The organism is Gracilibacillus orientalis (genome assembly GCF_900114645.1).
Classification (GTDB): Bacteria; Bacillota; Bacilli; order Bacillales; family Amphibacillaceae; genus Gracilibacillus; species Gracilibacillus orientalis.
This window is the reverse complement of record NZ_FOTR01000014.1, coordinates 1-57,671: the sequence shown is the minus strand read 5'-3', so window position 1 is coordinate 57,671 and position 57,671 is coordinate 1. Positions and strand designations below refer to the sequence as shown.

Annotated in this window: 60 protein-coding genes and 2 riboswitches (1 of these 62 running past the window's edge); of the genes, 47 read left to right on the top strand and 13 right to left on the bottom strand. The window is 36.7% G+C overall.

Going from position 1 to position 57,671, the window contains the following annotated elements; genetic code table 11:
• Positions 1-531, top strand: partial view of an MBL fold metallo-hydrolase gene (locus BM121_RS18960; RefSeq protein WP_091485585.1) — the 3' portion only. 231 nt of this gene lie to the left of the window's left edge; the window shows 531 of its 762 coding nt (coding positions 232-762); its start codon lies beyond the left edge, outside the window; it ends in the stop codon at positions 529-531.
• 54 nt (positions 532-585) lie between these two features.
• On the opposite strand, the gene BM121_RS18955 is transcribed toward BM121_RS18960, so the two are convergent.
• Complete coding sequence (locus tag BM121_RS18955; RefSeq protein WP_091485583.1) at positions 586-1,485, bottom strand: PhzF family phenazine biosynthesis isomerase; 900 nt, start codon at positions 1,483-1,485, stop codon at positions 586-588.
• Positions 1,486-1,699: 214 nt separating this feature from the next.
• On the opposite strand from BM121_RS18955, the gene BM121_RS22570 reads away from it, so the two are divergent.
• The 9 genes from BM121_RS22570 to BM121_RS18920 all read left to right on the top strand — a co-directional run bounded on the left by BM121_RS22570 (position 1,700) and on the right by BM121_RS18920 (position 10,092).
• Positions 1,700-1,828, top strand: a complete 129-nt coding sequence (locus BM121_RS22570; protein WP_281244837.1) for an RAxF-45 family protein — start codon at positions 1,700-1,702, stop codon at positions 1,826-1,828.
• 194 nt (positions 1,829-2,022) lie between these two features.
• Positions 2,023-3,903, top strand: a complete 1,881-nt coding sequence (gene abc-f, locus BM121_RS18950; RefSeq protein WP_091485582.1) for a ribosomal protection-like ABC-F family protein — start codon at positions 2,023-2,025, stop codon at positions 3,901-3,903.
• A complete protein-coding gene (locus BM121_RS18945) occupies positions 3,881-4,411 on the top strand; it encodes a hypothetical protein (RefSeq protein ID WP_245780854.1) in 531 nt (176 codons plus the stop codon). The genes abc-f and BM121_RS18945 overlap by 23 nt, the downstream gene beginning before the upstream one ends.
• Before the next feature lie 422 nt (positions 4,412-4,833).
• A complete protein-coding gene (locus BM121_RS18940; RefSeq protein WP_091485580.1) occupies positions 4,834-5,856 on the top strand; it encodes a DUF2332 domain-containing protein in 1,023 nt (340 codons plus the stop codon).
• A gap of 59 nt (positions 5,857-5,915) precedes the next feature.
• Positions 5,916-6,389 (top strand): hypothetical protein, encoded by a 474-nt coding sequence (locus tag BM121_RS18935; RefSeq protein WP_091485578.1) that lies wholly within the window; start codon positions 5,916-5,918, stop codon positions 6,387-6,389.
• A 49-nt stretch (positions 6,390-6,438) separates the two neighbouring features.
• Entirely contained in the window at positions 6,439-6,609 is a 171-nt protein-coding gene (locus tag BM121_RS22205; protein ID WP_175495505.1) for a DUF4177 domain-containing protein, read from the top strand.
• Between the two features lie 223 nt (positions 6,610-6,832).
• On the top strand, positions 6,833-7,777 hold the full coding sequence (locus BM121_RS18930) for a glycoside hydrolase family 43 protein (protein ID WP_245780853.1): 945 nt from the start codon (positions 6,833-6,835) through the stop codon (positions 7,775-7,777).
• An 86-nt stretch (positions 7,778-7,863) separates the two neighbouring features.
• On the top strand, positions 7,864-9,435 hold the full coding sequence (locus BM121_RS18925; protein WP_091485577.1) for a cation:proton antiporter domain-containing protein: 1,572 nt from the start codon (positions 7,864-7,866) through the stop codon (positions 9,433-9,435).
• A gap of 99 nt (positions 9,436-9,534) precedes the next feature.
• Positions 9,535-10,092 (top strand): isochorismatase family protein, encoded by a 558-nt coding sequence (locus tag BM121_RS18920; RefSeq protein WP_091485575.1) that lies wholly within the window; start codon positions 9,535-9,537, stop codon positions 10,090-10,092.
• A 48-nt stretch (positions 10,093-10,140) separates the two neighbouring features.
• Here BM121_RS18920 and BM121_RS18915 read toward each other — a convergent pair whose 3' ends face one another.
• Positions 10,141-11,292: an AI-2E family transporter gene (locus BM121_RS18915; RefSeq protein WP_091485574.1), complete on the bottom strand. Its 1,152-nt coding sequence runs from the start codon at positions 11,290-11,292 to the stop codon at positions 10,141-10,143.
• 316 nt (positions 11,293-11,608) lie between these two features.
• On the opposite strand from BM121_RS18915, the gene BM121_RS18910 reads away from it, so the two are divergent.
• The 5 genes from BM121_RS18910 to BM121_RS18890 all read left to right on the top strand — a co-directional run bounded on the left by BM121_RS18910 (position 11,609) and on the right by BM121_RS18890 (position 16,152).
• Positions 11,609-12,172 (top strand): histidine phosphatase family protein, encoded by a 564-nt coding sequence (locus BM121_RS18910; protein WP_245780856.1) that lies wholly within the window; start codon positions 11,609-11,611, stop codon positions 12,170-12,172.
• A gap of 425 nt (positions 12,173-12,597) precedes the next feature.
• Positions 12,598-13,395 (top strand): aminoglycoside 6-adenylyltransferase, encoded by a 798-nt coding sequence (locus BM121_RS18905; protein ID WP_245780852.1) that lies wholly within the window; start codon positions 12,598-12,600, stop codon positions 13,393-13,395.
• 658 nt (positions 13,396-14,053) lie between these two features.
• Entirely contained in the window at positions 14,054-15,037 is a 984-nt protein-coding gene (locus BM121_RS18900; RefSeq protein WP_091485569.1) for a ketoacyl-ACP synthase III, read from the top strand.
• A gap of 22 nt (positions 15,038-15,059) precedes the next feature.
• A complete protein-coding gene (locus BM121_RS18895) occupies positions 15,060-15,623 on the top strand; it encodes a histidine phosphatase family protein (protein WP_091485568.1) in 564 nt (187 codons plus the stop codon).
• An 88-nt stretch (positions 15,624-15,711) separates the two neighbouring features.
• Positions 15,712-16,152, top strand: a complete 441-nt coding sequence (locus BM121_RS18890) for an NUDIX hydrolase (RefSeq protein ID WP_091485566.1) — start codon at positions 15,712-15,714, stop codon at positions 16,150-16,152.
• A 283-nt stretch (positions 16,153-16,435) separates the two neighbouring features.
• Here BM121_RS18890 and BM121_RS18880 read toward each other — a convergent pair whose 3' ends face one another.
• From BM121_RS18880 to BM121_RS18860, 5 genes are all read right to left on the bottom strand, one after another.
• Complete coding sequence (locus BM121_RS18880; RefSeq protein WP_091485562.1) at positions 16,436-17,038, bottom strand: alpha/beta hydrolase; 603 nt, start codon at positions 17,036-17,038, stop codon at positions 16,436-16,438.
• Positions 17,038-17,982, bottom strand: coding sequence for a ring-cleaving dioxygenase (locus BM121_RS18875; RefSeq protein WP_091485561.1), 945 nt, complete (start codon positions 17,980-17,982; stop codon positions 17,038-17,040). Before BM121_RS18875 ends, BM121_RS18880 begins: the two co-directional genes overlap by 1 nt.
• Before the next feature lie 20 nt (positions 17,983-18,002).
• Positions 18,003-18,611: a flavin reductase family protein gene (locus tag BM121_RS18870; protein WP_091485559.1), complete on the bottom strand. Its 609-nt coding sequence runs from the start codon at positions 18,609-18,611 to the stop codon at positions 18,003-18,005.
• Position 18,612: 1 nt separating this feature from the next.
• On the bottom strand, positions 18,613-19,563 hold the full coding sequence (locus BM121_RS18865) for a ring-cleaving dioxygenase (RefSeq protein ID WP_091485558.1): 951 nt from the start codon (positions 19,561-19,563) through the stop codon (positions 18,613-18,615).
• Positions 19,564-19,671: 108 nt separating this feature from the next.
• Positions 19,672-20,118 carry a MarR family winged helix-turn-helix transcriptional regulator gene (locus BM121_RS18860; protein ID WP_091485556.1) on the bottom strand — a complete coding sequence of 149 codons (447 nt, stop codon included), beginning with the start codon at positions 20,116-20,118 and terminating at the stop codon, positions 19,672-19,674.
• 208 nt (positions 20,119-20,326) lie between these two features.
• On the opposite strand from BM121_RS18860, the gene BM121_RS18855 reads away from it, so the two are divergent.
• The 18 genes from BM121_RS18855 (at position 20,327) to BM121_RS18770 (ending at position 35,823) form a co-directional block, all read left to right on the top strand.
• Positions 20,327-21,268, top strand: a complete 942-nt coding sequence (locus tag BM121_RS18855; protein WP_091485554.1) for an ATP-binding cassette domain-containing protein — start codon at positions 20,327-20,329, stop codon at positions 21,266-21,268.
• Positions 21,268-22,032 (top strand): ABC transporter permease, encoded by a 765-nt coding sequence (locus BM121_RS18850; protein WP_091485553.1) that lies wholly within the window; start codon positions 21,268-21,270, stop codon positions 22,030-22,032. The genes BM121_RS18855 and BM121_RS18850 overlap by 1 nt, the downstream gene beginning before the upstream one ends.
• 99 nt (positions 22,033-22,131) lie before the next feature.
• On the top strand, positions 22,132-22,479 hold the full coding sequence (locus tag BM121_RS18845) for a PadR family transcriptional regulator (protein WP_091485551.1): 348 nt from the start codon (positions 22,132-22,134) through the stop codon (positions 22,477-22,479).
• Entirely contained in the window at positions 22,476-23,201 is a 726-nt protein-coding gene (locus BM121_RS18840; RefSeq protein WP_091485550.1) for a pentapeptide repeat-containing protein, read from the top strand. The genes BM121_RS18845 and BM121_RS18840 overlap by 4 nt, the downstream gene beginning before the upstream one ends.
• Positions 23,202-23,227: 26 nt before the next feature.
• On the top strand, positions 23,228-23,437 hold the full coding sequence (locus BM121_RS18835; RefSeq protein WP_091485548.1) for a hypothetical protein: 210 nt from the start codon (positions 23,228-23,230) through the stop codon (positions 23,435-23,437).
• A 92-nt stretch (positions 23,438-23,529) separates the two neighbouring features.
• On the top strand, positions 23,530-24,072 hold the full coding sequence (locus BM121_RS18830) for a GNAT family N-acetyltransferase (protein ID WP_091485547.1): 543 nt from the start codon (positions 23,530-23,532) through the stop codon (positions 24,070-24,072).
• A 99-nt stretch (positions 24,073-24,171) separates the two neighbouring features.
• Positions 24,172-24,284, top strand: a riboswitch (SAM riboswitch).
• A gap of 90 nt (positions 24,285-24,374) precedes the next feature.
• A riboswitch (SAM riboswitch) is annotated at positions 24,375-24,480 on the top strand.
• Between the two features lie 130 nt (positions 24,481-24,610).
• Positions 24,611-25,777, top strand: coding sequence for a thiolase family protein (locus BM121_RS18825; RefSeq protein WP_091485545.1), 1,167 nt, complete (start codon positions 24,611-24,613; stop codon positions 25,775-25,777).
• On the top strand, positions 25,774-27,705 hold the full coding sequence (locus BM121_RS18820; RefSeq protein WP_091485544.1) for an acetoacetate--CoA ligase: 1,932 nt from the start codon (positions 25,774-25,776) through the stop codon (positions 27,703-27,705). Before BM121_RS18825 ends, BM121_RS18820 begins: the two co-directional genes overlap by 4 nt.
• A complete protein-coding gene (locus tag BM121_RS18815) occupies positions 27,705-28,865 on the top strand; it encodes a thiolase family protein (RefSeq protein ID WP_091485542.1) in 1,161 nt (386 codons plus the stop codon). The genes BM121_RS18820 and BM121_RS18815 overlap by 1 nt, the downstream gene beginning before the upstream one ends.
• Entirely contained in the window at positions 28,862-29,269 is a 408-nt protein-coding gene (locus BM121_RS18810; protein ID WP_091485541.1) for a Zn-ribbon domain-containing OB-fold protein, read from the top strand. The genes BM121_RS18815 and BM121_RS18810 overlap by 4 nt, the downstream gene beginning before the upstream one ends.
• Positions 29,270-29,371: 102 nt before the next feature.
• A complete protein-coding gene (locus BM121_RS18805) occupies positions 29,372-30,868 on the top strand; it encodes a sodium:solute symporter family transporter (RefSeq protein ID WP_091485539.1) in 1,497 nt (498 codons plus the stop codon).
• A gap of 336 nt (positions 30,869-31,204) precedes the next feature.
• On the top strand, positions 31,205-31,711 hold the full coding sequence (locus tag BM121_RS18800) for an SRPBCC family protein (protein WP_091485538.1): 507 nt from the start codon (positions 31,205-31,207) through the stop codon (positions 31,709-31,711).
• A 303-nt stretch (positions 31,712-32,014) separates the two neighbouring features.
• Complete coding sequence (locus tag BM121_RS18795; protein WP_245780851.1) at positions 32,015-32,380, top strand: LytTR family DNA-binding domain-containing protein; 366 nt, start codon at positions 32,015-32,017, stop codon at positions 32,378-32,380.
• A complete protein-coding gene (locus BM121_RS18790) occupies positions 32,370-32,783 on the top strand; it encodes a DUF3021 domain-containing protein (RefSeq protein ID WP_091485536.1) in 414 nt (137 codons plus the stop codon). Before BM121_RS18795 ends, BM121_RS18790 begins: the two co-directional genes overlap by 11 nt.
• Before the next feature lie 29 nt (positions 32,784-32,812).
• Complete coding sequence (locus BM121_RS18785; RefSeq protein ID WP_245780850.1) at positions 32,813-33,730, top strand: ABC transporter ATP-binding protein; 918 nt, start codon at positions 32,813-32,815, stop codon at positions 33,728-33,730.
• Positions 33,731-33,742: 12 nt separating this feature from the next.
• Positions 33,743-34,486, top strand: a complete 744-nt coding sequence (locus BM121_RS18780; RefSeq protein WP_091485535.1) for an ABC transporter permease — start codon at positions 33,743-33,745, stop codon at positions 34,484-34,486.
• A gap of 142 nt (positions 34,487-34,628) precedes the next feature.
• On the top strand, positions 34,629-34,973 hold the full coding sequence (locus BM121_RS18775) for an ASCH domain-containing protein (RefSeq protein WP_091485533.1): 345 nt from the start codon (positions 34,629-34,631) through the stop codon (positions 34,971-34,973).
• 190 nt (positions 34,974-35,163) lie between these two features.
• Positions 35,164-35,823: a hypothetical protein gene (locus BM121_RS18770; RefSeq protein WP_091485531.1), complete on the top strand. Its 660-nt coding sequence runs from the start codon at positions 35,164-35,166 to the stop codon at positions 35,821-35,823.
• A 68-nt stretch (positions 35,824-35,891) separates the two neighbouring features.
• Here BM121_RS18770 and BM121_RS18765 read toward each other — a convergent pair whose 3' ends face one another.
• Positions 35,892-36,470, bottom strand: coding sequence for an NAD(P)H oxidoreductase (locus BM121_RS18765; RefSeq protein WP_091485530.1), 579 nt, complete (start codon positions 36,468-36,470; stop codon positions 35,892-35,894).
• A gap of 120 nt (positions 36,471-36,590) precedes the next feature.
• On the opposite strand from BM121_RS18765, the gene BM121_RS18760 reads away from it, so the two are divergent.
• The 8 genes from BM121_RS18760 to BM121_RS18725 all read left to right on the top strand — a co-directional run bounded on the left by BM121_RS18760 (position 36,591) and on the right by BM121_RS18725 (position 46,628).
• Positions 36,591-37,442, top strand: coding sequence for a LysR family transcriptional regulator (locus BM121_RS18760; RefSeq protein ID WP_091485528.1), 852 nt, complete (start codon positions 36,591-36,593; stop codon positions 37,440-37,442).
• A gap of 147 nt (positions 37,443-37,589) precedes the next feature.
• Positions 37,590-38,312: an ABC transporter ATP-binding protein gene (locus tag BM121_RS18755; protein WP_091485526.1), complete on the top strand. Its 723-nt coding sequence runs from the start codon at positions 37,590-37,592 to the stop codon at positions 38,310-38,312.
• A complete protein-coding gene (locus BM121_RS18750; RefSeq protein WP_091485525.1) occupies positions 38,309-39,334 on the top strand; it encodes an ABC transporter permease in 1,026 nt (341 codons plus the stop codon). Before BM121_RS18755 ends, BM121_RS18750 begins: the two co-directional genes overlap by 4 nt.
• Positions 39,335-39,367: 33 nt before the next feature.
• Complete coding sequence (locus tag BM121_RS18745; protein WP_091485523.1) at positions 39,368-40,030, top strand: TetR/AcrR family transcriptional regulator; 663 nt, start codon at positions 39,368-39,370, stop codon at positions 40,028-40,030.
• Positions 40,031-40,194: 164 nt separating this feature from the next.
• On the top strand, positions 40,195-41,658 hold the full coding sequence (locus BM121_RS18740; RefSeq protein ID WP_091485521.1) for a protein adenylyltransferase SelO: 1,464 nt from the start codon (positions 40,195-40,197) through the stop codon (positions 41,656-41,658).
• A gap of 185 nt (positions 41,659-41,843) precedes the next feature.
• Positions 41,844-43,358, top strand: coding sequence for a glycoside hydrolase family 43 protein (locus BM121_RS18735; protein WP_091485520.1), 1,515 nt, complete (start codon positions 41,844-41,846; stop codon positions 43,356-43,358).
• 2 nt (positions 43,359-43,360) lie between these two features.
• Positions 43,361-44,227, top strand: coding sequence for a phosphotransferase family protein (locus tag BM121_RS18730; RefSeq protein ID WP_091485518.1), 867 nt, complete (start codon positions 43,361-43,363; stop codon positions 44,225-44,227).
• A 79-nt stretch (positions 44,228-44,306) separates the two neighbouring features.
• Positions 44,307-46,628, top strand: coding sequence for a polyprenyl synthetase family protein (locus tag BM121_RS18725; protein WP_091485517.1), 2,322 nt, complete (start codon positions 44,307-44,309; stop codon positions 46,626-46,628).
• Between the two features lie 65 nt (positions 46,629-46,693).
• On the opposite strand, the gene BM121_RS18720 is transcribed toward BM121_RS18725, so the two are convergent.
• On the bottom strand, positions 46,694-48,073 hold the full coding sequence (locus BM121_RS18720; RefSeq protein WP_091485515.1) for an alanine/glycine:cation symporter family protein: 1,380 nt from the start codon (positions 48,071-48,073) through the stop codon (positions 46,694-46,696).
• A gap of 177 nt (positions 48,074-48,250) precedes the next feature.
• The gene (locus BM121_RS18715; protein WP_091485514.1) at positions 48,251-48,475 is read right to left on the bottom strand and encodes a hypothetical protein; all 225 of its coding nucleotides are present in this window, start codon (positions 48,473-48,475) and stop codon (positions 48,251-48,253) included.
• Positions 48,476-48,627: 152 nt separating this feature from the next.
• Here BM121_RS18715 and fabI point away from each other — a divergent pair, with 152 nt between their 5' ends.
• Entirely contained in the window at positions 48,628-49,407 is a 780-nt protein-coding gene (fabI, locus tag BM121_RS18710; RefSeq protein ID WP_091485512.1) for an enoyl-ACP reductase FabI, read from the top strand.
• Between the two features lie 273 nt (positions 49,408-49,680).
• On the opposite strand, the gene BM121_RS22740 is transcribed toward fabI, so the two are convergent.
• A complete protein-coding gene (locus tag BM121_RS22740; protein ID WP_139220289.1) occupies positions 49,681-49,785 on the bottom strand; it encodes a hypothetical protein in 105 nt (34 codons plus the stop codon).
• A 142-nt stretch (positions 49,786-49,927) separates the two neighbouring features.
• Here BM121_RS22740 and BM121_RS18705 point away from each other — a divergent pair, with 142 nt between their 5' ends.
• The 5 genes from BM121_RS18705 (at position 49,928) to BM121_RS18685 (ending at position 57,061) form a co-directional block, all read left to right on the top strand.
• Positions 49,928-50,887 carry a D-alanyl-D-alanine carboxypeptidase family protein gene (locus BM121_RS18705; protein WP_091485511.1) on the top strand — a complete coding sequence of 320 codons (960 nt, stop codon included), beginning with the start codon at positions 49,928-49,930 and terminating at the stop codon, positions 50,885-50,887.
• 115 nt (positions 50,888-51,002) lie between these two features.
• Positions 51,003-53,273, top strand: coding sequence for a YhgE/Pip domain-containing protein (locus BM121_RS18700; RefSeq protein WP_091485509.1), 2,271 nt, complete (start codon positions 51,003-51,005; stop codon positions 53,271-53,273).
• A 53-nt stretch (positions 53,274-53,326) separates the two neighbouring features.
• The gene (locus tag BM121_RS18695) at positions 53,327-54,208 is read left to right on the top strand and encodes an ATP-grasp domain-containing protein (RefSeq protein ID WP_091485508.1); all 882 of its coding nucleotides are present in this window, start codon (positions 53,327-53,329) and stop codon (positions 54,206-54,208) included.
• A 142-nt stretch (positions 54,209-54,350) separates the two neighbouring features.
• Entirely contained in the window at positions 54,351-55,871 is a 1,521-nt protein-coding gene (locus BM121_RS18690; protein WP_091485506.1) for a spore germination protein, read from the top strand.
• Positions 55,872-55,894: 23 nt separating this feature from the next.
• Positions 55,895-57,061, top strand: coding sequence for a Ger(x)C family spore germination protein (locus tag BM121_RS18685; RefSeq protein ID WP_091485504.1), 1,167 nt, complete (start codon positions 55,895-55,897; stop codon positions 57,059-57,061).
• Position 57,062: 1 nt separating this feature from the next.
• Here BM121_RS18685 and BM121_RS22565 read toward each other — a convergent pair whose 3' ends face one another.
• Together BM121_RS22565 and BM121_RS18680 are read right to left on the bottom strand one after the other, a co-directional pair.
• Positions 57,063-57,191, bottom strand: coding sequence for a hypothetical protein (locus BM121_RS22565; protein WP_281244836.1), 129 nt, complete (start codon positions 57,189-57,191; stop codon positions 57,063-57,065).
• Positions 57,192-57,251: 60 nt separating this feature from the next.
• Positions 57,252-57,671 (bottom strand): GerAB/ArcD/ProY family transporter (locus tag BM121_RS18680; protein WP_175495504.1); only part of this gene is annotated, 420 nt, incomplete at its 5' end.

The following is a 57,671-nucleotide window of genomic DNA, read 5'->3' as shown; positions in this document are numbered from 1 at the left end:
GCCAAAGAGGTACTTCCAAAAGGTATAAAATTGTTTGCACAAAATGAAAAAGATGCTACAGAAATAAACAATGCTGGTTTTACCAACGTGGAAGTCTTACAAGAAGACACTATCTTTGAAGATATTCAATTAATTAAAACAAAAGGCGAACATGGTAGAGGAGAAATATTAAAAGCTACTGGACTGGTATGTGGTGTTGTTTTTAATCATTCAAATGAGAAAACATTATATATAGCTGGTGATACAGTCTGGTATGAGGAAGTTCAGCAAGAAATCGAAACACATGAACCAGAAATCATTGTCGTAAATGCTGGAGATAATCAATTCCTTGAAGGTGGTTCGCTAGTAATGGGGAAAGAAGATGTTTATCAAGTGTATCAAACTGCTCCAAATGCTAAAATTATTGCTAGTCACATGGAAGCAGTCAATCATTGGACACTATCCAGAAAAGAATTAAAACACTTTATAGATGAAAAAGGAATCTCTTCAAATGTACTGGTACCAGAGGACGGAGAATCATATTTATTTTAAAGGTTAAAGTAGAAAGAAATAATTTTCTTTCTACTTTTTTCTTGGCACAAATTATTAATTTCCTAACAAAATGTGAATATCTTTAACATAAACCGCGTTTCCTGTAATTTCAACATCAAATGAGTTATTAATCTTTGAAACCTGAACTAAAACCTGACCATCTTTATCAATTTCTTGACCTTGTTCAATGAGTAGGTTAAGAGGTTCTTGAAAATTGCTATCTATGTATTTTGCATAAAAAGCCCCCATTACCCCAGAAGCAGTTCCTGTTACTGCATCTTCGACAGTACCTGAATAGGGTGAAGAGAAGTGCCGAGCATGCATATCAGCATGAATATCATAAGTTTCCATACAAAATGGATGAACAGATGCTTCTGGCATTTCTTTTAATATGGATGGGAACTCTTTATTAATAGGTTTCATTTTCTTAAAAGTGTTTAACTTTTTTATTGGTACTAGTAGTGTCCAAGCACCTGTACTTCCATATAAAATGGGTAAATCATCATGAAGATCAGATTCTTTTAATCCTATTGAGTTCGCTAAATCTTGTTTTGAACCTTTGAATTCTTTAAACTTTGGTGGAGCCTGTTTCATTGTAATATGTACTTCGCCTTCAGGGGTTGATTTAATAGTAACAGGTAAAATCCCAACCTTTGTTTCAATGGTAAGGCTTGTTTTATTTCTTATTAAGCCAGTAGATTTTAAAGCATAAACAGTTGCCATTGTGGCATGACCACAAAGATTCATTTCGTGACCAGGAGTAAAAAAACGAATTTTTAAGTCGGCTACTTCCGATTTAACTGGAAAGGAAGTCTCATTAAACCCTAATTTGAATGCAATTTCTTGCATTTCTGCATCTGTCAATTCGTCACCGTTTAATACTACTCCAGCCGGATTTCCTTTATCGGGTTTCTTACTAAACGCATCGTAATGATGAACCTTTATCGATTTCACTTTACATTCCTCCTATGGTCAAAATAGAGATTTTACAATTAATTATACTTTATAATTAATGCCTGTGTTAGTAAAAGTATGTGTTTATCGATGCATGTATCATTATCTCAAGAGTGGATTTTGAAATTTAATTGAACTTTAAAAATTATACTTGAAAAAAATCCCTGTGAGTAATAAAATATATGTAACTTTAAGGAACGGAGGTGGTGGTAAGATGTTGAATCAATCTGTTTTAGTGTACGGTTATTGGACTGAATTTCTTTATTTTAACCGTGCGAAATTTGCGATTGAAATTGTTAACGGGATACGTATGCCCTTTTTTAACAATTCAATAGCAAGCTAAAACAGTGAAAACATCTCTTACCCCACAATATAGAAGGACGGTTTGTAAGGGGAGCATTTTTCGTGCTCTTCTTTTTTAGTGCATATAGAACTGGATTTTTCAGATGAAGTTCTATTACTAGTCCAATTGGAAGCTATGGGAAGATGTGTCTTCTTATAGCTTTTTTTGTACTTATTTTTTAGGAGGAATGAATAATGATCGTATGCAGCACAAACAAAATAGCGAAAATGTACGGAGGAAATTTAATTTTTGAAGATATATCTTTTGAAATAAAGGAAAAAGACCGTGTTGGTTTAGTCGGTCCGAACGGTAGTGGTAAATCGACTTTAATTCGTTTACTCGCTGGTGTGGAAACACCTGATTCAGGACAAATCCATTGGAAAAAAGGAGCTAAGATAGGTTATCTTGAACAAATTCCGAATTATCATGATCAGACAACGGTGAGGAATGTACTAAAATCAGCCTTTTCCCCATTACTACAAATTGAAGAAAAAATGAAAAGATTAGAGAACGAAATGAGTATGGAGACGAACGCTGATAAGTTGGAAAAACTAATCGTTGATTATGGCAATTTACAAGACCAATTCACAATCAAAGGTGGATATGAAATAGAATCACAAATAGAGGGAATCGTACACGGTTTAAATATTCCATTGTTACTTGAACAGCCATTCTCCCAATTAAGTGGAGGTGAAAAAACAAAGGTAGGTTTAGGCTTAATGTTACTGCAACGACCCGACTTGTTGTTGCTAGATGAACCGACTAACCATTTGGATTTAATGGCAGTCGAATGGCTTGGAAGTTTTCTGCAAGAGTATAGTGGAACAGTCCTGATTATTTCACACGACCGTTACTTCCTTGATGAGGTTGTGAATAAGGTAATGGATCTGGAAGATGGAGAAATAACTTCTTATCATACAAATTTCTCAGGATTTTTTAAAGAAAAAGAAGCAAGACTTTTAAGAGAATTTCAAGCCTATGAAGAACAGCAAAAGAAAATAAAAAAGATGAAAGAAGCGATTAAGCGATTAAAAGATTGGGCAAATAGAGCCAATCCACCGAATGCAGGTCTTCATAGGCGTGCTAAAAACATGGAAAGAGCATTAAAAAGGATGGAAAAGTTACAACTACCGACATTAAATCGAAAAACAATGAACCTTCAAATGGACGGATCGGATCGAAGCGGAAATGATGTCATTATGCTTAAAGAGGTTTCGAAGAGCTTCCAGGAACACCTGTTATTTAAAGATATAAATATGTATGTAACATATCAGGAACGCGTTGCAGTTATTGGAGAAAACGGAACAGGTAAAACAACATTAATCAAATTAATCCTTCAACAACTGGACCCAGATAAAGGAGAGGTGAGACTAGGCAGTAATGTCAAAGTTGGATATTTATCTCAGCATATTTTCTTTAATATGAAAGATGAAACGGTTATCGAGACATTCAGAGATGCGGTGAAAGTATCAGAAGGAGAAGCGAGGCATATTTTAGCAAGGTTTATGTTTTACGGATATGCTGTTTTTAAAAAGATTACACAGCTCAGCGGCGGAGAAAGGATGCGTTTAAGGCTAGCGCAAATGATGTACCAGGACTTTAATTTGCTTATCTTGGATGAACCTACGAACCATTTAGATATTGAATCAAGAGAAGTGTTGGAAGAAGCTCTTGACGATTTCCAAGGTACCATATTAGCTGTATCCCATGACCGGTATTTCCTTAACAAGCTATTTAGCAAGATTTATTGGATCGAAGCAAAGAAGCTCTATTGCTTTGAGGGAAACTATAATTGGGCTAAAGATAAAATGGCTGAATTAAGGGATAAGGCAGTTCCGGAACGTGTTGAGAAAAAGAAAAAAACTCCGGTACAAAAGGAACCATCATTCATTAGCAAACGTGTGGGAAATAAAAACTTGGAGAAAGAATTAGCTTTATTAGAGGAACACATTATAGAGTTGGATCAAAAAATGCTGAATATGAAAGATTTGGCGTTATTACAACAGTTATATCAAGAAAAAGAGGACTTGGAGCACAAATGGGAAGAGCTGTGTGATCAGTTGGAGGAAGAGTAATATCAATATTAATAAACCAGATGAATTGAATATCGAAAGAGAATATCGGGAAACTAGTACAGAGGTGAAGGTTATGAAAAAAACTGGGGTACTGATATCTCTACTTATATTCATCTTGGTGCCTAGTCAAATTTATGCACAACCGGATGTTGAATGTCCGAAGTTGAAAACATTTGAAAACACAACTATGGAAGATAAGGATGAACTACTAAAAGCACTAAAGGTGATTGTTCCTGATATCTATGCAGAAGGTGAGTACGGAGAATTATACTCTGAATGGGAGGTAATAACTGCTCTTCCTTTTCCAAAAACAGTTGGCAAAGAAAAAGATGAAGCTTATTATGAAATGGCTAAGAATTTTTGCGGGGAAGAAATTGCGGATAAATCATGGTTAGTGAGATTGTACTTTCCTAAATGGGAAGGAATAAGTGCTAGTGCTTTAGAAGGCCAAATCTTTTTAGCTAAAAGTAAAGATAATGAGTGGTTTGTTTGGTTTAGGTATCATTAAAGTAAACAGCCTTGCTTGATTAGACACAAAAACGCTTGGATGAGTTATATATCCAAGCATTTTTCTTTGTTTCATTTATATTGTTGCTCAACTAAAGCCACCCGTTCAATAACTTTAATTTTATTTTCCGTTAAAAGACCGAGCTAACAGAATACCAGAAAAGGCGGTAAGAAGAATTTGAATTTCTGCTAATAGAAACATTTCTATAAAAAATGGGATATCGCTACCAAACCACTTAACCCAATACATTCGAGGAATAAAACTTATGATTAGACTTCCATAAAGCAATTACCGTTACAATATCGGTGATCCTCTTATTATATTGAAAACAATAATGGAATTATATGTTAAAATGTTAATAAGATCATATTAGATACTAGCGACTGTGAAACAATAAAACCATAAAAATTATGGGGGAAACTATGAATATTAACCATTTGTCTGAAAGATTTAAAAGTTTCGCAATTAAAGAATGCAAAGGTTCTAGTCAATTGTATGAACATTTATCTATTGAGATTTCTAAAGATAAGAATCTAATAGAATTAACAATGCAGACAAGGGAAAGCCAGCCTATCCCCAATTTACTTCTTGGTGCTGTTCATTACTTGTTGTTAAACGGTAAGGATCATAAACTTAAAAAATTCTATCCAAGTTTAGTTGAAAATCCAAGAAATATAGAAGAGTCATTCGATTATTTTAAGGATTTTTGTTATCAGTTCAAGGATGAAATTATTCCAATATTAAAAAATAAAATAGTACAGACCAATGAAGTTGGGCGTTGCTCATATCTGTACCCGACTTTTTGTTATATTTCTAATATCGTACAGAAGCCTTTAGCTTTGATAGAAATAGGAACAAGCGCAGGTTTACAGCTTTTTTGGGATAAGTATAGTTATTCCTATGGAACCAATGAAATTTATGGAGATAAAAACTCAGGTGTTCATATAACTGCAGAGATAAAAGGAGAAAATTCTCCGTTTCTACAAGAAAAAAATCCATCTATTGCATCAAGGGTTGGAGTAGATCTTAATATAATGGATGTAACGGATGATGAAGATAATCTTTGGCTGCAAGCACTTATTTGGCCTAATCATCATAAACGAAGGGAATTATTTAATAAGGCAGTGGATTATGTTAGAAAAAATCAATTGACTTTAATTAAAGGAGATGGAGTTGCATTACTTTCAGAACTGTCTAAACAAATTCCAAAAGATCATTCTATTTGTGTATTTCATACGCATGTTGCTAACCAAATGCCTTCAGAAGTTAAAAAAAGATTGCTTGAACAAGTAAAATCAATTGGAACAGACAGAGAAATATTTCACATTTATAATAACATGCAAGATAAAGATCTCCACCTTGATTATTATATAAACGGAAAAGAGTGTACTAAAAAAATTGCTAAGACTGAAGGTCATGGACGATGGTTTTCATGGGAGTTATAATGTTGTCTATTTTATACACTTCAAGCACATTATATATTTGAAGGAAAAGGTGAACACTAATGGCTTTATTTGATGAATTTATTGAAATTGCTAAAACGATGAATGATGAATTAGATATTGTTCCGGTTTGCTATGGTTCATTAGGACTTGAAAAAGCGACGGGAGTGGGATTTGATCCTCAAGACATTGATATCCTAGTTCCTTTAGTCTTTTTGAATGAGAAATGGAATCTATTGAAAAAAACACTTGAAGGTTTAGGATACGAATTAATAGATTTACATGAACATGAGTTTAAAAGAGGTAATATAAAAATCGGAATTTCTTATTACGAGGATTTAAAAAGCTTTGCAGATATAGATTACAATGATTTAAGAAAGAACGAATACAATGGAGCAACTTATTATACACTCACGATTTCAGAGTATCTGAAAGTGTATAGAAGATCTGTACTGGATGGATACCGAAGAACTAAAAATAATAATAAAGATCAAAGCAAGATTCAGATTTTAAATGAGCTTTTACAGAAGCGTTAAAGCCAATGCTATATACAGTGTGAACTTCAATTAAATAGGAGGACTTTAGGTGAAACAATTCGAATACAAAGTTGAAGATATGCAGATTAGATTGACGGTCAATAACGATTTCAATACAATCATAACCGATAAGTTAAACTCTATAGGTAGAGATGGATGGGAATTGGCTGGGGTCAATGGAACATTATGTTTCTTTAAAAGGGAAATAATTTTTGATTAATATAGTAATTCTGCATTAACGAAGAAAGTATTTCATTAAAATAGCATCCTACTGTTTTTCTATTCCTATAACATAGCGGAGATGCCTGTTTTGGTTGAGTATGTTTATACTAGCGATAGTTGGTTCGATGAAATTATTGAAAATTACATCTAAGAAAGTTTAACCTTCTTGAACAAGTTAAGTCTATTACTTTTTTCTATTTAGTAAAAGAAAGGAGATAAAAATGTCTATGACTAACCCAAGCGGAAATCAAATAGAATACGAAGCATACTTATTTGTCCATTTTATTCATGAAGATGTGAGTAGTGAGGATTTAGAGCAGGTTTACTTTTCAGTAAGCAAGGATGGCTTAAAGTGGGAAACGTTAAATGAAAAGCAGCCGATATTAAAATCGAAGCTAGGTGAATTTGGGGTAAGAGATCCATTTCTGATTCGCTCTCCAAAAGAAAATAAATTTTATATAATAGGAACTGATTTATCAATTCATTATCGCAAGGATTGGGAGGAAGTACAAAGATCTGGAAGCCAGCATATTAGCGTTTGGGAGTCTGATGATTTGGTTAATTGGTCAGAACAGCGGTTAGTGAAGGTTGGTCCAGAAACGGCTGGCTGTGTGTGGGCTCCTGAATCCATTTATGATAAAGAAGCGGATGATTTCCTGGTATTCTGGGCCTCTAGAGAGAACTTTGGTGCTGAGAAACAGAAAATTTATTACTCAAAAACCAAGGATTTTAAAACGTTTACTGAGCCTAAGCTATATATCGAAAGAGAAAATCATATTATTGACACGACTATTATTGAAGAAGATGGCTTATATTACAGATTTTCAAAGGATGAGACAGTTAAAAGCATTACCGTAGAAGCTTCAGATTCTTTATTGGGAGAGTTCACACCAATAGAGACTAATTTAAGTGAGATTATTGGTGTTGAAGGACCAGCCTGTTTTAAATTAAAGAGTGAAGCAGGGTGGTGCTTATTATTGGATCATTATGCGGTCGAAAAGAAATATATTCCTTACTATACATCGGATTTAAGAACTGCACACTTTACCAAAAGTGAGCAGGATATGGATATTCCTGTAAACTCTAAGCATGGTGGTGTATTGCCAATAACGATGGATGAGTATCATGCTTTGTTTCAAGCGTATGGAAAAACAAGAGTTAGTTAATATTAAAACCTAGTAGTGCAGGTTTAACAGTTAGAAAGTTGGAGAACATATGAAGTGCATTTATTTACTCAAAGGGGTGGGAAGTTTTGAATGATTTAGATTTACATCATATATTTGAGCTTGGTCTTATTTTAGTTATGATCGCTGCTGGAATTACGGCTATAGCTAAAAAATTTAATAAACCTTACCCAATTGCACTAGTTATTGTCGGAGCTATCATTGGTCTTGCAAAAATTCCTGTTATAGAACCTCTAAAGGAATTCATAACAGAAGGGGAAATTTTTAATTTTGTCATTATTACGCTTTTCTTGCCAGCATTACTAGGAGAAGCTGCATTAAAGCTTCCGTTCTCACATTTGAAGGAAAATAAAGAGCCTATTTTAGCCCTCGCATTTGGTGGAACTTTTTTGTCATCTATTATCATCGGTTTTTCCGCCATGTGGCTTTTTGATTTCTCACTGCCCACTGCTTTCGTTTTTGCTGCGCTTATGAGTGCAACCGATCCGGTAAGTGTTTTATCAATCTTTAAAAGTGTCGGCGTTAAGAAAAGGCTTGCTACTGTTATTGAAGGGGAAAGTTTATTTAATGATGGATTGGCAGTTGTTCTATTTAATATATCAGCTTTTTATTTACTATCCTATATCGAACAGGGGATTGCAGGTGTAGGCTATGGGATATGGGAATTCATCACGGTCGTATCACTCGGTCTAATCATAGGGGGAGCACTTGGTTATGGATTTTCACTATTAACGAAATACTTTGATGATTATCCTTTAGAAATAATTTTTAGTATTATCCTTTTTTACGGTTCCTTCTTACTTGCTGAAAGTGTCCATGCTTCTGGTGTCATCGCTGTTGTTGTTGCAGCACTTATTTTTGGAAACTATGGAGCAAAAATAGGCATGAGTCCAACGACAAAGTTAAATATTAATAACTTTTGGGATGTAGCGGCATTATTAGCCAATTCTCTCGTGTTTTTAATGGTAGGATTAGAAATTACAAGAATCCACTTTCTTGATAAATGGGGATTGATTATTATCGCTATTATCCTAGTATTGATTGCGAGAAGTGTAGCGGTATATACAAGCTTATTATTCATTAAAAATTTTCCAACTCCATGGAAGCATACCATCAATTGGGGTGGTTTAAAAGGTTCCTTATCCATTGCTCTAGTTTTGAGTCTACCAAGAGATTTTCCGGGGCGCGAGGATATTTTGATTTTAGCTTTTAGTGTTGTCTTGTTCTCATTGGTCGTCCAAGGACTTTCCATTAAACCGTTATTAACTTTTTTAGGCGTTAATAAAATAGAAGAAGGAAATAAGGAATATGAAGAACTAATAGCACAAAGATATCGATTCGAGATGGCTATTATGGAAATAAATAAAGTGAAAAAGAATTTACTTATAACTGATCCAGTATCGAAGGAAATCGTAAGTCAATATGAACAAAAGCTTGCAGATTTACAAAGTGAAATAACAATACTTTTTGATAAGTATCCTGGTCTTAAAGAAAAGCAGCAATCCGTTCTTCAAAAACATTCCTTATATATAGAGTACGAAGCCATCGATAATTTGCTTAAAGAAGAAATTATTTCAAGTGAAGTGGCAGAAAAAGAACAAGAGCGGATAACAAACCAACTGGTCAATTTAGAAGATTAGATGAAGAGTGTGTTAACACCTATTTTCCTTGTAGTAGCCACTTTCTTCTTAATTGTATAATAAATTGTTGCAATAGATATAAATAAAGGAGGAGAAATATTGAAACAAACTCTACTGATAATTGATGCTCAACAAGACTTAATGGAAGGCAGTACTGAAGAACAGGGGATTTTTGATAAAGAAAAAATCATCAATAACATTAACACAGTAATTCAAAAAGCGTTAGCTGAGAATATCCCAATTATTTTTATAAGAGATTTAGATGTTGCAAGTGGGGAAGGACCAGGATTTCAGATACAAAAGGATATAAGAGTGCCATCCACTGCTCTCATATTTGATAAAGCAGCAACCAATTCATTTTACGGCACACCTTTAAAAGAAAACTTAAATAATGCCAACGTAGAACATCTTGTAATAATGGGATGTAAGACGGAGCATTGTATTGATACAGCTGTTAGGACGGCAACAATAAACCATTTTGATGTAACACTGGTAGGAGATGGTCATTCTACATCTGAATCTAAACATTTAACTGCACAACAAATCATTCTTCATCACAATGAAACCCTTCACGGTCATTATAATGTAGACAATTTTTCGATCGTTAGGAATAGTAATGAAGATTTGTTTAAACCAAGCCATAATAGCTACCGTTAACAGTTAAAAAGCATCTGTTTTCTATCCGAAGAAAACAGATGCTTTTTATTATTCTTCCATTTCATAGTTTCCACGATCTTCTCCAAAATACTTGTTATATCGCTTCTTGAATTTATAGTACAAATATCCTCCAATTACCTTTACAATGGCATAGCCTGGAATACCAAGAATCACCCCGAGTATACCGAATAGATTTCCCGCAGTGAGCAAAACAAGAATAATCGTTAATGGATGAACTTTCATGGTTCTTCCCATAACGTTAGGTGATACGAAATTACCTTCTAAAAATTGTACAGCAATCCATACAATAACCAGCTTTAATAACATAAATGGTGAACTGACAATAGCAATGATAATGGCTGGAATAATGGCGATGGTTGGACCTAAATAAGGGACAACACTCGTAATTGCTGCAACAATTGCTAATGTAAATGCATAATCGAGACCAATAATCAGGTAACCAATAAATAACAAGATACCAATAACAGTTGCCACAATGATTTGACCTTGGATATAGGAACCTACTTGGGTATCCATGTTAGACAGGATTTGCCTGATATCATCACGAAAACGTGGCGGAAATACTTTTATGGTAAATTGTTTGAACTTTTTTCCATCCTTTAATAGGAAAAATAAAATGAATGGAAAGGTAATGATAGATACGACTGTATTCGTAATCGTACTCGCAATATTTTGTATCCCCTGAAAGCCACTAGAGATATAATTACCAATTATTTCCGGAAACTCTCCCAATCTTTCCATTAACCAATTATAGCCTTCATCATAATAGGGTCCTAAGAAGGAATTTTGAATCCATGTCGTCATTTCATTTCCGAGCTGACCTAAATAGTTTGGAAAGTTCGCTACTAATTCTTTTACCTGTGCTTCAATAGCTGGTGCGGTTAACAGAATAATTCCTGTTAATGCCCCACTAATACCAAGAATAAGTAAGATAATGCCCCATATTCTCTTAATATGTAGTCGTTCCAAAATATCTACGACCGGATTCAATAAATAGTAAACAATGAAAGCTAAAATCACAGGTGGAGCTAATGTAGAAAAAATAACCTTCAATGGATAAAAGATAAATGAAATCTTCGTATAAATGAATATGGTAATCCCGGTTAAAATGAAGAAAGCTAATATATAAAATATATTTTTACCGCCAATAAACTGAAAGAATCGGTTGGATGATTCCATTATTCCGCATCTCCTTTTCATTATCTATTTTACATTTTTTGTATAATAGTATTAAACAAGTAGTTATAATAATAATTATATACCAAATATTATCATCTTATTGTCATATTGCCAAAATATAGTTTAAAAATAATACCGATAGAAAAAAATAAACTCACCAAATATGAACTGAACTGTAATAATGTGGTATTATTTAGAAAAAGATTTTACTCGTAATATGAAATGGACACAATAGCAAAATAACGCGACTTAGTAAAACACTTATTTTTGCCTATCGGAGACACAGGAGTTGAGGGAGGGATACTTGTTGGCAACAATGATATATATGGTACGGCATGCAGAATCACCTTTTAAGCTAGGAGAAGAGAGAGTTCGGGGGTTATCTGAAGAAGGGGTAATAGCTGCCAATAGAGTAACTGAATTGCTAATGGAAAAAGATATTGCTGTAATTGTTTCAAGTTCTTATAAAAGGGCCGTTCATACTGTTCAGGGACTTGCGCTTCATAAAGGTTTAACCATTAAAGAATATGAAGAACTAAAAGAAAGACCGATTAAGGGGCTAGAATACAAACTTCCTGAACAAGAACTATTAAAAGCAATAGAACATTCTTTTGAAAATAAAGAATATTGCTTAGAAGGTGGAGAATCTACCATACAGGCTCAGAAACGTGTGATTCCGACTATTATACAATTGTTAAGTGTATACAATGGAAAGAAAATAGTGATAGGAACACATGGAAACATTATGACGATTATCATGAACTATTTTGATGAGCGTTATGGGTATGATTTCTGGAAAAGTACATCCAAACCTGACATTTATAAATTAACTTTTGATAATAAAAATAGTTTGGTAGAAGTTGAAAGATTATGGAGTTAAATAATCTTAAGTTAATAGGCTATCAAACTTTAAGGTATTTAAGGTATGGGGGTTTTTATGAAACTTCGACAAATGGCGGTTGTTTTTCTTTGTAATGATAGTAATCAGATTTTATTTCTTCAAAAGAAATAAAACAGTACATTTCTTCCTGGGCTTGTGGTTCCAATAGGTGGACATTTATAAATGGTGATGAAATAGATAGTCCATATAATATGAGTATGCGATAATAGATCAAGCAGGATCAATAGAATTTTACGAGAAAGTTTGTAATGCTCAACTGATACCAAAAATATATTAATGTTAGCATTTAGTTATGGTGATCAAATCTAGATTGACAAAAAACCTATTTTTTATAAAAGTGAAGTGAAAGGAGTGCTTTTGAATGTGTGGGATTTGTAAGTAAATTTCAAGAAAGAGATTCACATTTGCCGAAGCATCGTGACAAGTTACTTGAAAATACAATGGAGGATTTAACAAATGATTCTAATGTTTTAGCCGTATATCAAGGTGGTTCATTAGCAAAAGGAAATCGGGATAATTATTCTGATATTGATTTGCATATTATTGTAACTTCAGAGACTAAGGCTGAATTTATTCGTAGAAAATTTGAACGCCCTACAAAATGGGGGAATGTTTTATTTTTTGAAGGTGTTAAAAACAGTCCTATAGTAGTGACACACTTTGAATGTTTTGTGAAAGTAGATACATTCTATAAAGAACCGAGTGAGTTGCAACCTTCTGTTTGGTTACACGGACTTAAGGCACTTTACGATCCTCAAGGTATGGTTACAAAAGTGTTGGAACAATCTGCTGCAATCGAATATAGACCTACTATGGATGAGGTTGAAATATGGCGAGGTAAAGTATTTGCTTTTTATCATGAAACTTATCGTGCTGTAATGCGACGTGAAAATTATTATGCTTTAGCAAATTTAGATAAGGTTCGTTGGCTTATCGTTTCTGGATGGTATATGGAAATGGGGCAACGAATTGATGGGCCATACGGCATCTGGACAAAATTAGAAGGAAAAAGAAGCCATTTGAAAGAGTGGCAATTATCATTGTTAGAAAGTTGGGATTGTAGTCGAAATTCTAATGAAATTATGAAAACAATGTCCAATATAATACCTGAATTTTTTCGATTAAACAAGCAGCTTTGTAAAAAGACTGGTTTAGATGAAAGGGAAGATTGGTGTAAGAGAGTAATTGCATTGGTATTATAGGAATGAGGTTGGGGCAGAAGTATTCGATTTGCACGGGCATCAAGTTTGATGTTCGTGTTTATTGTTCCTTGGAAAAGTATCATTCTTCCTTAGAAAAATGCATATCCAAGGAACAGAAATACTTTTCCAAGGAAGCGAACTGGAATTCCAAGTAAGAGGTAACAAGCTCAGGAAGTATTTAGATGAGAAAGACTCCCACATTCGAGAAAGGACGGTATTGGATTTTGATTTTTTGAAGGTTTGGTTATCAGTATATTATTTTCCCGCCTCATTTTTTATAGGAAGTAAAAACATATCTAGCCAGTATGTGGCAACCCTAATATTATTCTCTAGTAGTTGGGATTCCTAAATATGACTAAATAGTAATGATATCGTATTCTTAGAAAGATATTATCAGGGCAATGAAACGTCAAGTGCCAGCAGGATCACCAGTTGACGATTCAAATCCGGAGGGGACAGCTTTTGTCTTGTATAAGAAAAGTTCTCAACTATCTGGCCAGAATGATTAAGATTATCTTACGAATGTGGCATTAAAAGTTGAATCATTTCCTCTCTTAACCATTTGAAAACCAAATGGTATTTTTTTGCACAGAATTAGTACCAGATCCTAAGATTAAGTGTTAGAATAAAAACAAACATAAAAATGAGGTGAAGAGTGATGACAAATTCCAAAGCTCGAATTACGGCAATAGGTTCATATGTACCTGAACGAAGATTGACCAATCATGATTTAGAGAAGATAGTGGATACAAGTGATGAGTGGATTATGAAGCGTACAGGCATGAAAGAACGAAGAATTGCCCATGAAGAAGAATTCACGAGTGATATCAGCTATAATGCTGTACTAAACTTAATGGAAAGATACAATAAATCTGTGGGTGACGTTGATTTAATCATAGTTTGCACCTTTACCCCTGACTTCAAAACGCCTAGTGTTGCTTCCTATCTTCAGGCAAAACTAGGGATAAACAATACTGGAGCCATTGATTTAAACGCAGCCTGTGCAAGTTTCACATATGGACTACATCTAGCAAATGGATTGATAACATCAGGTTTGAATAAAAAAATTCTTGTCGTTGGTGCAGAAACTTTATCAAAGATAACGGATTATACAGATAGAACGACTTGTGTTCTTTTTGGTGATGGTGGAGGTGCCATGCTCGTAGAATACGATGAAGAACATCCAAGTTTTATTTCAGCACATATGGGTTCTGAAGGAGAAAGTGGTCAACACTTATATAGCACAAACCTATCACACAAAATGCATAATCAACATTTAAACGATAACGGATTGATCGTACAAAATGGTAGAGAGGTTTATAAGTGGGCAGTTAAAACAGTACCAAAAGGTATGCAAGCTGTAACAGAAAAGGCATCGATGCAATTGGCTGAAGTAGACTGGTTTGTTCCTCACAGTGCAAATTTAAGAATGATTGAGGCTATTTGTGAAAAAAGTCAGTTTCCGATTGAACGGACATTATACAGTTTAGTTGATTATGGGAATACATCTTCCGCTACTATACCGTTATCATTAGATATTGGAGTACAAAGTGGAAAATTAAATAATGGCGATAAAGTCTTATTATATGGTTTTGGCGGTGGCTTAACATACGCAGGATTGCTGATAGAGTGGACACTGTAGCCAGTGAAAAGGAGCATGTGTTTTGGAAATTTCATTCATTAGACATGGCAAATCGGAATTCATAACTAATCGTCAGTTAACAGCTGCAGAATTTAATGATTGGATGAAAAGGTATGATAATAGCGGAGTCTTGAGAGCGGATCTTTATCCTTCAGAGACACTAAAGAAAGTGCAGACTGCCAATTTGATGGTGACAAGTGATTTAAAAAGGTCGATTCAGTCTGCAAAGTTATTGCATGCCAATTTTGATTTTATATACAATCGAATTTTTCATGAAACAGAATTGCCTAGATCCTCCCTAAAAGGAATAAAGTTGTCCCCAAGTATATGGGCATTTCTACTAAGGTGTTTGTGGTTGTTCGGATATTCAAAAGGTTGTGAGTCGATAACTCATGCAAAAAAGAGAGCCCGAACAGCTGCACAATTATTAATAGAATATGCTGAAACATATGATTCTGTTGGCTTAGTTGGCCATGGTTTCTTCAATATGTTAATAGCAAAAGAACTATTAAATATGGGATGGAAAGGTAAAAGAAAAACAAATAGTAAACATTGGAATTGTACGACATACATAGCTTTAGAATGATAAACAGGATATGGAAATATATTCATGCCGTGTTTAGGTCGCATTTTTGCAAATGATTCATGATATTCTATAACAGAGGTGATCAATAGTGGCAAAAGATAGGTTCAAAGTAATTCCCGCAGTACATATTTTTCTATTAAAAGATGATCAGATTCTGTTACTTAGACGATATAATACAGGTTATCAAGATGGTAACTACAGTGTTCCTGCTGGTCATTTAGAAGGTGATGAAGATGTGATTGTTGCTGCTCAAAGAGAAGTATTAGAAGAGGCAGGTATTACTATTTCTTATCAAGATTTAAGCATCGTCGGTGTTATGCATCGAAAGGCAACAAAAGAGGAAAGGGTTGATTTCTTCCTGATAGCTGATAAATGGGGAGGAGATGTTGTCAATAAGGAGCCTGACAAATGTGACGAATTAGCTTGGTATCCACTCAATAAGCTGCCAGATAATATGATTCCATATGTCAGTAGAGCGATTAAGAATTATAAGGATGACAAGCCTTTTGATGTGTATGGATTTATCTAAATTAATATAAAAGATGGTGGGACACAAAATAAATTAAATACTCTTTCTCATTTGAACAGATCAATGCTCTACTTCCTGTGCTTGTAGCCTCTTCCTTGGAATTCTCTTTCCCTTCCTTGGAAAAGTGCACCGCTTCCTTGGAATTATAGTTCTGTTCCTTGGAAATACTCATTTTTCCAAGGAAGAATGATACTTTTCCAAGGAACAGAACAACAAACACGAACATCCAACTAGATGTTCGTGTTTTGGCCTCATTCGAGTACTTCTGTCCTAGCTCCTCAGCTTATTTACTAGCTAACCATTTCTTTGCTGCGTCAACTTCACTGTATGTTAACTGATGTCCACTGTTTTCCCAATGAACCGTCACATCAGCATTGGCTGATTCAAATAAGGATTGTAATTCTTCTGTTTCAGATGGGGCACAGATAGGATCATTTGTACCAGCAGTGATAAAAATGTCTTTGCTAGATAAGTTGGGTAATTCGATGCCTCTTCTCGGAACCATTGGATGATGAAGGATCGCATCTTTTAATGAATCCTGATAATGGAATAACAAGCTTGCTGCGATATTTGCTCCGTTAGAATAACCAATCGCAATCATGTTATGGCGATCGAACTCATATTTTTCTGCCGCTTCATCCAAAAATTCATGTAATTCTTTGGTGCGTTCAATCAGATCTTCTTCATCAAATACACCTTCTGCAAGTCTTTTAAAGAAGCGGGGCATGCCGTTTTCTGAGACGTTACCTTTTACGCTTAAGACATTCGCTTCATCATCGATTTGCCCGGCGACAGGCAATAAGTCTAGTTCTGTTCCGCCAGTACCATGTAGTAATAAAAATGTAGGTTTGCTGGCATCTTTTCCTTTGTTAAAAATATGTTTCATTATTTATCCTCCTCTAAAATGCGTACCTCAACATCGGGTAGTTGCTCTTCTAATTCTGTTCGTTTTTCTTCCAACCAGGATGGTAACTTCAATTGCTCACCAAGGTGTTCTAATTCTTCATCTACTGTAAAGCCAGGCTGGTCTGTAGCAATTTCAAAAAGAATGCCACCTTTTTCATGAAAGTAGATTGAATGAAAATAATTCCGATCTTTTATTTCGGTAGGGTGAAATCTTTTTTGGGTCAATAAATCACTCCATGCTTGATGTTCTTGGTCATCCTTTGCTCGCCATGCAATATGATGAACCGTTCCTGCACCCATTAATCCTCTGACAGACGCTGTTAGTTTAATATCAATCGTTTGTTTTACGTTCCCTGATGCTAGAAAACGTAGATACTCTTCATCTTGTCCAACAGATTCGAGACCTAATATATTTTCTAAGGTATCCGCTGTTTCATTAGGTTGCACAGAGTTTAAAATGGCACCAGCAAATCCTTTTATAGCAACATCTGAACTGATACCGCTGATTTTTGAATCGCTAAGAGCGCCAGTTTCACGTTCCACTAGTTCTATGATAAGTCCATCAGGATCTTCCAACTGTATATATTGTTCCTGAAAGCGAATGGAGGTTTGATAATCGAAATTAAATTTTGCTAGACGCTCTTGCCAAAAAGATATCGCACCCTTTGGAATTGCATAGCTTGTGACACCGACTTGTCCTGTACCAATGCGACCCTTCAATTGCTTTGACCATGGAAAAAAGGTTATCACTGTACCAGGATCGCCAGTCTTATTACCAAAATAGAGATGGTATACTTCGGGACGATCAAAATTAATCGTTTTTTTCACTAATCGCATTCCCAGGATACCTGTATAAAAATCGATGGTTCTTTGGGCATCGTTTACCATGGCTGTTATATGGTGGATACCAGATGTTTTTAGCATGTTACCTCCTCCATTCTGTATTATTTTGGTCTTTCTATCGTGAATATATCGCCAACCTTCGCGTAATCTTGTCCGGCTAGACGGCTGACGGCGGCTAATTTTATTGGATCAATTTTCCCGTCATGATAAATTTCCGGAGCAACATGAAAGGCTATGATTTTTGCTATGATTAGGTCTGTACTAGGAGTGTCGTTATCACCTAATTCTAAGTGATGTTCTAACATGCATTCCATCCTAATCTTGGACTCTTTAATACCGGGTACGTTGATATTACTGCTGTCCACTAAGTGTAGATTCGCCAATTCTATTTCACTCTCGTCAGGTGGGAGACTTGCAGCTGTTTGATTAATTTTTGTTACATTTTCCTCATCAACAATATGAACGACAAATTCCTTTGAGTGAAGAATATTATGGGATGTATCCTTTAGTTTATTATTTGAACGTTGAATCGCTATCGATATCATTGGTGGCTTTGATGATACGATATTAAAGTAACTGAATGGAGCACCATTTACCACACCCGCTGCCGATTGTGATGTAACAAACGCAATGGGGCGGGGAATGATACTGCCGATTAATAATTTGTAATTTTCTCTTTCTGTGTTGTGTGAAGGATCGATGGTTAGCAAATTATTCATCCTTTCCATCAAGGCTTTTTATGGTTAGTGGTATTAAGTGTTGTTCTAATTTGTCACGTAGCGATTCGTATTGTGCCGGTAACATCAGTTTTTCACCCATCATTTCATAGGATTCATCGTGAGCAAAGCCTGGTAGGTCTGTCGCAATCTCAAATAAAATTTTTCCGTGCTCTCTAAAGTAAATCGAATTGAAATAATTTCTGTCCTGTACCGGAGTGACACGATAACCATTATCTGTAACTAATTGCTGCCATTCTAGTTGCTCATGGTCATCCTTTGCTCGCCATGCGATATGGTGAACCGTTCCAACTCCCATACTTCCTCGGTCAGTTGCTTCCACTTTTAAGTCAATAATATTACCGATCTCTGCCGGTGCACGGAAGCGTTGGAAATCTCCCTCTTTCCCAACAGGCTCTAGACCTAATACATTTTCTAAAAGTTCGGCAGTTGCTTCTGGTTGAGCTGAGAATAATGTTGCTCCACCAAATCCTTTAATTTCCACATCAGATGTGATGTCTCCCGAAGTCCAATTATTCTTTTCACCTTCCCCACGTTCTACCATTTCGATGTGAAGGCCATGTGGATCGTCGAATGTAAGGTATACTTCATTAAAACGTTCAGATTTTGTGTATTGGATATGGTATCTAGCTAATCGTTTTTCCCAAAAGTCCATTGTTCCTTCAGGTATAACATAGGATGTTACGCCAACTTGACCGTCACCAATTGCTCCTTGTTGAGCGTTGGCCCAAGGGAAGAATGTGATAATCGTTCCAGGTTTTCCGCCATCATCTCCAAAATAAAGGTGATAGGTTCCCGGATCATCAAAGTTAACAGTTTTTTTAACCAGACGTAACCCTAATACACCTGCGTAAAAATCAACATTTTCCTGTGGATGCCCTACAATTGCTGTGATGTGATGAATACCCGCTGTTTGCTTTTTCATTATTATTCACTCCTAATGAAGTATAAGTCCTTTTTCCATGTTATTACCTATTTACAGCTTTTCAAACTTTATAGGATAGTATGAATTCGAGATATCTAATTAAAAAAATTAAATTTTTTCTGCATGATAGCCTAATTTCTTTAATTGTTCTATCATTACTTCTTTTTCCTTGTTATCCAATCCGTCGAAAATAGTATTCATGGCATCTTTATGCTTAGGGAATATCTCGTCCATCAATTTCAATCCATTGTCAGTAAGTGTTGCGTGTGTGATACGCCGGTCGCTGGGGCAAGGTTTTCTTCGAATAAATTGTTTCTGTTCCAGTTTATCAACAACATAAGTAATGCTGCTGCTTGCTATTAATACTTTTTGGCCGATCTTCTGAATGGGTTGCTCGCCTTTACTGTAAATAAATTCGAGTACGGCAAATTCAGTTGGGTTCAATCCAAGGCATTTGATATCTTCTTCCACACGTTTTCTGATCGAAGCTAATGCTCGAGTTAGAACGACAAAAAGTTTTAGTGATAGATCATCACTGTTTGTGGGGTTATTCATAGAATCATTCCTTTTTATCTCGAATTCGAGATAATTATATAAAAATAAACGAGCTATGTCAATACATGGATTTTAAAAAACAATCAATATTTATGATAACATTACTATTACTTTAATATTACCTTTACATTAACAGTAATATGATATATATTGTATTTGCGGGTGACAGAGACATCATCCCAAAACAATAGATAAGGAGAATGCCATTATGGTTGATTCGAAGGAAACTGTCGTTGCTGTTCGAGATCTTCAGAAGTCCTATAAAGGCCAAGAAGTATTAAAAAATATCAATCTTTCCGTAAAAAAGGGTAGTATTTTTGCTTTGTTAGGTTCCAATGGAGCGGGAAAAACAACAACAATTAGAATCCTCTCGACACTTCTTAAAGCGGATAAAGGCTCTGCCTTTATCAATGGATTTAATGTTTCCAAGGAGCCGGAAGAAGTACGCGGAGTTATTAGTTTGACAGGTCAATATGCTGCGGTGGATGAAGGATTATCAGGTAGAGAAAACTTACGCATGATTGGAAAACTTCGTCATTTACCAGAAGCAAATAAAAAGGCAGATGAGTTACTTGAAAGAGTTGATTTACTGGATGCTGCTGATAAACGAGTTGCCACATATTCAGGAGGTATGCGACGTCGACTTGACCTTGCGATGAGTTTGTTAGGAAACCCACCAGTTATCTTTCTAGATGAACCAACTACAGGATTAGATCCACAAAGTAGGTTATCTCTATGGCAAATGATTAAGGAATTATCTGCTGCCGGAACAACAGTATTTTTAACAACACAGTATTTAGAAGAGGCAGATCATCTTGCTGATCACATTGCTATTCTAAATAAGGGAGAAATAGTTGCTGAAGGTACTTCACGAGATTTGAAAAAACTACTGCCACATGGTCATATTGAATTAGGGTTCCATCAAGTAGGGGAAGTTAGAGCAGCATTTAAGTTACTAGATGAATTTCATCCAACTATTCATCCAGAAGGTCAAAAAATTATCCTCTCTACTGATGGAAGCATTAAGCAAATGACAGATATGTTAAATCGCTTAGACCAAGCAGAAATTTCGGTTACACAATTAACGCAAAAGCAACCGACACTAGAGGATGTATTCCTTACAATAATTGGTGAAAAGGAGGGTGCCTAATGGAAATAACGAATAAGTTCAGTGATACAAAAGTGATGATCGGACGAAGTATGCGACTTTCATTTAGAAGTCTTGATACGATGATTACTACTATAGCCATGCCGATCATGATTATGTTTGTCTTTGTCTATATATTTGGGGGAGCTATCGAAACGGGTTATGAGAATTATGTAAATTATTTAGTTCCGGCTATCATTTTAATGACAATTGCTACAGGAGGTACTTATACTTCTGTACGATTAAGTGATGATATTAATAAAGGAATTATTGACAGGTTTCGTTCCATGCCCATCGCTAAATCATCTTTATTATCTGGTTATGTATGGACATCAGTCGTATTTAATTCTCTTTCTACTTTTTTGGTTATTGGATGCGCATTTTTTATGGGATTTCGTCCGGGGGCAAATATTGGTGAATGGTTATTAGTAATTGGCATGCTCATTTTGTTTATCTTGGTAATTTCCTGGATATCTGTACTGTCAGCTTTATTGGCAAAGACGGTAGAAGGGGCAGCGTCTTATGGTTATCTGGTACTACTTCTGATTTTTATCAGCTCAGCTTTTGTTCCAACCGATTCAATGCCGAATTGGATTCGCGTATTTGCAGACAATCAACCAATGACATCGGTCTTAGAAGCCGTACGAAACCTCTTGATGAGTGAACCGGTTGGCAATCATATTTGGGTGTCTGTTCTATGGTTATTGGGGTTATTGTTTGTCACTTATATAGCTTCTGTTCAGGTGTTTAAAAGAAAAACATCTTGATCACGTTATTTAATACCTCCTTTGGGAAATCTATAACAGCTTTAACAATACAATGAAGCTAAAAGTAATGTATTATTGTATATAGGAGGTGCAGAGTTAATGAACATTAAAGCTTCCTCTGATTTGCTTAGAGGACATACAGATACAATTATTTTGAACTTATTAATGAGTGGAGATAAATATGGATATGAAATAACGAAATTAATAGCGAAATATTCAGATGGAGAATATGAGCTGAAAGAGGCGACAATGTATTCAAGTCTGAAGCGCCTTGAGAAGGGTGGCGGTATCATATCCTATTGGGGAGATGAGACCCAAGGTGGCAGACGTAAATATTACAAGATAACGGAAAAAGGAAAAGATAACTATTACGACAATAAAAGAAATTGGGAAGCATCCAAACGTATTTTAGATCAATTATTAGAGAAAGGTGGAAATGAAAAATGACGAACAAAATAATAAGATATGTTGACGGTATATTGTTACCTTATGAAAATACTCATTCTGTTGGGGAGTTGAAGGAAGAGTTAAACAACAATTTACAGGACAAATTAAATGCCTTCATAGAACAGGGTTATGACGAAGATACCGCTTTTAAAATGACTGTTAACTCGATAGGTGATGTAAGTGAAATGGTGGAAGAATTTTCAAAAGGAACGGATGAGAATCAGATAGGACAGAAAAAAATGGATTTTACGAAAATGGATCTTAAGGATTCTGATTTTAAAGAAGTGAATTTACAGGGAACCGAGTTTAGGAGCAGTGATATAAGGGGTTCAGATTTTACTGGAACAGACTTATCAAATACTAATTTTGATACTTGTGATCTAAGAAATGTTATGTTTGACGATGCAAATCTTACAAGCGCTACTTTATCGAAGGCAGATTTATCAAAAACAAGCTTTAAAAAGACTACTTTAGATGACACTGATTTAAGCTATTCTAATTTATCTGGCATTGATTTTGAGAACCATACATTCAATGGTACAAGTTTTTACCAAAGCGGATTAAAAGGTGTAAACTTTAAAAATGCTATATTTAGAAATGTATCTTTTAAATATGCTTATTATTGTCATAAAGCAAATTTCGATGGGGCAACGATGGACAAAGTAACCTTAGCCACATTGAACAGAACGAAAGCAGATTTGACGAATGTTACGGTCATATAATGAGAGGCTAGGACAGAAGGACTCGAATGATGAAAAAACACGAATTTAATGTTCGTGTTTTTTTGTTCCTTGGAAAAGTGCTGCTCTTCCTTGGAAAAATGAATATTTCCAAGGAAGGGAAAGAGAATTCCAAGGAAGGGGTGTACTTTTCCAAGGAAGAGAACGAGAATTCCAAGGAAGAGGCAACAACAAGCACAGGAAGTAGAGCAAGGGTCTGTTCAAATGAGAAAGAGTAATTAATTAATTTTTTATAAAGAGTATTAGAATTTAGTTCCGCTTTTTGGTAAAATATCTTCAATTTACTGATGGGAGAGGACGGGAGACTGAGATGTTTGTACATAAAATTGATGAGCATTTGTCTTTGAAACTGATTGACTTAAGAGATGCAGAAAGAGTGTTTGAATTAACCGAAAATTCAAGAGACTACTTAAAGGAATGGCTTCCTTGGGTGGATAATACCGTTAAAGTAGAAGATACTAAAGCATTTATTCAATCATGTTTAAAAGGTTTTGCTGACAATAACAGTCTAAATGCAGTTATTTTATATAAAGATGAAACAGTTGGAGTTGCTGGTTATAACAGCATTGACTGGTCCAATAAGATCGCATATATTGGTTATTGGCTTGGAGCTGATTACCAAGGAAAAGGAATAATGACAAGAGTAGCTAAAGCATTAACTGACTATGCTTTTACAGAATTACAGTTAAATAAAGTGGAAATTAGAGCTGCGGTCGACAATCAAAAAAGCAGAAGTATACCTGAAAGATTAGGATTCGTGGAGGAAGGTCATATTAGAAGCGGTGAATGGATATATGTTCGTTATGTTGACCATGTTATTTATGGAATTTTAGTTGATGAATGGGTGAAATAACATACATGATAATTGTCGAAATATATTGACAATTTCAACGAAAGCATGCTAAAGTGTAGTGTATTACTTGGATTTGAAAAAATGGACCATATTATTCTTGTCTTATCAAGAGAGGTTGAGGGAATGGCCCGTAGAAACCTCGGCAACCATTAAGTTTTACTTAATATAGGTGCCAATTCCATCTAAGTGGTCTCACTTAGAAGAGATAAGAGATTCATAGCTTTCTAATGTATCTCTCTATCTCTATGTAGAGGGATTTTTTATTTACGAAAAATATTCAGAATATTTAATATAATATATCGAACTTATCAAGAGAGGTGGAGGGACCGGCCCAATGAAACCCGGCAACCATTAAGCAATGGCTTAAAAGGTGCTAATTCCAACAGGAGTAATCCTGAAAGATAAGAAGAGTGAAAGAGTCCTCTTTTTATCGAAGAGGGCTTTTTTATTTACATGTTAGGAAAATATAAAATGTTTGCATGGAAACGTGGTGAAAATCTTTACGTGTGAAGTATAAGAAAAAAAGGAGTTATAACTTATGTCGATTGTCATTTTAGACGGGATCCGGACACCTTTTGGGAAATGGAATGGTGGGCTTTCGAAATTTGATGCTGTATCTTTAGCGAGCAAGCCACTGAAACATTTAGTCGAAAAATATGCAACGTTACCTATTATAGATGGAGTATTATTAGCGCAAGTTATTCAGGCTGGTCAAGGACAAAACCCTGCTAGGCAAGTTGCATACAAGGCGGGGTTGGATACCAGGACGCCAGCAATCACACTGAATAACGTATGTCTCGGGGGAGTTGCCTCGGTCATTGATGCCGTACGCAGAATTAAATTAGAAGAAGGGTCTTTTTATGTTGTAGGCGGTTTTGATTCGATGTCTAATGCACCTCATGTGATTCCGACTCGATCGATCAAAAGTATTGGACACCAAACGATAATCGATACGTTACTTCACGATGGATTATGGTGTTCCTTAAGTGATCAGTCCATGGGTGCCCTAACAGAACAATACAATCGTGCATACAACATTGGTCGCGAGGAACAGGATCAATTTGCAGCTCTCTCTCAGCAAAGAGCTGCCGTAGCTTCTGAACAAGGCTTGTTGCAAGAGGAAATCCTTCCGATCGATGGAGTGCTAGCAGAGGATGAAGGGGTACGACCTCAGACAACGGTTGAAAAGTTAGCGAAACTTAGGCCAGCATTTACGAAAGATGGAACCATTACACCTGGAAATGCTTCACAAATGACAGATGGGGCAAGTATTGGTGTGGTTACAACATTAGAGCAAGCACAACAACTAGAAACAGAACCACTTGCTCATGTGATTGACTGGGCAGAAACTGCGGGACCGGATGCTAGTTTGCAAACAAAACCAGCAGATGCAATGCAAAAAATATTAGATAAACAGCAACTAACAGTAGATGATATTGATTTATTTGAAATAAATGAAGCATTTGCGAGTGTCGTTATCTCAAGCTGTCAGGCACTGAATATTGATTATGGCAAAGTAAACGTTAATGGAGGAGCTATTGCAATAGGTCATCCACTCGGAGGTACTGGTTTCCGTCTAGTATTAACATTGGCACATGCGTTGAAGCGACGTGGTGGTGGTAAAGGCATTGCTTCCCTATGTGGTGGTGGAGGTCAAGGGATTGCCATTTTGATTGAGGTACCAGAGGAAGGAGGAAAAGGATGAATACTCAAACAATAGAGAAAGAGAATCATATATTATGGCAACCTGGGGATAAAGATATCGAGCAATCACATCTTAAAGCTTTTGCAAAGTCTGTCAATCAACCACTCTTTCCCTATGAAAGATTACATCGTTGGTCGATCACTAATATTGGGGACTTTTGGTCCGGCGTATGGGACTATGCCGGTATTATCGGGGATAAAGGAGAAACAATCTATGTTCCCGCAGATTCGATGGCAGATGCGGTCTTTTTCCCTGATGCTCGATTAAATTTTGCTGAAAATCTATTAAAAGGTAATAAGGAGCAAGTTGCTGCCCATCAAGCGGATGAAGCAGGTGTAACAGGGCAGATTACCTTTCAAGAATTGCGCAAACAAGTAGCAAAAGCACAACACGGTTTAAAGCAACTTGGAGTGCAAAAAGGGGATCGTGTAGCAGGTATTACTACTAATAATATGGAAGGCTTAGTCGCTTTACTTGCTGCAACATCACTTGGTGCGGTGTGGACTTCTTGTTCACCAGACTTTGGTGCTAAAGGAATCATTGACCGGATTGGTCAAGTGCAGCCGAAAATACTGATTGCGAATCTCAAATATTACTATAAACAGAAGCCTTTTGATATTTCGGAAAAAGTACAAGAAACAGTTGGGCAGATTGATAGTATTAATCAAGTTATAACCATTGCGGGAGAATTGCCAGAGGCGATCACATGGCAATCTTTACTTGAAAATGATGCGGAGACACCTGCATTTGAACGAATCGATTTTCATGATCCCTTATATATTTTATATACATCAGGTACAACAGGATTACCAAAAGCAATTGTTCATTCTGTCGGAGGAACGCTTTTACAACATGTTAAAGAGCATCAATTGCACTGTGATGTCCATGAAGAAGATGTGTTGTTTTGGTATACCAATACGGCATGGATGATGTATCCATGGATAGTTACTGGTTTGGCTAGTAATGCTTCAATTTTATTATATGACGGTTCTCCGGTGTTACCTGATAAGCCGACACATTTGTGGGACATTGCAGAAGAAATCGATCTTACACATTTTGGCACGAGTCCAAAATACTTAGATTCGTTAATGAAAGCAGATGTTGTATTGAAAGATCACTATGTATTAGCTTCCTTGAAAAGTATTCTTTCCTGTGGTGCACCGCTTGTGGCGGAGCAATATGACTGGGTATATGAAACCATTAAAGAAGATCTTTATTTAGCTTCTATTTCAGGTGGTACCGAGATTATCGGATGTTTTGTGATGGGTTCACCAGTTCATCCTGTTATTCGTGGTGAGATCAGTTGTAAAGCATTAGGAATGGCTATGGAAGTTTTCGACGAACGTAATGCACCTGTCTATGGTCAAAAAGGAGATCTTGTATGTACGCAACCCTTTCCAAGCATGCCGCTAACATTCTATGGAGCGAATGGGGACGAACGTTATCGTAACAATTACTTTGCCCAACGACCTGGCATATGGACACATGGTGATTTTGCGGAACAAACGATTGATCAGTCTTTTATTATCTATGGTCGTGCAGATACTGTGCTTAATCCGGGCGGTGTGAGAATCGGTACAGCAGAAATTTATAGTGTCGTAGAGCAGATTGAAGAAGTTAAGGATTCGATTGTATTTGGCTTACCTTGTGATAATGATGAAGAAATTGTTTTATGTGTAGTAACAGATTATTTAACGAAAGACCTGGCTAAATATATTCGCCAGCAAATACGTGGAAAGGCATCACCAAGACATGTACCAAGACGTATTTATCAAGTTAATGATATTCCATATACAATCAATGGTAAGAAAGTAGAAGGTGCAGCTAAAACAGAAGCTGCTGGAAAAGAAGTCAAAAACAAAGCTTCTATTAGTAACCCTGAATGCCTGAAAGAATTGACAGATATTAAAGAAAAGGAGTGCTACTAATGGCGAAACGACCGAAAGGAGCCATTATTGGTATCGGTGAACTAAAGCCAGTCCGTTACTCAGAGGGGAAAACGACTTTAGGATTGATAGCAGAATCCGTACAACTGGCATTAACAGATGCCGGGATAACTAAGGATGAAATAGATGGATTGCTAGTTGGACCACAAGTCGGTGAAACACCACAACATGTGCCTGCAACAGTGTCAGAATATTTAGGGCTCTCACCGATCATGTCAAATACCGTTGATCTTGGTGGTGCAACTGGTGCAGGAATGGTATGGCGTGCAGCAGCCGCGATTGAAGCAGGAATGTGTGAAACGGTTGTCTGTGTATTAGCAAATAAAAATGAAAAAGGACAGGCACCACGTTCACCAAATCGTAACCCAATTCGTGAATTCGATGTTCCATTTGGTGCTTCAGGTGCAAATACCTCCTATGCATTGTTAAAAAGAGAACACATGGAAGTGTATGGTTCCAAACAAGAGGACTTTGCCAGCATTGCCTATTGGGCAAGGAAAAATGCCCTAAAAAACCCGAAAGCCATCTTTTATGATAAACCAGTTGAGTTGGAAGATATTTTGCAGTCACCAATGATCTCTGATCCACTGCGACTTTTAGAAATTGTCATGCCGTGTGCAGGTGGTGCAGCGGTGATCGTGACTTCAGAAGAAAAAGCGAAGCAAGCTAAACATAAACCGGTCTATCTTAAAGGAGCAGGGGAAAAAATAACACATCGAGCGGTCAGCCAAGCCCCGGCTACTGATCAGTTACCTTTTGCATATTCGATTCCACAAGCCTTACAACAGGCGGAAATAGATGGGAAGGATTTAGATTTACTGTCCTTGTATGATTGTTATACAAATGTTGTAGCGGTACAGCTTGAGAGTATGGGGATATGTAAGCCAGGAAAATTTGGTGATTTTGTCAGAAGCCATACTTTTGGACCTGATGGGGATTATCCACTCAATACACATGGCGGTCAATTAGGATTTGGACAAGCAGATTTAGCGGGAGGGATGTCGCACGTAATCGAAGCAGTCGTGCAATTACGCGGTGAAGGAAAAAGGCGACAAATTCCCGGTGCTAGACACGCTCTCGTTACTGGAAATGGAGCGACTTTAAGTGAAACAACTGCTTTAGTATTAGGAGGAGAACAATGACGAATATATCATTTCCGGAACCGACGATTACAGCAGTAAGTAAACCTTTTTGGGATAAAGTTGCCGAGAAACAATTCTATCTACAGCAATGTGATGATTGTGCTCAGTGGGTTTTCTATCCGCGAGCTCATTGTCCCCACTGCTTTGGATCTCATCTGACATGGAAGGAAGCTTCAGGGCAAGGAAAGTTAAAATCATGGAGTATGGTTCATCGAACAGGACATCCTGCCTGGCAGGAACGTACGCCATACGCAGTAGGAATTGTTGAATTAGCCGAAGGACCGTCCTTACTCACTCATTTGCTAATTAACGAACAGGAATTGCACTATCAGTTACCAGTAGAAATATCCTTTCAGTCACTAAATGAAAGACTATTACCATTTTTCCAAAAGAAAGGGGATTAAATCATGATCTATATGTATCTCATTTTAGTTGCAGTTTTTTGGATTATCGGACTTATTATATGGAGCAAGTATTATAAAAATAATTAAAGGTGGTTTTTTTGCATGTTAGCGGAATCTAGTTTACTTCTTTGGACTGTTATTATATTATTAATTGCTTATTTCGGCGTTGTAACATGGATCGGAAAAAAAGGACGTGCTCATAGCAAATCGATGAATGGATTTGCTACCGCGAGAGGGAAGGTCAGCCCATGGCTGGTAGGTGCTAGTTTCGCCGCCTCTTACTCTAGTGCGAATCTATTTATTGGTGTTCCAGGCTTAGCTTATGAGTATGGCACATCGGTTTTATGGTATACATTAGGATGTTTTGGAGTTTCATGGGTAGGTCTATTAATTTTTGCGAAAACATTTTGGCGTTATGGGAAAAAATTCGGTCGAGTTTCCACGGTACCAGAATGGTTAGGTCGACGATATAATTCTAAAACGTTACAGGTTATTGTATCACTGCTTATTTTGTTCAATGTCTATTATATAGTCGGGCAAAATGTCGGTCTTGCCACTATCTTTGAAACGGTAATCGGGATTCCATATTTCTGGGGGATTATCATCGGGGTAGCCATTACGATTTTATATATCGGACTTGGTGGTGCCTTTGCACAAATGATTACGGACGGTATTCAAGGACTGTTTATGGCTGTAGCATCAATCCTTATTTTTATTTCATTCTTTTGGACAATCGGTGGCGGATTCAATGTATTTGGTGAATTAACCAATCAACTTAATGCTGTAGATTCTAATTTAACAACTTTTGTTGGTGTAGATGGTCCATATAATAGTGTGTTAGCCATTATGGCTGTTCAGTTTTTACTATTCAGCTTTGTTTTAATGCCACACCTGTTAAATAAGATTTTATCGATCGAAACAGAGGAAGAACTTGCTCCATTCACCTTATCATCAGGGATTGTTTTGTTTGTGATTTCAACATTGATGGTACTTGGTGGATTAGCGGCACGTGTAATCTTCCCAACATTAAATAGTCCGGATTCAGCGATTCCAATGTATGTGATCGAATCGTTCCCTAGTATTATTGCTGCGATTATGATTGTCGGTATTATTTCTGCTATTCTTTCCAGTACAGACAGCTTGTACTTGGGAGTGACAACTAGTATCGGGAATGACTTTTACCGGGTACTGGCACCGGTATTTAAGAAGAATATCAGTCAGGCGAGATTAGAATCTCAATCGGTTAAGGTGGCGAAGGGATCGCTTATTGTAGTTGGTCTCTTGTCTTTATATATTTCCTTAGATCGGCCGGATTCATTGTCAATATTAATTCAATTTAGCTTTTCTGCAATTATTTCTGGTATTTTAGCACCGATAACATTAGGATACTTTTGGAAGAAGGCAACAAACTATGGTGCAATTGCAGCAGTAATCACGGGTGCAGGTTTGTATGTTGTCTTTACTCAATTTAATATAATAGAAAATATATATCTTGCGATGTTCTTTGCTTCTTTCGCATCATTTATTGCAATGGCCATCATTGGATGGTTGACAGCTACTGAAAAACATGAGGAATTAGTGTTGAAGAAGAGCGGATAAACAAAGAGGTTGTCCTGAGGATAATGACAGCAACTGAAACTCTAGTTGTTTAATGATCTTAGGGACAGCTTTTTTTATAAGATAAGAAAGTATATAGTAAAAGATGTGTACTTCGCCTGTTTGTTATTTTGAAAGATAGCTTGTGCAAGCCGACAGCTGCGGCTGACCGTTTCGCTTTCCTAGGGGCATGATAAATAGATTGATAACAAAAATGACTAGAATTATATCTTCCAGTTATGGAAATATGATATTATGTAAGTGCATTCATAAAATCATGAAAATGACAACTTTATAGATAAAATACATAAATAATCTTGTGAAAAAGGTGAGGATAGGATGTCAAATCAATCAAATGTAACGTTAACAATGTCTAAGTCTTTTGAGGTAGAAGCAGACAAAGTGTTCTCAGCGTGGATTCAACCTGAATTAATGAAAAAATGGCTTTTCACTATGGAAATGACCAACAAAGAGACGAAAAGTGATGCTGAAGAAGGTGGTAGCTGGGAAATTGTCGATCACCGTGAAGGCAAGGATTACCGTGCAATTGGGGAGTATCGAGTAATAAATGCACCTAATAAATTGGTGAAAACTTTTAAAATGCCACAATTTAGTGACACGGAAGATGTATTAACTATTTCCTTTGAGCCGACTGATTCAGGGTGCAATATGACTTTTGTACAAAAAATTGTTGTGCCACATGAAGAAGGATGGACGCAGGAAGATATTGATAAGGCATGTAAAGAATATCATGATGGTTCTAAAGCTGGTTGGGAAATGATGTTTGAAGGGCTGAAACAGCTAGTGGAAACGGGTAAAATTGATTACCCTACAGACAACAATTAATGGAATAAATTTAGGGAAATCCTTTGGAGTTACCTTAGATTTATCAAGAAAAGGGCGACTGATGAGTATATTTATCAGTCGCTTTTTATATAATGAAGAGCATCTTATACGTGTAAATTTACCTGTTATTCATTTTTTTGAACAACTAATGTGGAATTTTACCAAATGATGCATGATTTATAACATAATACAAAAAGGGGGGGAACAATGAAGATACAAATTGATATTGACCCGAAATATGAAGAGTGTAATGTGACGATTCACGCGAAGGAATAGACAAAAGACATTGAAGAACTGGTTCAATTGCTTCAAAGGAAACAACCGAAAAGAATAGTATCTGTTCAGGAAGATCGATCTATTTTATTAAATCCTGAAGAAATTGATTTCGTATTTGCCAGAGAACGGAAAGTATTCGCGGCGATTCATGGGAAGTGTATGGAGTTGAAAATGAAATTATATGAGGTAGAGGAAATGCTTCAGCAATCTGGATTTATTCGGTTTTCTAAATCCGTTGTTGGCAATATAAATCAAATCGATCGGTTCGAATTATCCTTTAATGGTAATTTGTGTGTCTATTTTAAGTCTGGAAGTAAGGAATATGTGAGCAGAAAATATGTGCATGATTTAAAATCTCAGATTGTCGAAGGAGGCGAATACAATGATCGTTGAGGGCCTGAAACGAATTATGATAGGTGTTGCGGTCGGAAGTCTTATAACCTTCGCAGTAATATCTTTCATGATTATTCAATCCATCGATTCCTCGATGCAGGAAATATGGAAGCATTGGTTGGCAAGCATGCTGATTGGTATTTTATTCAGTTTCGCATCTGCTATATTCGAACGGGAAGAATGGAGCATTTTGAAACAGACCGTCATGCATTCGACTTTAACATTCCTAGTTCTTTTTCCTATTATCATTCTAGCAGGCTGGCTTCCGTTTAATCCAGTGTCGTTGATCATAGGTTTAGGTATATTTTTAACTACCTATTCAATCATGTGGGTTAGTATGTATTTCTACTATAAAAATGTAGAAAAGTCCATGAATAAATGTATAGACAGTGATAACAAATAAAAAACGTTTTTTCATAGAGGAGGGATTTTATGATGATTGATGTGCAAGGTGTTAGTAAAACATATGGTTCAAATCAAGCATTGGATAATTTGCAATTTCAAATTAATGAAGGCAATTGTTATGGGTTAGTGGGTCCAAATGGTGCGGGAAAATCTACTTTCATGAAAATATTAGTTGGTGTATTGCAGCGTTTTGATGGGGATATTCAAGTTTTTAATCATTCGGTTAAAGAAAATAGATTGGGAGTAAAGAGTTATATTGGCTACGTTCCGCAAGATATATGTCTGGAGGAACTATTAACGGCTAAGGATAATTTAATTTATTTTGGAAAGCTGTATGGCTTATCAGGTGAACATTTGCGTAAACGAATAAAAACAGTCCTAGAACAAATTGGATTAAGTGAGAAGGCGAATCAAAAATTAACCGAGTTCTCAGGTGGAATGAAACGTCGTTTGAATATTGGCTGTGCCATACTTCATGAGCCTTCTTTGATCGTGTTAGATGAACCGACTGTGGGAATTGATCCACAATCAAGGCACTCGATTTTTTCGCTTATTCAGGAACTAAAAGAGGCAGGAAGTACGGTTGTATATTCTAGTCACTATATGGAAGAAGTAGAGGAATTATGCGATAGCGTAGGCCTTATCGATAAAGGAAAATTGGTAGAGCACGGAACCATGAAGCAAGTATTGAATAAACACCGTAGTGCGTCTATATTCGTTTCGGCGGAGGGAATCAGCGAAGAAGAGCTGTCATCACATGGGGTGACAATCAAGAAGAAAACTGGATTCACTGTGAATTGTGATGATCCCCTTCTGACAATGGAGAATATGATTGAGCAATTTCGTAACAAAGGGATTCATCCAGAACGGTTGGAATTAAGTCAATCAAGACTGGAAGATATTTTCTTTAATTTAACAGGAACACAATTAAGGGATAATGGATAGGAGTTGATTTTAATGTGGGCGATTACTACGGTTGAATTAAAAAAGAAGCTGCAGGATAAAGGTCTTTGGTTTTGGACTTTTATATTGCCAATTATTTTTATCATCGGTTTTATAACGATATTTTCTGGTGTGAACAATATGGAGCCAGAACAATTGGTTACCCAAATTGTACCGGGTTATACTGTTATGTTTTCATTCTTCATCATGATTTCGATGGTCATTACATTTATTAAAGACCGTGATAGTGGAATGGTTGCTCGAGTCGCTAGTACACCTTTACCATTAAAGCAGTTTCTTATCGGTAAATGGTTACCATTTATGATCGTGGTTATTATTCAGATTATCGTACTATTAACATTTGGTGTGGTAGTGTATGACTTGCCTTTGGGTGATCCACTTGCTTTGAGCGTTTTATCGCTAACACTGGCCTTTATATCTACCAGCTGGGGATTAGCGATGTCGTTATTAGTGAACACAGAAAACATGGGAATAGCTTTGACACAAGTGATTGCTTTAGGTGGTGCAATGCTTGGTGGTTTATGGATGCCACTAGAAATTATGCCGGACTATATGCAAACGATAGCTAAGTTCTTTCCACAATTTTGGGGATTGGAAGGATATAAACTCATTTTAGTGGAAAACGGTCAAATCATTGATATTTGGTTACCAATATTGGTCTTGATATCGTTTGGTCTTGCTGGAGGTTTACTTGCTTTCTTAGCCTATCCTCGTTTTTTACGGCAATCCAGAAGCTAGCTTTGCTTGGTGGAGCATTTGTTTTCACGTATGTTCAACATTTTGTAATACTTTCTTATATGGAGTCATAAAAAAGGTTCTGATTATTGTAGAAAGAGATAGTAAAAGATACAATAGACAGGAAAGGTAAGGTGTAGGATATATGACAAATGAAAACAGTATGCCATTACCACCGAAAACTTGCAGCGTTGACCGGCTGGTTACACTTCCAGATGATGTGGATAAAGTATTAGAAGGTATTAAAACCGCAACAAGACGTAATGGCCGTTATGCAGATATCGGTGAAATCATGGAACTAAAAGATAAAAAATTTCGAATTGATAATGTGTATAAGCAAAAACTTGGCGAATTAACGGATGAAGACGGCAAGCGAGAAGGATATGAAAGTTTAGAGGCATATAAAGAATCAATCTTATCGATCCATCCTGGGATGCCATGGCTTCCTGAAATGGAAGTATGGGTACATGAATTCAGTGCTTTAGAATAAGGGATTTCCTAAATGGTTCAGACTACGTTTTATTTTAAAGACTTCAAATTATTGGAGTCTTTTTCTATCTATTTTTTTATATAGATGGTTAGTGTCTCTACTGTGAATTTGTAGCAGATAAATTATGATTAAATAAAAAGAAACGGACAATATATGAAGGATGGAAAGAAATTGTTGAGGAGAGAATGTAATGGATTTTTATTTCTATCTCGTTTTTACACTATCCTATCTTATTTTATTAATAGTGGGCTTTGTTAAAAGAAGAGAGAAGAATATCATGAGCTTTACTGTCTTTTTATACTTAGTCATAGTTGGTTTAACTGTTGACAATGCTATTATCGCTTTTGGAAAATGGATTGGAACCGGCTCTCTTTTGGAAAGTCTCCATCTGTTCCGTTATTGGATACATGCTTTGATAACACCAACACTTCTTCTGTTCTGTTTAGGTCTATTGCAAAAGTCTGGTAAAAAATATTTTAGCACAGCTAGGGCAGTTTGGATTACTTTGATGTGTACATGTGTATTAATACTTATCGAAATTATTACTGTAGTAGCGGTAATAGAGCTAAAGCCAGTTATGGAATATGGTATACTCCATTATGTTCCTGTAAAAGAACATGTTGGATCTATATTAATGATTATCATGGTTAGTTTAATTCTTCTTGTTACAGGTTTTCTTCTTTATATCTTTACGAGCTGGAAATGGATGCTTGTGGGTACTATCATAATGGGAATAGGTAGTGCTCTACCAATCAAGGTTGACAGTACAGCTTTTACAAATGCACTGGAGTTGGTGCTGATGATTAGTTTAGTTGCAACGGATATTACGTTTTCTAATAAGAAACAATAGGCAAACCGCCTTATCCACCTCTACATATGAATAAGACGTTCCTTATTATTCTACAAAAACCTGTAAGGCTATGATGATTCTCCATAATTAAGACCCAATTCATAAGCTTTTTCCAACCACTGTTCCATATATCCAGGCTCTTCTTTAATCGTTTCATACAATAATTCGAATTTAGAAGAGCCTATCCCACAGTAATCCGCTAACCCGACATTGAAATAGTGTGTCATCATTTGATCATATTTCCTCTTTGTAAACCTTTCTATCGGGGCTCCTGCTAGACTTAACCATAAGACATGTTGATGCGGTAATTTTCCTGGACCATAGGCAAAGCTGTAATTCCAGACTCTGTCAATATAGCCTTTTAACAATGCAGGCATGCTCCACCACCAGAGAGGGAAAACAAATGCTAAACCATCATATTGCTTCATTCTTTCCATTTCCTGATGTACTCTAGCAGAAAATTGCTGTTGATCAGCTCCCCAGTCGGGCTCATCCGCTTCTTTTAAAACAGGATCAAAATCACTGCGATAAAGATCCAGAACATCTACTTCGTGTCCAGCATCCTGCAGTCCTTCTATCATGCGATTAGCGATTGTAAAAGTTAACGAATCTTGGCGGGGGTGTGTAACAATTGATAAAATCTTCATATCATCTCTCCTTCTTCTCTTGTTCTTTTGTTAATTTCATTATATAGTTATTTTATAGTTCAGTAAAATTGATGTTTTTGATATATTAGTTCAGCGAAAATGATAAGAGGGGTGGATAGAGTGGAACTTAGGCATCTCATTACCTTTAAAACCATTGTGGATGTTGATGGTTTTAAAAAGGCAGCGGATAAATTAGGCTATGCACAGTCTTCGGTAACGGCACACATAAAGGAATTAGAAGAAGAATTGGAAAAACCCCTCTTTGATCGGCTGGGAAGAAAAACGATCTTAACGCAGGCAGGTCGGGACTTTTACCCATATGCAATAGAAATTATTGATCTCTATGCAAAATCGAAATCAGTCGTCAGTGAAGGAGAAGAGCCATCAGGTCCATTAACAATCGGTGCTAGTGAATCTTTAATGGTTCATTGGCTTCCGGAATTGATCATGGAATTCGCGCAGAAATATCCTAAAGTAGAATTAACTTTAAAATCTCTTCAGTATGAAAATCTCACCTCCCAATTAAAAAGCGGGGACATCGACATTGCGATGCTTGTTGAGATGCCGCATTGGCAAGTAAATGAGTTGCAAATTGATCAAATTAGGGAGGAGAGGCTTTGTTTCATTACAAGTGGTGATAAGCGAGAGCGGATGCTGGTAACGGAATACCGTTGCGGCTGGCGTCCGATAATTGAAGACTATATAAAAAAGACCGATACGAGTATGTCCAGAATAGAATTACCTAGTTTGGAGGCCATTAAAAAGTCGGTGATGTGTGGTCTGGGTGTGTCGATGCTCCCTTATTTTGTGGTGAAAGACGAACTCAATAAGGGCAAACTAGAGGAGATAAAGCAAAGTATAAGTCAGTTAGGAATCTATACAGCTGTTCATAAAGATAAATGGTTATCAAAGAACATGAAAGCTTTTCTTCAAGTATTAAATAATCAAGGAGAAGATAGCTTCGGAAAATAAAGTAAGTCTGTTGGCGAGATGGTCCCTTCTCGCCAACAATCTTAAAATTGTTTTCCTTAGAAATAGTACTTTACAGCTTCCTTTTTTTGTGCTTTAATAAGAGTGAGTAATCACTCATTTTTGATGAAGAATGGGAGGAAATTATCTATGTCTAAAATACTTGAAATGAATAAGGTCTCTCTTTCATTTGGTAAAGAGAGAGTGTTAAAGAATATTAATTTATCTGTAGAGAGTGGAGAGATATTCGGTTTATTAGGTCCATCTGGCGCAGGGAAAACGACTTTAGTGAAGATCATTGTAGGAATAATTGAAGCTGATAAAGGCTTGGTCATGTTGCAGGGGAAGAAGATGCCATCACTCGCATTAATGAAGTCGATTGGTTATATGTCGCAATCAGATGCTTTGTACCAAGAATTATCTGCAAAAGAGAATTTGGATTTTTTTGCTACCTTATATGGTTTGAAAAAGAAAAAGCGAGAGAAAGTGATTAACAAAGCAGCAGATATTGTTAACCTTTCTGAAGAGTTAAATAAGGAAGTACGTCATTATTCTGGTGGCATGAAAAGAAGGTTGTCTTTAGCCGCTTCCTTAATGCATACCCCTAGGTTGTTGATTTTGGATGAACCAACAGTAGGAATAGATCCAGTCCTGCGACAATCGATTTGGGAAGAATTTCGAAAGTTAAAAGAAAATGGAGTTACCATTATTGTTACTACACATGTAATGGATGAAGCAGATAAATGTGATCGACTTGCCATGTTACGTGAAGGTTCGGTGATTGCTTGTGATACGCCTGATAATTTAAAAGCAGAGCAGCATGTTGAATCGATTGAGGAAGCATTTCTAGCGTACGGGGGTGGCTTTCAATGAATGTAATGGCAGTAGTGAAACGAATTACACAACAATTTATGCGAGATAAACGATCATTAGCCCTATTGGTCATAGCGCCTGTGTTAGTAATCACCCTGATTTGGCTTGTACTGGATGGGAATGAATATGAGCCTGAGATCGCTATTGATGACGTCCCACCACCTTTGGAAGAGGTATTACAAGAAGAATTCGACAATGATACGAAGGAAATGTCTGAAGAAGCAGCAAAGCAAGAGTTGCAAGCAGGTGATATTGATGCATTTTTAACTATCAAGGAAAATGAGGTATTTATCCTGTTAGAAGGAAGTGATGCAACCGCAAATAGTGCTACGTTACGGACTATTCAGGAAGCGGTACAGTCAATGGATGCTGGTTCAGCTGCAGAACCTGTCATTGCATACTATTATGGGTCTGATCAACTTAACCTTTTTGATCAGGTTGGTTCTGTACTAATTGGTTTTTTTATCTTCTTTTTTGTTTTTATTATCGGAGGTATTTCTTTTTTAAGAGAGCGGACACAAGGAACATTAGAAAAATTATTATCGACGCCTATTAAGCGATGGGAAATTGTTTTTGGTTATTTGATAGGGTTTGGGATTTTTACGATTCTCCAGTCACTCATCATTGTGAGCTATTCTGTGTTTGTACTAGATATTTGGATGGCAGGAGACTTTTGGCAGCTTTTACTTGTCACTTTCTTATTAGCCATTACAGCTTTGAGTCTGGCGACATTACTATCGGCCTTTGCCAATAATGAATTTCAAATGATGCAGTTTATTCCTTTAATTATCATTCCACAAGTCTTTTTTTCTGGGATATTTCCAGTGGAGTCACTGGCGGAGTGGTTACAGATTCTCAGTAAATTAATGCCATTAACCTATGGAGCGAATGCAATGCAAGCGATTATGCTTAAAGGACTGGACATTTGGGATGTATGGCAAGATGTATGCATTATTATTGGTTTTACGACGGTTTTTGTTATTCTTAATATCTTTGCATTAAAGAAGCATCGTAGGTTATAACTGTATTAGAAGAAAAACGTAGAGGTGAGAACAATGGGACAGCTTGATAAAGAACTACTACAAGAATTATTAGATGTATCAGAGAAAGAATTGACACCAAAACAGACCAAAATCGTGCAAGCCGCTATCGAAATTTTTTCAGAAAAAGGGTTCGCTGCTGCTTCCACTAGCGAAATAGCTAAACGAGCTGGTGTAGCGGAAGGGACGATTTTTCGCCATTATAAAACCAAAAAAGATTTGCTGATTTCGATTGTGTTACCTGTTATTTCAAAATTTGCTGTTCCATTTTTAGCGGAGCAATTCCTTAATGAAATTTTTGAAGGAGAAGAGTTTGAAGAAATGGACCAGTTTCTTCGTAAAGTGATTTATAATCGCTATGAGTTTGTCCGAAAAAATACGGCATTACTGAAAATATTACTTCAAGAAATGTTTTATCATTCCGAAATCCAAGATACCTTTAAAGAAATATATATGGAAAAAATTGCACCGAAGTATCGAAATTTAATGGAGCAATTTTTAACAAAGGACCAACTTGAATCTATTCCAATGGAAACGATCTTCCGTTTAACCATAAGTACGGTTTTAGGCTTTTTATTAACTCGTTTCATCATTGTACCTGATTATGATTGGGATGATGAAAGAGAAATAGAATATACCATTCAATTTATCAAAAACGGAATTAAAGGGTTGTCTTAATGATCCTCACAATGCTGCTAATGATTAATCCAAAGCAATGCATAAGAAGAGAGAATGCAACTAATATTAATACAAGAACGACTTATGTTATGCTAGATGCAATATTTTCCGGAAATAACCGGTGTTTAATGAGATGATTTTTTTGTCTCATGAAAGGAGATAGTATGACTGTAACAACAAATGAGGGTTGGAATTTAGATAATAGTTATCAACGTTTACCTGGATTGTTTTATTCTCGTGTCCAGCCGACACCTGTAGAGGATCCCGAAGTCGTGATGTTTAATCAGGCTTTAGCAACAGAGCTTGGTTTGGATGCTTCGAACTTAGAGAAAAGTGCTGATCTTTTTTCTGGGAATCGACTCCCTGAAGGCGGACTTCCCATTGCACAAGCATATGCAGGCCATCAATTTGGTCATTTTACCATGCTTGGTGATGGGCGGGCGGTCTTACTTGGGGAACATATTACCCCTGATGGCCGCAGAGTTGATATCCAATTAAAAGGTTCAGGAAGGACTCCGTATTCACGTGGAGGAGACGGACGATCGAGTTTAGGACCAATGTTGCGTGAGTATTTGATCAGCGAGGCAATGTATGGCTTGAAGATCCCGACAAACAGAAGTTTAGCGGTTGTAACAACGGGAGAGTCTGTCGAGCGTGAAGTTGCATTTCCTGGTGCGATTTTAACAAGAGTAGCGAACAGTCATCTTCGCGTCGGGACATTTCAATATGCGAGAAATTGGGGAGAGAAAGAGGATCTCCAGAAGTTAGCAGATTATGCAATAGACCGCCACTACCCAGAACTGAAAAACGATGACAATAAATATATATCTTTTCTAAAAGAAGTGATCAGGAAGCAAGCTGGATTGATCGCAAAATGGCAATTAGTCGGTTTTATTCATGGTGTGATGAATACAGATAATGTGACCATTAGTGGTGAAACGATTGATTATGGACCATGTGCTTTTATGGATACGTATGATAAAAGAACGGTATTTAGCTCGATTGATGTTCGAGGACGTTATGCTTACGGAAACCAACCTGATATTGGCGGTTGGGACTTATCCCGTTTTGCAGAAGCGATCTTATTATTAATTGATGATGATGAAGATAAAGCACTGGAAGCAGCTAAGGAAGCCATTCAAGAATACTTACATTTGTATGATCAATATTGGCTTACAGGAATGAGAAAGAAATTGGGATTGTTTGATGAGGAAGAGGCAGACGGGGAGCTTATCCATCGGTTGTTAGATTTGATGGAACAGCATCAGGCAGACTATACCAATACTTTTCGATCCTTAACACTTGATCAATTTGATAAAAAGATGAGACTTTTCCAAGCTAATGCGTTTAAGCAATGGTATGAGAAATGGCAAGCACGATTAGCAAGACAGAGTGAAACAACTGAACAGACACAGCAGTTGATGATGGCTAATAATCCGTCTATTATACCGAGAAATTACTTGGTCGAAGAAGCCATAGAAAAAGCTGTAAGTGAGAATGATTACAGCGTGATGGAAAAATTATTAGCTGCTTTATCAAATCCCTACGCCTACTCAGAAGAACAGGAAGAATATGCCGTTTTACCACCTAAGCCAGACGAACCATACCAGACATTCTGCGGAACTTAATAAGAAACAAAAAAGGCTGCCCCTAAGACTTATGGAGCAGCCTTTTTCATCCTCCCGTCGAATAGAGTACATAAAGCCTCTGTTGATTATACCTTCGTCCTATTTGATTAATGGATCTGTTTTTGGAATAATAGTTTATGATATAAAGATAATTTAATTATTAAGTGTGTGGGGAGGATAAAGTGATGAGTAGTATAATGTTGAAGAATCCTATTTTTTGGTCGGATGTGCCTGATGTTGATGTGATCAGGGTTGGCTCTGCTTATTATATGGTAAGTACCAGTATGCATTCGATGCCCGGCTGTCCGATTATGAAATCGTTTAACTTAAGAGATTGGGAGATTGTCTCTTATGTGTACGATACGTTAGAAAACAACCAGGCACATCAATTACTGGATGGGGAAGGTATCTATGGACAAGGACAATGGGCGACAAGTTTGCGTTACCACAATCATACATATTACCTTTGTTTTTCAAGTAATGATATGAATCAATTCTATGTTTATCAAACAAAGGATATTGAAAATGGCCCATGGACGCGTTCATTGATTGAAGGTATTTATCATGATCCAGCGTTACTATTTGATGATGACAGGGTTTTTGTTCTTTATGGATGCGGTGATATTCGGATTACAGAATTAACAGCGGATTTAACGGCGGTAAAACCAGGTGGAGTTGATCAATTATTACTGGAAACACCAAAGGAGAATATTGGACTAAGATGTGAAGGGTGCCATGCTTACAAAATAAATGGGGAATATTATTTACTTTTTATTGAATGGCCAACTGATGGCAATCAACGAAGAAGACAGGTCTGCTATCGCTCCTCAAAATTATTGGGAGCGTATGAGCGAAAGGTTATTCTCGATGATGATATGGGTTACCACAATAAAGGGATTGCCCAAGGTGCGATTTTTGATACAACAGATAATGAATGGTATGCGATGCTGTTTCAGGATCATGATGCTGTCGGGAGAATTCCGTATATACTGCCAGTACAATGGGAAAACGGTTGGCCAATGGTAGGTATTAACGGAAAAGCACCGAAACAGTTGGAAATTAATCTTCCCGATGATGAAGCGAAACCATTAGTAATCAGTGATGATTTTGATTACGAAAAAAATGAATTAGCTTTAAATTGGCAATGGAATCATAATCCGGATCAGTCCTTATGGTCGGTCACGGAAAGATCAGGATATTTACGACTAACAACTGGCCATCTTACAAAGAGTGTTTTAACAGCACCGAATACATTGACACAACGAACGGAAGGACCAGCGTGCAGTGGCACGATCCTACTTGATGGTTCTAATATGAAGGATGGAGATTTTGCAGGACTAATTGCACTTCAAAGTAATTTCGGTACGGTTGGCATTAAACGAAAAGAAAACAGTGAATATGCTGTTGCGATGACAATCAATGATGGAAACGGTCAGGAAAAAGTAGTGGAGGAAAAAGCTTATTCCAATGAGCAGATTCACTTGAAGATTGTCTTTGATTTTGAAGATAGTGTTGATGAAGCAACCTTCCATTATTCTGCTGATGGACACCACTGGCATCCAATTGGTGAAACGCTCCATATGAAATATACATTAGATCATTTTATGGGCTACCGAATTGGTATATTTAATTATGCTATCAAGGAAACTGGTGGTTATGTTGATATGGATTATTTTAAATATGATAGAGGAAGCCATTAGAGATGATTGAGTCCATTCCGATGGTGAATTCAGCTAAAGTCATGGAGAAAATTGAAAAGGGATTTTCCAGGGATCAAAAATATATACTTGACTATCAATATCTATTACGAATATTTCCTGTTGAAGAGATAGATAAAAGAAAAGTAGAATATCAAACGTTAAAAAAGCTAGCAGAAATTTCTGATTTTGTACCTGAACCAATAGAATTCGGCAAGGGATATATGATACTTACCTACCTTCCAGGTGAAGATGGAGAAGATGCTCTACAAAATCTAACAGAACAGGATCAATATATAGCTGGTTTATCAGCTGGGCGAGAGTTAAGAAAATTACATCAATTAGATGCACCTCAAGACTACCCGTCGTGGTATAAAGTAAAAAAAGAAAAAAGTGATAACTATTTATATGAATTAAAAAAGCTGGATCTGGATCAAAGTTTATGTTCATTATTACAACATTACATTAAAGATAATGAACCTATTATGAAAAATCGCCCAAATAAGTTTCAGCATGATGACATTCATCCTTCTAATTTGTTAATTAATCAAAAGAAATTTTCTGGTATTATTGACTTTCAAAGAATGGATTGGGGAGACCCTGTCCATGATTTGCAAAAGCTAGGGTTTTTCTCTGTGCAGGTAAGTATTCCTTTTACCAATGGAGTCATTGACGGATATTGCAGGGAAAAGCCAACTCAAGCTTTTTGGGAATTGTACACATTGTATAGTGCTATGCATGTGGTTTCCGCACTGGTATGGGGAAAAAGGATAAGCTCAGTACAAACTAATTTGCTATATAATTATTCATTGCGTGTTCTTGAAGATCATGATCACTTTTCCAAGATAATCCCAAGCTGGTATGGAAAATAATAGATGTAAGACATGTTTCGTTCATTCCCTCCATAAATGGTATACTATATAAAACTAATATTTTGGGGAATGGGCGAATATGGTAGATCAACAATATCAAACAGCCGAAAAGAAAGCACAGGCTTATTTTCAGGCATTAGTGAAACAGCTAGATGAGCCGCAATTTACTGCAAAACTAACAGAAGATATGCAAGCATACCAACGACATAAAAAATCATCCTTTTTGAATTATGATCATATAGCATTAACGCAAGATCAACAATTCCTGCAAAAACTAGGTCAAAAAGGGATGCTGGACGATTATTTACACCGGAGTATTTCTTATATTTACTTGCGTGATTTAGGTAGGGATATCACTTCAACAACGATGCAGCAAAGAATCAAATCAGTAGCCGAGGATGTTAAAACCTATTTACATCAACACTCGAATCAAGATTTATTCAGTTTGGCGAAGTTGTATCGCATTGCGGAGAAGGAATCATTAGAAGCGACTTATTTTTGGTTAATGAAGAAATTAAAGCATGTGTCCTCGCTAATCCCTGAAGGGCTGAACAAAGTGCATGCACAACGAAAATTAATCAAAATAATTGCCGGAGTATTAATGCATGAAATAGAAGAATTACAGGAAGAGACGTCACAGGATGTCAGGGCGAAACGTTTGGACAAAGCGGTTCGAATTGGCTATTGTTATGGACTTACGTATCCTTTTATTGACGATTTATTGGATGCCTCAGTATTATCCAATCAAGAAAAAAATCAGTTTGCGTCTCTTATTCGTCATACATTACGGACTGGAGTGCTTACTCCTTTGTCAGAATGGGATGGGGATAATCGGGAAATTGTGGAACCAATCTATCATGAATTAACGGATGCCTTTATCTATCTAAAGGAAAATCAAGAACCGGAAAATCTCGATAATTTTTATCAAAATGCCTATTTGTTTTTTCATGCACAGGAAATAGACCGGAATAAGAGTTTAGATAACCCTGATTATACGAACGAAGAAGTGTATATCCCTATCATTTTGAAATCATCCTCATCAAGAATGATCGTGCGTTCCTTTCAAACATTTTTTGCTAATGATCAGGTTGAGGAGCATATGTTTTATTACGGGATTTATAATCAATTAGCAGATGACCTGGCCGATATGGAGCAGGACCTAGCTTCTAATAGTGTAACGCCATATACTTATTTTCTTAAATATCGTGATCAGCGACCTGATTTGATCAATCCTTTTGCTATGTATTGGTCGGTTATTTCTTATTTAATTAATAACGTGTATAAAGGTGATGAGAAAACTCGTCAGATCATCTTAAATCGGGCTATTAACGGTTTGAAACGATTAAGGAAACGGCTAGGGAAGCAACAATACAAAGAAATAATGCAAACATTTTCAGTTAGCCCTTCTTTTGATTCGTTTTTGCAAAAAGTAGTAGAACGGACTAAGAATGTTGCTTTCTTTGATAAACTAATTCGTGACAAAATGGTTGAAACACTACAACAGCAAGAAAAAGAGAAAGTAAGATTTCGAAAAACAATAGAAGGTGCACGGGATGCGATTAACCAACTCTTAATGATTAAAAAAACAGATCAAAAGGCTATCGTTAACCATTCTATTATGGATGCAGCTAACTACAGTTTACAGGGAGATGCCAAACGGTTAAGACCAATGATGACTTGGGTCATGGCGACTGAAGGGTTTGGATTGTCGGGGAAGGATATCATTCCATTATTAAAAGCCATAGAATATATGCATACTGCCTCTTTAATTTTTGATGATCTACCTTCTCAAGACAACGCGCAAATCCGTAGGGGTAGACCAACATTGCATGAGGAATATAATAGTGCGGTGGCAGAATTAACTGCTCTATGGATGACACAAAAGGCGGTACAAGAACAGACGGAATTACGAAAATATCAGGCAGACAAGATTTTAGACTTGATAGCTTATTCAACACGGATGACACAAGACATGTGTATGGGACAGATTATGGATCTCGAAGCAAAAGGAAAAGAATTATCTGTTGAGGAACTAAACAGATTATGTCTCTACAAAACAGGCATTGGTTTTGAAGCAGCGCTAATGATGCCAGCCATTGTCGCAGGTGCGCGAGAAGGAGTAACGAAGGCGATCAAGCAATTTACTTATCATGCCGGCATTGCCTTTCAAATTAAAGACGACCTGTTAGACTTAGAAGGAGATTCAACTGTATTAGGCAAACAAGCAGGTATTGACTCACAAAATAACAGTTCTACTTTTGTAACAGTTTTAGGTGAAGAACAGGCTAAGAAAGAAATGTGGAAGCATTATTGTGATGCGATAGAAGCATTAGAGAACTTCCCACACAACATTTCATTTTTAAAACAACTCATGGACTATATTGTCCAACGAGAAAAATAAAAAAAGAGGGACATTTCCCCTGACCTTTGGCTCAAATTAGGTCCCGAGGACGGGGGAATGTCCCATTATTTTTCTTCCCGTTTTACTTTCAGGAATTTGTTGGTTTCTGCGACTACGATGCCAGATAATGCCAGTAGTCCGATTAAGTTTGGAAAGGCCATTAAGCCGTTCATAACGTCGGAGAAATTGAATACTACATCAAGTGACACTACTGCACCGATAAAGACAAAGGCGATAAAAATATAGCGATAAACCTTAACACCTTTTGCTCCCATCAGGTAATGGATAGATTTTTCACCGTAATAAGACCAACCGAGAATCGTCGAAAAGGTAAAGAACAAAATACCGAATGTGACAATATAAGAACCAGTTGTCCCTAAGAATTGAGCAAAGGAAGCACTTGTTAATGCTGATCCATCCAATCCATCATCCCATTGACCTGCCATGACAATCGTAATACCTGTAATCGAACAAACAATAATGGTATCAAAGAAAACTTGCGTCATAGACACTAATGCTTGTCTAGCTGGATAATCAGTACGGGCAGCAGCTGCGGCTATTGGTGCAGAGCCTAAACCAGCTTCGTTAGAGAATACACCACGAGCCACACCATAGCGGATTACCGTACCTAGTAAACCACCACCAACAGCACTACCGGTAAAAGCATCTTCAAAAATAAAAGCGATCGCGCCAGGCACTAAATCGAAATTTAATACAATGAGTATAAGTCCACCTAAGATATAAAATGCACCCATCACCGGAACAAAGAAAGCAGTAACTTTCCCTATACTTTTAATCCCACCAATGATAACTAAAGCAGATAAAACGGTAAAAACAATCCCAGTTATAAATGGATCAATTGAGAATGATTCCTCTAAAGATGAAGCCGCCGTATTCGATTGCACCATGTTTCCAATACCAAATGCCGCAATCGAAGCGAAAATCGCAAATAATACACCTAAAAATTTACCTATTGGTTTGTTTTTAAGTCCTCGTTCTAAATAATACATTGGCCCACCGGACATTTCACCATTTTCATTTTGAATACGAAATTTGACGGCAAGCAATGCTTCTGCATATTTGGTAGCCATCCCAACTAGAGCGGTAATCCACATCCAAAATACTGCACCAGGGCCACCTGCAACAACTGCTGTTGCTACACCAGCGATATTCCCCGTACCAATTGTTGCTGCCATCGCTGTCGTTAATGCTTCATAATGACTTATATCCCCTTTTGCTGTTTTATCATGATTTTTACTAAAGGATAGCTTTAGTGCATAAGGCAGTAACTTAAATTGCAGGAATAACAAACGGAAGGTTAAAAATAAACCTGTTCCAACTAAAAGAATTAGCAGAGGAGCCCCCCACACCCAACCCCCAATTTTACCAAGTATTGCAGCGCCATCTTCATTAATTTTTATCAACCAGTCCAACAAAAAGTCCATTGCACTTCCCTCCCAATATTTTATGAAAAGCTTATTAGTAGAATTATTCCAATAATCACGAGAGAATGTCAATAGAATAGGGAAAGTTTCTATCAACAAATAAATTTTAAGCAATTAAAAAAGTATACAAACGTCTCTAGATTAAGATACGTTTGTATACTTTTGAAAATCAATGCTTTAATAATATTTTGAACCGAGATAAAAAATAAAGAGAATTAACCCTCCGAACCCAAAAATATACGTTAAAAAAATAGGGTTGAAAAGTATCGGGTGTTTCGCTGTTGCTTTGGTGTCTGTATCATGCTCTCCATTTTGCTCGTCGACTATTTTACCAACCTTCCATGTGTAGAGAAACGAAATAAGCGCAATGATAATGCTGATAATCGCTAAGCTTACAATCATATAAACATCACCTATCTTTTTTCTTAACTTTATCTATTTGTAGCAGTATTATACACGGAGGAAATATTTTTATTTGTATAGAAATATGTTATAGTAAAGATAATTAGCAGTAGGTACTAACACCATATATCAAGGATCAGTAGGAGGACGTTATGGAAGATTTATTAAAAATTAAAGATAAAAATATTGTAGTGATGGGTGTAGCAAATGATAGAAGTCTTGCATGGGGAGTAGCAAAATCACTTCATCAGGCAGGGGCCAATCTTATTTTTACGTATCGCAAAGAGCGTTCTTTAGCAAAATTAACGAAAATGCTAGATAAAACAGATTTAGATGCTAAGCTGGTCGTTCCATGTGATGTCAACGATGATGGTAGTATTAAAGAAGCGTTTAGTAAAATTGCCGATGAGATTGGTACCATCCATGGCGTCGTGCACTCGATCGCATTTGCACACGGGGAAGATCTGAAAAATCGTTTTGTTGAAACATCTCGAGATGGCTATGCATTTGCGCAAGACACTAGTGCCTATTCATTAATAGCAGTTGCTCGTGAGGCAAGGGCTTTAATGACAGAAGGTGGATCTATTATGGCGATGAGTTACTTAGGTGCAGAACGAGTAGTGCCAGGTTATAATGTCATGGGAGTTGCCAAAGCAGCATTAGAGTCCACTGTAAAATACTTAGCGATGGATTTAGGAGAAAATAATATTCGAGTGAATGCTGTTTCTGCTGGTGCAATTAAAACCTTAGCTGCAAAAGGGGTTCCATCATTCAATGAAATCCTACAAAAAATTGAAGCAGAATCACCATTAAAACGAAATGTTACACAAGAAGAAGTAGGCGATATGTCATTAGCGATGATAAGTAACCTATCCAGAGGTGTTACCGGCGAAATTGTTTATGTCGACTCTGGCTATAATATTTTAGGATAATCATAAAGACAAACAGACCATCGAAGGTTTGTTTGTCTTTTTTTAATGAAGCAAGAAAGTATAAACGGAGATGTCTAGCTCCAAGCTTCAAAAACTAGGCGACTTCACGAATCACCCTACGTTAAAGAAGACTTACCGATTGGTGAAACCAAAGGCTTAGTTGCACTTATGCCTATAGGTGAAAGTCACATCGGTTCACATGCTCACCGTGATTCCTTTATCTCAGTTGCTTCGCTCCAGTCGCTCTTGTTTTAAGCGGGCGCTTTGCGCTTTTTAGCTCTTCCCGTCGTTTGAACTGAACAATCGATAGAGCGCAGGGATCAATAATAGTGTAATGAACGTAGCGAAAAGTAACCCTGATATGATAACCGTTGCCATTGGTGCTCGATAGTTGCTCGACGTCCCTGTTGTATCGCTAATTATCCAATTAGAAATTGTTCTTGAGGCGTAACTTTCCTAAGGCTAGAGACTTAGTTGACATATGCTATACTGAAAGAAAAAAGTTTTGGTGGTATGAAGGATGAAAAGATTATTACTAGTGATGTTATTAGTTGTAAGTGGATGTAATCAAACAGGTGATGAAGCAACATTACCAAGCAAGAAGGTTCAACAGACAGATAAAATTAAAAAAGAATTAATATATCCTGATCGGCCATTAGACAGGTTTTGGAATATTACTGATATCGATTTAGATGCAAGTTCTGTTATTTTGATTAATGCCGATTCAGGACATGTTATTTATGAGAAAAATAGTGATGTACCATTACCTACAGCGAGCATGTCAAAAATGATGACTGAATTGCTCGTTTTAAAGGAAATTAATAGTGGTGAATTGGATTGGGATAGTGAAATAGTTATAAGTGATTATGCGTATGACATCTCCCATCATCCCGGATATGCTTCCGTCGATTTATCAAAGGACCGTCATTATACGGTAGAAGAATTGTTCCAAGCGATGGCAATTCATTCCGCGAATGGTGCAACGATTGCATTAGCGGAAGCTGTCAGTGGCAGTGAAGAATTATTTGTACAACAAATGAATAAACAAGCACAACAATTACAGTTGAAAGACACTCAATTTGTTAACACTACTGGATTAGACAATTTGGATCTGGGCGATTATTATTCTGTTGGTAGTATAAATGATACCAATACGATGTCAGCACAGGATTTAGCGAAACTTGCAGAGCACTTGATCACTACATACCCAGAGTTACTGGAGATTAGTAATCAACCTGCGTATGTATTAAATGGCCAAAAACATGAAAACACTAATTGGATGCTGGAAGGTGACTTAGCTTTCAACGGGGTAGATGGATTAAAAACAGGATACACGAGTCTTGCTGGCTATTGTTTTACCGGAACAATTCAGAAGGACGGTGTAAGACTTATCTCTGTTGTAATGGGGACATCCTCAGAAGTTGAACGCTTTATCGAAACAGAGACATTATATAAAAAAGCATTTGAATCAATGTATTAGTCTCCCTGATAACAGAAAGGAAGGTTCTAAGCGAAACAAAATGGTTAAAATTTGTTTCGCAAGTGATAGTTGCGTATAATTGGTTTGTTGATTTTAAAAGCAGAAGGCGATGAATATGAAAAATAGTTTACATTTATACAAAACAGACATGAAAAATACTATGACAAATTGGGTTGCAGCGATTTTAATAGGTGGCTTGATGATCCTGCCCTCATTATATGCCTGGATGAATATTGAAGCATCTTGGGATCCGTATGGCCAGACAGATCAAATAAAAGTCGGAGTAGTGAACAAGGATACAGGTGCCTCTGTGCGTGACGAGGACATACACGTAGGTAATGAATTAGTAGAAACACTGAAAGATAATAACTCGATGGACTGGCAATTTGTCGACGAAAAAAAAGCAATGGATAAATTAGAATATGGAGACTACTTTGCTGTAATAGAAGTCCCAGAAGATTTTTCGGAGAAGCTTGCTACGGTTATCAGTGGGCAACCAGAAAAAGCAGAAGTAGAGTACTATGTGAATGAAAAAATAAATGCAATTGCTCCGAAGATAACGGACAAAGGAGCTACTGTGATAGTAGAAGAAATAAGTTCAAGTTTTATTTCAACGGTCAATGGTGTCATCTTTGACATGTTTAACCAGGTCGGCATCGAATTAGAAAATTCACAACCTGACATTATAAAATTTGAAGACTATATTTTCACAATCGAAGAAAAGCTACCAGAAATTAAAAATATATTAGATGAATCATTAGCAGATGCTGAAAATGCTGAAGGTATGATAAGTGATGCCAATAGTCTTATTCCTAAAGTAGAAGGGGCAACCAATCAAGGACTTTCAACAGTGAATGAGACCTTAGATTTTATCCATGAAGCAGAAGGACGCTTAGATGAAATAGCTCCACGAGTAAACGAAGATTTAGATACTATCCAGCAAGCAGTACAAGATACCAATGAGTTTTTAGATTCCATGGATCTCTCTACTCAGGACTTGCCAGATATAAATCAGCAAATGGACAATTGGAATGAACAAATAGATAGTAGTATTGCTTCTATTGAAACAATCGAGGAAATTTTACATCAAGTTCAAGATGAACAAGGATCTAATCAAGATGAAGAAACAGAAGGTAACGCGGATGAGAATACATCAGAAGAAGGTAATCAAGAACCTGACGGAGATACAGGAGAAGAACCGAATCAACAAAATCCTGATCAGCCAAATAATCAAGAGCAGATTGAAAATGCACTAAATCAACTCACATCAATGAAAGCAACATTACAAGACTTACAAGAACAATTGAATCAAGCGGATGAGATGATCACGGAAAATAATGAAGCATTAGAAGAAACGATGGCTAACTTAAAAGAAACTGCTCAATTTACAAATGAGCGACTTGATGCATTTATTACAGAGTATAAGGAAACGATTGAACCACGAATCAAAGAAGAAATTCAGCATGCGAAAAGTTCGTTAGAATCGGCAAAAAACATTTTAACGGAGATTCAACAGACCATACCGGAAGCGCAAGAAATATTAAATAGAACAGCAACAAATTTAACAGATGGAGAAGACTTACTGGAAAGTGTTTTAGCAGAATATCCATATATTAATACAAAAATTAATGAACTTGCTGATAAAATCCGTAGTGTTGAAGGGAAAACGGATTTATCAGAGATGATTGAATTGTTACAAAATGATCCTGATGCGGAACGAAACTTTTTTGAAGAACCAGTCATGTTAAATCAAAATAAGTTATTCCCTATTGAAAATTATGGGACGGGAATGACGCCGTTTTATACGATTTTAGCGATATGGGTTGGTGGATTGCTGTTAATTTCTTTATTAGCAACAGATCCTCATCATGGAGAATCATATACAGGAAGGCAGATTTATTTTGGTAGATTATTTACCTTTATCACGATTGGATTTGTTCAAACCTTAATTGTGACAGTAGGTGATATGTATCTTCTTGGTGTAGAAATTAAGGAGCCTATTTGGTTTATATTATTCGGCTTGTTATCAAGCGTTGTATTTATTTTGATTGTATACACCTTAGTGTCGGTGTTTGGTGACATTGGAAAAGCTTTAGCGATTGTTTTTCTAGTATTACAAATCGCTGGTGCTGGAGGTACCTATCCAGTCGACTTGTTGCCAGAGTTTTTTCAAGCAATCAATCCTTTTCTTCCTTTCACCTATGCGATTAGTTTGATGCGAGAGGCTGTAGGAGGAATTGTTTGGAGTAGAGTACAACATGATGCCATTGTGCTCTCGATGTTTGGACTTGTAGCCTTACTGGTGGGAGCGCTATTCAAAGCGCGATTGAACAAGTACACACATAAATTAATGAAAAAATCGAGAGAAACTGGCTTGTTCCATTAATTAAGCAACCCTCCATTTATTTTAGAGGGTTAACTTTTAGGGGAGGGCATGTAATGAGAAAAAAAGGATGGATTATTTTTAATGGTAATCTATATACAAAGAAATTTTCTGAACAAATCGAGTGGCTACAAAACACTGCGAGGACGTTTGATTTTGACATAGATGTGATCGCTAATAATCAACTCCTTGTTGCAATAGAAGAAGGTCAGGCACGAATACTTACTGAAAAACAAGAGCCAGACTTTGTGTTTTTTTGGGATAAGGATTTATTTTTGGCAAGGCAACTGGAAGATCAGGGATTGCGCTTATTTAACCCAGCAAAAGCGATTGAGATTTGTGATGATAAAGCATTAACCTATCAGCAGTTAGCGAATCAAGGTATTCGCATGCCGAAGACGATAATTGCCCCAAAGGTCTTTGTTTCGTTAGAAGAGGACAGCCATCTTACACAAGTAATCGAAATACTTGGCTTTCCCATGGTCATTAAGGAAACATTCGGATCCTTTGGTGAACAAGTATATTTGATTGATAATGAGCAGCAATTACGGCAAAAAGTAAAGGAATTACAACATAAACCACACCTTTTTCAAGAGTATATTGCATCAAGCTACGGCCGAGATGTGCGCTTAAATGTTATAGGAGATCGTGTAGTGGCCGCGATGTTAAGAAAATCAGATCAAGACTTCCGCGCAAATGTAACAACAGGCGGCAAAATGTATCGTTATCAGCCAACAGAAGAAGAACAGGCAATGGCGGTTCGCTGTAGTCAATTAGTTGGAGCAGACTTTGCAGGTGTTGACCTCCTTTTTGGAGAAAATGATGAACCGATTTTATGTGAAATTAATTCCAATGCTCATTTTAAAAACATTTATGATTGTACAGGTATTGATATTACACAGAATATGATGTCTTATATTAAGGAAACTATCTCATGAATGGCGGTATTTCCGCTCACTGAATAAAATAAGAAGCAACCTATTTTAACTGGGCAAATTTTTGTCCAGTTTTTTTGTATCTATTCTACCTTTTTACAAATAATAGAACTATAAAATGTCAATAAAGGATGAGAGTAGAAAAATGAGGAGACTTCGGAAAAGTAGTGAAAATAAAGGATCCCAACAATCTCAGCAATCTAAACAAATGGCTAGAAGGGTAAGCATACAGTTAAAAGATAATCGATCCACATTAAAGCAAAACTTTAACAACAGTATTGATATCCAGTTCAGAGACCTGCAGTTACAAGATAAAAATAATACTCGTGGATTTATATGTTATACAGAAGGACTAGTTAGAGAAGAGTATATTCACCAAAATGTCATGGACCCGTTATTGGGAATTAATTTTAATAAGGTAAAGGTGAACGCTAATTCACTTATTTCCTATATGGACTCCCACATTATCAAGGCTTCGTCTGTAAATAAGACGTCTAGTTTAGACGAAGCAATCGAAAAAATACTTCGGGGACAAACAGCGATATTTATCGATGGGTTTGACAGTGCCTTACTGGTTAATACAGAACATTATCACTCAAGAGGGGTAGAAGAGCCCGAAACGGAGGCAACGATTAGGGGATCAAGAGAAGGCTTTAACGAAGTCATTCGTACAAATACATCCTTGCTCCGCCGTAAAATTAATAATCCTGATTTAGTTTTTGAGGAATTCATCATCGGAGAAAACACCAAAACGAAAGTACGGGTTGGCTACATCGATGGTATTGCAAAAGAAGAGATAGTAGAGGAAGTAAGAAAGCGTCTTAACTCGATCGAGACGGATGTTGTACTGGAGACAGGTTATATAGAGCAATATATAGAAGATCATCCTAAGTCAATCTTTCAGACGATCGGTAATAGTGAAAAATCAGACAAAGTAGCTGCTAAATTATTGGAAGGCCGAGTAGCTATATTGTGTGATGGTACGCCATTTGTATTAACAGTTCCTTATTTATTTATTGAAAATCTGCAAGTTCCGGAAGACTATTACTCAAGGACTTTTCGATCTTCAATAGTTCGTTTGATTCGTTTGCTTGCATTATTTCTAACTGTTTTTACTCCAGCAGTTTTTGTGGCGGCTTCTACTTTTCATCATGAAATGGTACCAGCCTTATTATTAACAACGATGGCAGCTGCTGAGGAAAGAGTACCTTTTCCGATATTGTTAGAAGCCTTAATTATGATTGTTATCTTTGAGTTACTTCGTGAGGCTGGGGTGCGAATGCCTCGACCTATCGGTTCAGCTGTAAGTATTGTTGGTGCACTAGTAATTGGAGAATCCGCAGTGCAGGCCGGGCTGGTAGGGGCACCAATGGTTATTGTTGTGGCATTGACAGCTATCAGCGGCTTTGTCGTTACAGCGGTTAATAATACCGTCATTTTGATTCGATTTATTTTGTTGTTTTTAGCAGGAACTTTTGGATTCTATGGTTTATTATTGGGGACGCTATTCTTAGTTGGACATGTATGTTCATTGAGATCCTTTAGCATTCCTTATCTAACACCACTTGCGCCAGTGGTTGCGAAAGAATGGAGAGATACATTTGTTCGATCGCCAATGAAAGATTTACAAGGACAGCCAGGTTCCATTGTTCGAAAGAAATTTTAAATACATCCTAGGAGTGTAAACATATGAAGAAATTAATACCTTTCATGATGGTAATTTTATTAACAGGTTGCTGGGATGTGCAAGAATTGACAGAGATTGGAATCGTAGCTGCGATGGCCATTGATATGGATGAAGAAACGGGAGAATACCAATTGACTGCACAATATTTAAGACCATCTGCTGAGAGTACATTTGTTGCTTCGCAAGACGATCCTTTTTTAATGATTACAGTAACGGGAAGATCGATATCTGAAATGCTTAGGAAAACAAATCACAAAATAGATCGAAAAGGCTTTTATGCCCATAACAAAGTGGTGATTGTTAGCGAAGAAGTAGCCAAAGAAGGTTTGCTGTCAATTTTCGAAACGTTCCAACGAGAGCAGGTAGTGCGAAGTTATGTCTGGTTGGGAGTGACTAGAGATACAAGTGCTGCTTCTGTCCTTGAAAAGCAAAAAAATAGTATCTCAAAGGTTTCCGCCAATTTTCTGAGTAGCCTATTTGACAATGCCGAGTATGAAGCTGTTGCTTTTAATTTATTGAAATTTTATAAGCAAGCCTTGCGGCAAGGAATGAGTCCCGTATTAGGTGTCTTAAGCTTTGATCAAAGTAATCAGAATACAGAAGCTGATGTACAATTGTCTGGCGGGGCAGCATTTAATAAAGACAAACTTATTGGGTTTATGAATAACAAAGAAACGATGGCGTATAATTGGATTACCAATCATGGCGGAAGTAGTGCGCAAGGGGGACTAACTTTTCCTTATAAAGAAGATAAATACGCTACACTTAAATTAATTGATATTAACTCAAGTATTAAGCCAAAGGTAACGAATGAAAAAGATATCTCCTATACTATTGAAATAAAAAAGCAAGTGGAAATTACGGAACAGCAGGAATTAAAGAAAACAGAAACAAGAAAAGAGCTTCCTAAATTAGTTGCTGAACTAGAGAAGCAAGCAGAAAAAGAAATAGAAAATAGGGTAGCAGAAGTCATCAAAAAAGCACAGGAAGAGTTCCAAGCAGATATTTTCGGTTTTGGATCGTCGTTACGAAATAAGTATCCCAAAGTATGGAAAAAAGTAAAAGATAATTGGGGACAAGAATTTGCCAATGTTCCTTATGAAATAAAGGTTGAGGTTGAAATTTTAAATGCAGGGTTATTACAGGGATCTTTACATCCTCAAGAATAACTTAGCGCAAGAAACCCTTGAAAATATAATAAATAAGCACAAGAATTAAGACCACAGCATAGGCAAGTCCGCCAAATATTAAGAAGCCTAAGAAAGGGTCTGCTTTTAGTACTTCCATCTCTATGAGCATGAGAATCCTCCTTTTGATTTCCATCAGGTTTGGTAAAAACCAACTGATGGAAATTACTGTTTATTTATTATGTTTCTTCTTCACTTTGATAATCAGCAGAATTAACAACGGGAGGAGTGCATACAACAGGATACTGTAAACCCCCCCTTCCATTCCTTTCCATCTCTGATCGTCTAAATTTTCAAAACGCAGTATCGAAAGAAACGGAAGTGCTATACCAAAAATAATAATGATCCATTTAGGATTTGATTTATTTAGTAACCAAGTAAACACTAAGGAAAAACCAAAAAAATGTATAGCTGTTTTATAGAATCCTCCGATAAATATGATAAACACACCGATAATATCGAGATTGGTAAAAATCATAGCAATATGAACCGAGAGCATTGCCTCCAGTAAGGGTATTTCTGAGCTTGCTGTCAGTTCTGAACCCAGAACAGCAATAAAAACAATCTGAGCGATTAATAATAAAAACGTTGA

Coding starts and splice junctions, on each gene's coding strand:
- BM121_RS22570 (WP_281244837.1), top strand. CDS start 1,700: ATGTTGAATCAATCTGTTTTAGTGTACGGTTATTGGACTGAATTTCTT.
- abc-f (WP_091485582.1), top strand. CDS start 2,023: ATGATCGTATGCAGCACAAACAAAATAGCGAAAATGTACGGAGGAAAT.
- BM121_RS18940 (WP_091485580.1), top strand. CDS start 4,834: ATGAATATTAACCATTTGTCTGAAAGATTTAAAAGTTTCGCAATTAAA.
- BM121_RS18935 (WP_091485578.1), top strand. CDS start 5,916: ATGGCTTTATTTGATGAATTTATTGAAATTGCTAAAACGATGAATGAT.
- BM121_RS18930 (WP_245780853.1), top strand. CDS start 6,833: ATGTCTATGACTAACCCAAGCGGAAATCAAATAGAATACGAAGCATAC.
- BM121_RS18915 (WP_091485574.1), bottom strand. CDS start 11,292: ATGGAATCATCCAACCGATTCTTTCAGTTTATTGGCGGTAAAAATATA.
- BM121_RS18910 (WP_245780856.1), top strand. CDS start 11,609: ATGATATATATGGTACGGCATGCAGAATCACCTTTTAAGCTAGGAGAA.
- BM121_RS18900 (WP_091485569.1), top strand. CDS start 14,054: ATGACAAATTCCAAAGCTCGAATTACGGCAATAGGTTCATATGTACCT.
- BM121_RS18880 (WP_091485562.1), bottom strand. CDS start 17,038: ATGAAACATATTTTTAACAAAGGAAAAGATGCCAGCAAACCTACATTT.
- BM121_RS18875 (WP_091485561.1), bottom strand. CDS start 17,982: ATGCTAAAAACATCTGGTATCCACCATATAACAGCCATGGTAAACGAT.
- BM121_RS18865 (WP_091485558.1), bottom strand. CDS start 19,563: ATGAAAAAGCAAACAGCGGGTATTCATCACATCACAGCAATTGTAGGG.
- BM121_RS18860 (WP_091485556.1), bottom strand. CDS start 20,118: ATGAATAACCCCACAAACAGTGATGATCTATCACTAAAACTTTTTGTC.
- BM121_RS18855 (WP_091485554.1), top strand. CDS start 20,327: ATGGTTGATTCGAAGGAAACTGTCGTTGCTGTTCGAGATCTTCAGAAG.
- BM121_RS18850 (WP_091485553.1), top strand. CDS start 21,268: ATGGAAATAACGAATAAGTTCAGTGATACAAAAGTGATGATCGGACGA.
- BM121_RS18845 (WP_091485551.1), top strand. CDS start 22,132: ATGAACATTAAAGCTTCCTCTGATTTGCTTAGAGGACATACAGATACA.
- BM121_RS18840 (WP_091485550.1), top strand. CDS start 22,476: ATGACGAACAAAATAATAAGATATGTTGACGGTATATTGTTACCTTAT.
- BM121_RS18835 (WP_091485548.1), top strand. CDS start 23,228: ATGATGAAAAAACACGAATTTAATGTTCGTGTTTTTTTGTTCCTTGGA.
- BM121_RS18830 (WP_091485547.1), top strand. CDS start 23,530: ATGTTTGTACATAAAATTGATGAGCATTTGTCTTTGAAACTGATTGAC.
- BM121_RS18825 (WP_091485545.1), top strand. CDS start 24,611: ATGTCGATTGTCATTTTAGACGGGATCCGGACACCTTTTGGGAAATGG.
- BM121_RS18820 (WP_091485544.1), top strand. CDS start 25,774: ATGAATACTCAAACAATAGAGAAAGAGAATCATATATTATGGCAACCT.
- BM121_RS18815 (WP_091485542.1), top strand. CDS start 27,705: ATGGCGAAACGACCGAAAGGAGCCATTATTGGTATCGGTGAACTAAAG.
- BM121_RS18810 (WP_091485541.1), top strand. CDS start 28,862: ATGACGAATATATCATTTCCGGAACCGACGATTACAGCAGTAAGTAAA.
- BM121_RS18805 (WP_091485539.1), top strand. CDS start 29,372: ATGTTAGCGGAATCTAGTTTACTTCTTTGGACTGTTATTATATTATTA.
- BM121_RS18800 (WP_091485538.1), top strand. CDS start 31,205: ATGTCAAATCAATCAAATGTAACGTTAACAATGTCTAAGTCTTTTGAG.
- BM121_RS18790 (WP_091485536.1), top strand. CDS start 32,370: ATGATCGTTGAGGGCCTGAAACGAATTATGATAGGTGTTGCGGTCGGA.
- BM121_RS18785 (WP_245780850.1), top strand. CDS start 32,813: ATGATGATTGATGTGCAAGGTGTTAGTAAAACATATGGTTCAAATCAA.
- BM121_RS18780 (WP_091485535.1), top strand. CDS start 33,743: ATGTGGGCGATTACTACGGTTGAATTAAAAAAGAAGCTGCAGGATAAA.
- BM121_RS18775 (WP_091485533.1), top strand. CDS start 34,629: ATGACAAATGAAAACAGTATGCCATTACCACCGAAAACTTGCAGCGTT.
- BM121_RS18770 (WP_091485531.1), top strand. CDS start 35,164: ATGGATTTTTATTTCTATCTCGTTTTTACACTATCCTATCTTATTTTA.
- BM121_RS18765 (WP_091485530.1), bottom strand. CDS start 36,470: ATGAAGATTTTATCAATTGTTACACACCCCCGCCAAGATTCGTTAACT.
- BM121_RS18755 (WP_091485526.1), top strand. CDS start 37,590: ATGTCTAAAATACTTGAAATGAATAAGGTCTCTCTTTCATTTGGTAAA.
- BM121_RS18750 (WP_091485525.1), top strand. CDS start 38,309: ATGAATGTAATGGCAGTAGTGAAACGAATTACACAACAATTTATGCGA.
- BM121_RS18745 (WP_091485523.1), top strand. CDS start 39,368: ATGGGACAGCTTGATAAAGAACTACTACAAGAATTATTAGATGTATCA.
- BM121_RS18740 (WP_091485521.1), top strand. CDS start 40,195: ATGACTGTAACAACAAATGAGGGTTGGAATTTAGATAATAGTTATCAA.
- BM121_RS18735 (WP_091485520.1), top strand. CDS start 41,844: ATGAGTAGTATAATGTTGAAGAATCCTATTTTTTGGTCGGATGTGCCT.
- BM121_RS18730 (WP_091485518.1), top strand. CDS start 43,361: ATGATTGAGTCCATTCCGATGGTGAATTCAGCTAAAGTCATGGAGAAA.
- BM121_RS18725 (WP_091485517.1), top strand. CDS start 44,307: ATGGTAGATCAACAATATCAAACAGCCGAAAAGAAAGCACAGGCTTAT.
- BM121_RS18720 (WP_091485515.1), bottom strand. CDS start 48,073: ATGGACTTTTTGTTGGACTGGTTGATAAAAATTAATGAAGATGGCGCT.
- BM121_RS18715 (WP_091485514.1), bottom strand. CDS start 48,475: ATGATTGTAAGCTTAGCGATTATCAGCATTATCATTGCGCTTATTTCG.
- fabI (WP_091485512.1), top strand. CDS start 48,628: ATGGAAGATTTATTAAAAATTAAAGATAAAAATATTGTAGTGATGGGT.
- BM121_RS22740 (WP_139220289.1), bottom strand. CDS start 49,785: ATGGCAACGGTTATCATATCAGGGTTACTTTTCGCTACGTTCATTACA.
- BM121_RS18705 (WP_091485511.1), top strand. CDS start 49,928: ATGAAAAGATTATTACTAGTGATGTTATTAGTTGTAAGTGGATGTAAT.
- BM121_RS18700 (WP_091485509.1), top strand. CDS start 51,003: ATGAAAAATAGTTTACATTTATACAAAACAGACATGAAAAATACTATG.
- BM121_RS18695 (WP_091485508.1), top strand. CDS start 53,327: ATGAGAAAAAAAGGATGGATTATTTTTAATGGTAATCTATATACAAAG.
- BM121_RS18690 (WP_091485506.1), top strand. CDS start 54,351: ATGAGGAGACTTCGGAAAAGTAGTGAAAATAAAGGATCCCAACAATCT.
- BM121_RS18685 (WP_091485504.1), top strand. CDS start 55,895: ATGAAGAAATTAATACCTTTCATGATGGTAATTTTATTAACAGGTTGC.
- BM121_RS22565 (WP_281244836.1), bottom strand. CDS start 57,191: ATGCTCATAGAGATGGAAGTACTAAAAGCAGACCCTTTCTTAGGCTTC.